We start from the raw sequence: 55,698 nt of genomic DNA, 5'->3' as shown, positions 1-55,698 counted from the left end.
CGCGACCTCCAGGCCGTGGTCACCCGGCTGGGCTCCCTGACCGAGGTGGAGAAGCTGATCGCCGCGGGCATCCCGGTGATCACCTCGCAGTCCTTCCTCAAGGACGAGCTGACCGGCGCGGGTTACGGCACCGCGGGCCACCTCATGACCGTCATCGGCTTCACCGCCACCGGAGACATCATCGCGAACGACCCGGCCTCCCCGGACAACCCGTCCGTCCGCCGGGTCTACCAGCGCAGGCAATGGGAGAACATCTGGCTGCGCACCAAGCGCTACGACGCGAACGGCCAGGTCAAGGGCGGTACAGGAGGCGTGTGCTACCTCTACTTCCCGGCCAAGCCAGCACCGACTCAGCACCGCGTTCTGCGGGAGCTGGGCATCCTGTGACCGGCCCCGCGTTCGGCTCCGGCGGCAGGTAGCCGTCTGCCGTACGGGGGTGGCCAGTGACGACCTCGCCGATGCGCTGATCGCGGTCGGGGTCGTCTCGGTGGTTCTCGTCGCCGTACAACTCGTGTTTCTCTTCGTCACCGCCGGGCTCATTCGCCTCCTGGACCGCCGCCGCGCAACGCCTGCGCCGTGTCAGCCACCGCTCGCGAGTGGTGGGCGCTCTGTACGGGTTCCGCGGCGCCGTCTCCCTCGCCGTGATCCGCATCCGGCCTGGGGCGGGCAGGTATCCAGCGGCGAACCCTCTGACCTGCGATTCCGCGCTACCGGAAGGGGCTGGTCTTGGGGGTTACCGCTGTGAGGGGTAATGACAGGGTCTCTCAGTCCATGTGCGGCGAACCTACGCTGACCTCATGGACAATCGCGCCGAAATCAGTGCGTTTCTGAAGTCTCGCCGTGACAAGATCACGCCCGAGCAGGCGGGTCTGCCCGTGTACGGCCAACGCCGGGTGGCCGGGCTCCGCAGGAACGAGGTCGCGACGCTCGCGGGCGTCAGCGTCGAGTACTACACGCGTCTGGAGCGCGGCAATCTCAGCGGTGTCTCCGACAGTGTCCTGGAGGCGCTGGCCCAGGCTCTGCGGCTCGACGACACGGAGCGCACGCACTTGTACGACCTGGCCCGAGCGGCGAACGCGACGCCCGCCCGTGTGCGGCGCCGGACTGCCCGGCCGGCTGTGCGGCCCAGCGTGCAGCGCATCGTTGACGGGATGCCGGGCATGCCGGCGTTCGTGAAGAACCACCGATTCGACATTCTGGTCGCCAACCCGCTCGGTCGCGCACTGTTCTCGGAGATGTACGCCGATCCGGTCTGCGGGGCGAACACCGTGCGGTTCGTGTTCCTCAGCCCCGCGGCCCGGCGGTTCTACGTCGACTGGGAACGCATCGCCAAGGGCGCTGTGGGCGCGCTGCGGATCGAGGCGGGCAAGAACCCGTACGACCGCGAGTTGTCGAACCTGATCGGTGAGCTGTCGACCCGCAGCGACGCTTTCCGCGTGATGTGGGGCGCCCACGACGTACACGTCTTCCATGACGGGACGAAACGCCTCCGGCATCCGGTCGTCGGCGAGCTGGAGCTCAACTTCGAATCGATGAACCTGCCGGACGGCTCGGGGTTGGTTGTGGCGTTGTACAACGCGGCCCCCGGCTCCGCGGCCGAGGAAGCCCTGAAACTGCTGGCGAGCTGGTCCGCCACGGCCGAGGCCGCGGATGTGCAGGCCGCCGAGGCGGACTCCGGGAGCTGAACGGACCTCCACAGCCCCGCCTTCTCCGGCTGCCGCCAGCGGCAAGGGCGGGGCTTTGGCCTGCGCATATGCCGCTGGGGGTCCTTGCTGTTACCCCTCACAGCGGAGACTCCCTCATCGTGTCCGTTCCCGGTTGCATCGTCAGTGCCCCGTTTTGGGGCCGACCGGTATCGAACCTCGTATCGGTCCGTCCCCGCTCATGCAAGGAACCACCATGACTGGCAAGAGCACGATGATCACGCTGAACAACGGCGTGCAGATGCCCGCGCTCGGCCTCGGCGTCTTCCAGAGCCCACCGGAGGAGACCGCCACCGCGGTCACGACCGCGCTCCAGCACGGCTACCGACTGATCGATACCGCCGCCGTCTACGGCAACGAGAAGGAGGTCGGCGAGGGCATCGTCGCCTCCGGCGTCGACCGCGGCGAGGTCTTCGTGACCACCAAGCTGTGGCTCTCCGACTTCGGCCACGACGCGACCGTGCGTGCCTTCGACGCCAGCCTGGGCAGGCTGGGCCTGGACTACCTGGACCTGTACCTGCTGCACTTCCCGTACACGTCCGAGTTCGACTCCACGGTCGCCGCGTACAAGGCAGCGCAGAAGCTGCTGGCCGACGGGCGGGTGCGGGCGATCGGCGTCTCCAACTTCAGCCCCGAGCGTCTGAACGACCTGATCGAGCGCACCGACGTCGTACCGGCGGTCAACCAGGTCGAGCTGCACCCGTACTTCATCCAGCGCGAGCTGCGCGAGGCGCATACCGGCCTCGGCATCGTCACCCAGGCGTGGTCGCCCCTCGGTGCGGTGAACCTGTACTGGCCCGACGCCCCGCACGCGGGCAAGAGCCTGCTGCAGGACCCGGTCATCACTCAGATCGCCGCCAGGTACGGCAAGACCCCCGCGCAGATCGTGCTGCGTTGGCACATCGAGCACGGCCTGTCCGCGATCCCGAAGTCCGTCACGCCGCACCGCATCGCGGAGAACATCGGCATCTTCGACTTCGCGCTCACCGCCGACGAGACGGCCGTCGTCGACGCCCTCGACACCGGCCTGCGCGGCGGTCCCGAGCCGGACAGCATCAAGGCCGACCGCGAGCTGACCCCGCGCCGAACCGTCTGGAGCAACACCCCATGCGACGACGCGGACTGACCAAACGTCTGGCACACCTCACGACCATCAGGACACACACCGGCCAGGGCGTTGCCATCGCTCGTGGCCACTCGAAAGGAGAACGAAATGAAGAAGCGTGAACTGGGAAACAGCGGGCTCGAAGTGTCGTCGATCGGGCTCGGCTGCATGGGAATGACCTTCGGCTACGGCCCGGCCGCGGACACGGGCGAGGCCATCAAGCTGATCCGGGCGGCCGCCGAGCGCGGTGTGACGCTCTTCGACACCGCGGAGGCGTACGGGGAAGCGAACGAAAGGCTGGTGGGCGAAGCCCTGGCGCCGGTGCGTGACCAGGTCTCCATCGCCACGAAGTTCGGGTTCAAGGACGGCAACCCCACAGCGGGGCTGGACAGTCGGCCGGAGCGGATCCGGCTGGTCGCCGAGCAGTCCCTGCAGCGTCTGCAGACCGACCGCATCGATCTGTTCTACCAGCACCGGGTGGACCCCGACGTGCCGATCGAAGAGGTCGCCGGCACGGTCCGGGATCTCATCCAGGAAGGCAAGGTCAAGCACTTCGGCCTGTCCGAAGCGGGTCCGGACGTCATCCGCAGGGCCCACGCGGTCCAGCCGGTCACGGCCCTGCAGAGCGAGTACTCGCTGTGGTGGCGTGAGCCCGAGGAGACCATCCTGCCGACCCTGGAAGAACTGGGCATCGGCTTCGTGCCGTTCAGCCCGCTCGGCAAGGGCTTCCTGACCGGCGCGATCAGTCAGGACACGAAGTTCGAGGCCAGCGACATCCGTAACGCGCTGCCGCGCTTCGAGGAAGAGGCGCGTGAGGCCAACCTCGCACTGATCGCGCTGCTGGGTGAGATCGCGGACGCCAAGCAGGCGACCCGGGCTCAGACCGCCATCGCGTGGCTGCTGGCGCAGAAGCCGTGGATCGCACCGATCCCGGGCACGACGAAGCTGCACCGCCTCGAAGAGAACATCGGCGCCGACAACGTGGAACTGACCTCCGAGGACCTCAAGCGCATCGAAGAGGCCGTTGCCCAGGTGCAGATCAAGGGCGAGCGGTACACCGCAGCACAGCAGAAGACCATCAACCGGTAAGTCACCAGCCTCCATCGGCCGTTTCCTGACGAAGCGTCGTCCGAGGCGCTTCGTCAGGAAGGCCCTGCCCATCAGGAGAAGTCCACATGGAATCGAAGGCACTCAAGGGGCGGATCGCCCTGGTCACCGGCGGCACGACCGGACTCGGCCTCGGCGCCGCCAAGCGTCTGATCGAAGAGGGAGCCACGGTCTACATCACCGGCCGGCGGAAGGACGTGCTCGACGCCGCTGCGGAGAAGCTCGGCACGTCCGCCACCGGGATCCGAGCCGACGTCACGAGCAAGAGCGACATGCTGCGCGTAACCGAAACGATCAAGGCCGCGCACGGCCACCTCGACATACTCTTCGCCAACGCGGGCGGCGGACACGCCACGCCCTTCGACGAGCTGACCGAGGAGCAGATCGACAGCGAGCTCGGCATCAACATCAAGGGCGTCATCCTCACGGTGCAGAGCGTCCTGGATGTCCTGCGCGACGGCGCGTCCATCGTCCTCAACGCGTCGATCACCGCCGACATGGGGCTGCCCGGGTTCGCCGTCTACGCGTCGTCGAAGGCGGCCGTACGCTCCCTCGCCCGCAGCTGGACGACGGACCTCAAGGACCGTGGGATCCGGGTCAACTCGATCAGCCCCGGAGTGGTGCCCACCGAGGGCTACAGCCACGAACAGAAGCTGAGCGACGAAGACATCGCCGCCTACGTCGAGCGCGTCGCGAAGGAGATCCCGGCGGGGCGCGTGGGGACAGCCGAGGACATCGGCGACGCCCTCGTCTTCCTGGCCTCGGACACCAGCCGCTACATCACGGGCATCGACCTCGTCGTGGACGGCGGCATGACTCGCGTCTACGCCGGCCAGAACTGACGAAAGAATCCACATGACCACGGTCAAGTCGGCAGAGCGCCACATCATCTGCGAGGTACGCGGCAAGGCGACCCACCGCGCCAGGGTCAAGGAGCTCCTGCTGGAGCTCGTGGGCCCCGCGCGGGCCGAGGCCGGATGCCTCTACTACGACCTCTACCAGCAGTCGGACGAGCCCGACACCTTCTACATCGTCGACGGCTGGGCCTCGTCCGAAGCCGTCGCGGAACACGCCGAGCACCCGAACGTGACGAAGGTCGTCGAGCAACTCCTCCCGCTGCTCGCCGTACCCCTCAAGGTCACCACCAGCAATCGGGTCAGCGACCCGGACTAGGACTGGTCGGGGCCCGAACCCTTCAGGAAATGCTCATGGCTCGTATCTTCATCACCGGTTCCACCGATGGCCTCGGCCTGATGGCCGCCCAACTACTCTCCCGACAGGGCCACACGGTGGCGCTCCACGCACGCAACAACAGCCGGGCCCGCGACGCACACGCCGCGCTCCCGGACAGCGCGGGCGTCGCCGTCGGTGACCTCTCCAGCATCGCGCGGACCCGCGATGTGGCCACCCAGGTCAACGACTTGGGCACCTTCGACGCGGTCATCCACAACGCTGGCGTCGGCTACTACGGGCGAGGCCGGGTGGAGACCAAGGACGGCCTCTCGGACGTCTTCGCGGTCAACGTGCTGGCGCCCTACCTCCTCACGGCGCTGATCACCCCGCCCCGACGGCTCGTCTATCTCAGCTCCGGCATGCACCACAGCGGCGACACCACCCTGCGGGACCCGCAGTGGGCGACGCGGCCGTGGCAGGGCTCCCAGGCGTACTCGGACTCGAAGTTCCACGTCACCGCTCTCATGCTCGCCGTCGCGAGGAAATGGCCCGAGGTGCGCTCCAACGCCGTCGACCCGGGCTGGGTCGCCACGAAGATGGGCGGGAGCGGCGCCACCGACGACCTGCGGCTGGCTCCGGTGACCCAGGCATGGCTGGCGGCCGACGACGACGCGGCGGCGCTGGTCACCGGCAGCTACTTCCACCACCAGCAGCCCCGCCCTCCGCACCCGGCGACGCAGTCGCCCGAGGTGCAGGACTGGCTGCTGACGTACTGCGCCGATCTCACAGACGTCGAACTGCCGACAGCGGTCTCTGCCGACTGAGCCCGCGTCCCCCTTCCCGTCCGCACACGGGCTGCGTGCGGACACCCCGATTGGAGCGAACCATGACCGCAACGAACCCACCCATCACCCTGAACAACGGCGTACGGATCCCCGCCCTGGGACTCGGCGTCTACCAGAGCGCCCCCGAGGAGACCACCGACGCGGTCCTGACCGCGCTGCACGACGGTTACCGGCTGATCGACACCGCCGCCGCCTACTTCAACGAGCGGGAGGTCGGCGAGGCGATCGCCCGCTCCGAGGTGGACCGCTCCGAGATCTTCGTGACGACCAAGGTGTGGATCAGCGACTACGGCTACGACTCCGCGCTGCGGGCCTTCGACGTGAGTCTGCGCAAGCTGGGCATCGAGCAGCTCGATTTGTGGCTGCTGCACCAGCCCCTGCCGTCCGATTTCGAGAGGACGATCGCGGCGTACAAGGCGGCGGAGAAGCTCCTCGCCGAGGGGCGCGTCCGTGCGATCGGCGTGTCGAACCAGACGCCCAAGCAGCTCGACGAGCTCATCTCCCGCACCGACATCGTTCCGGCGGTGAACCAGATCCAGGTGCACCCCTACTACACGCAGGGCGAGTGGCGCGCAGCGAACGAAAGCCACGGCATCCTGACCCAGTCGTGGTCGCCCATCGCCGGCTCCTACGTCTACCGGGGCGCCGACACCAACCCGCTCGAAGACCTCGTCATCACCGCCCTGGCCGACAAATACGCGAAGACACCCGCGCAGGTCGTGCTGCGCTGGCACCTCGACCACGGTTTCTGCGCGATCCCCAAGTCCGTCAAGGCCCATCGCATCGCCGAGAACTTCGACGTCTTCGACTTCGCCCTGACCCCCGACGAGGTGGCCGCGATCGACGCCCTCGACACCGGCGTACGCGGCGGACCCGACCCGGACTCGCTCAACCTGGAGAACGCCGGCTTCCCGATCCCCGACTAGGGGCTCCCAAGCCGATCAGGCATGTCGTCAGCGCCGCTGACGCTCCACTCCGGCCGGGCCCGAAAGGCTCACGGGCCTGGGCCCGGCCGTGTGTGGCTCTCCCCATTTCTGACACCAAGCCCCTGAACACCTCGGTACCCGTGCGGTGCCGACGCAAAGAACGCAAGAGCGCAATGACCACGAAAAGCATATTCATGAAGCAGCCGTTCAAGCTCGCGGCGATCTCCGCGGCGGCAGCCGTGATCGTCTCGGCACCGTACGCGTCCGCCGTGACCGGGCACGCGGACGCGCAGCCCGCCGTCACCCAGGTGAAGACCGTGGCCGCCTTCGACTTCGCCACCGGCGACGTGCCCGAGAACATCACCGTCGCCCCGGACAATTCACTGACCGTCTCGATGGTGGGCGCGCCCGCGGGCGAACGGCCGGCGCTGGTGCGGATCGCGCCGTCCGGGCACCGCACGGTGCTGGTCACCGGGCAGAAGGGCGACGGGATCACCGGCAACACTCGCGGCCACGACGGCACCGTCTACTACAACGTGTGGTCCTCCGACGCCTCCCGGAACGGGGTGTGGAAGCTGCCGCCCGGCGGCACTCCTCACCGCATCGCGGCATTGCCCGCGGGCGGAGTCCCCAACGGTCTGGCCATCGATCCGGCCGGGCGCACCTTGTACGTCGCCGACAGCCAGATGGGCACCATCTGGGCCGTCCCGGTCTCCGGCGGTCCCGCGACCGCGTGGCTGGTCGACCCCGCCCTCGGGATCAAGGCATCCGCACCCGTGCCGTACGGTGCGAACGGACTCCGTTTCCACAACGGCGCCGTATGGGTCTCCAACCTCAGCAAGGGCACCCTGCTGAGGATCCCCGTCACCACCACCGGAGCTCCGGGCCGGGTCCACACCGTCGCCAGCGGCCTCACTGGCATCGATGACTTCAACTTCCTCAGTGACCACTCCAACGTCGTGTTCGCCGCGCTGAACACGCAGAACCAGATAGCTGTCGTCTACCCGAACGGCACCACCAGGACCGTGCTGACCGCCTCGGACGGCCTCGCCTCGCCCACCGCCACCGCGGTGCGCGGGAAGCGGCTGTACATCACCGACGGCGGACTCAACGAGCCCCACGACGCGCAAGTGCAGAGCGGGAAGATCGACCTCGGCGCGCTGCTCTCACACTGAGCGTCCGGCAGTTCCCAGGCATTTCAGAGGTCGTGACCTGCAGGGATGCCACCTGGGGGTCCCTGCAGGTACCCCCCCCACAACCGAGACTCCCACGTCATCGCTATTCCCGGTTGCATGGTCAGTGCCGCACTTCCGCGGGGGATGGGACACAACTGGCAAGAGCCTGGTGATCACGCTGGACGGCGCCGCCGAGATGTCCACCTGGAGCCTCGGCGCCTGCCACAGCGCGCCGGCCCAGACCAACACCGAGACGACTACGACCACAGCTATGCGCGACGTGCCCCGTTCAGAGAAGGGGGACAAGCGGCAGGGCGCCGCCATCGTCGTCGGTGCATCTCTCGCGGGTCTGATGACCGCATTGGCTCTGTCGCATGCCGGAGTCGACGTGACGATATTGGAGCGATCGGGGGCCGCCCCTCGGACTCGGAAGGGGGCTGCTCTCGGCGGGGTGAGTGAGGCACTCCTCAGCAGAATCACGGGATCCCGTCACGCGCAGAGCGGTTCGGCGCCACTGGGTTCAGTGGCCGCCGGTGTGCAGAGCTGGATGGCGGTCCACGCCCGGCTCCGAGCGGCCGTCGACGCCGACCCCTATATCGAGCTTCGCCCCCACACGATCGTACGGAGCGTCGACCAGGACGCGAGTTCAGCGTGGGTGATCGCCTCGGACCAGCAGACGTTCCGAGGCGATGTCGTGATCGGGGGCGGATGGCCACGGAAGCGTTGTGCGCGGCGGCGTCGCACCCGACAAGCCCGACGCGACGTTCGCCGGCTATCTGATCTGGCTCGGCCTCACCAACGAGTCCTCGCTCGCGTCCTCACGCCGCCTGCCACGGGAGGTCGACATCCTCAGCGGCGGAGAGGACTATCTCCTCGGCTACCCACTGCCCGGCCCCGACGGTTCCGTCGCCCGGGCTCCCGCCAGGTCGGCTGGGCCTGGTACGACGCGAGCCACAATGATCTCCTACGCGAAACGGGCAGTGTTGTCGGCAACGCCGTGCGCCGGTCGCTCACCTCCACCGACATACCGGAGGCGACCTTCCGCGAGCTCGCGGACAAAGCCGAGGACCTGTGGCCGTCGCCCTGGCGCGAGGCCATCCTCGATTGCATCGAGCGGCGTGCCCTCATCGGCACCCCAATCGCCGAGTATGTCCCCGACAAACTCGTCAACGGGCGTCTTGCCCTCGTGGGTGATGCCGCGCATGTGCCGACCCCGATGACCGGCTCGGGCTTCAGCGCATCGCTCTACGACGCCGAGGCCGTCGCCGAATCCGTTGCTGTGGGCGTGCGTGGATCGACGGTGGCGCACGCCCTCACAGGGTACGAAAGGAAGCGGCTCGGCAACGTCCGCGGCATGGTCCAGCCGGGACAGCAGTTCAGCCGCTCCTTCACCGGTCGAGCCGCCTGAGCTCATCCCGGGCGCCGGCGTACCACCCGGCGCCGAATCCACACCGTCACCAGCAGCCTCACCGACGTCGACGACTCCGACGTTGGGCTGGCCCCCGCACGTACCAGCTGAAAGAACTCAAGGCCGACGGGTCCGGCCTCGAACAGTACGAACCGCAGGGTGTCCGCGTCGCGTCTGGCCGCATCGCCCCGTCGCCGTGAGGCGCGGGGCATCCTCATTCGCCCTTGAGCAGACGGGCCAGTTCGTCGTCGACGTCGACCTTGCCGGTGTCGATGGCCGTCTCGATCCAGTCGATGGCTCATGCTCCACCGTCGCCTGGTCCGAGACGACGAAACCCTGCCCGCCCGCTCCGAAGCCATGATCCACCTGGCGATGACCGACCTCATGGCCCGCCGCCTCGTAGGGGAAGTCACCGTCTCCTGGCGTGACCCAAAGTCATCCTCAGACGGGGCATGACCTCTGGCCGGAACCAGTGCAGCATGACGCCCTCGGTCAGCTACAAGGTCGTGGGCTCGCCGGACCAGTGGCCGGCGAAGATCTGGATCGGGACCGTCGTGCCGTCGCTGCCCCGCGCGTGCTCCACCGCGAAGGGGACGAGGGCAGGGATGTCGAGGCCGGCCTCTTCCCGCAGTTCCCGTCTGATCGTCTCTTCCAGAGAGCGATCGTCTGGTTCACGGCCGCCGCCGAGGAGGGACCATGATCCCGGTTCCCAGATGCCGGGAATCTCGTCCCGCAGGTGCAGCAGGTATTCGCCGGAGTCGTTGTAGATCAGCGCTGAGGCGTTCGCCGGTGGGAGCTCCTGCGGCAGTGCGGAGTCGATGGGCGAGGTCTGCTCGTTCACGGGTGCACCGTTCTGGGTTCGGAGTCGGGTGCCGCGGACGCGGCCTGGTAGCCGGCTGCCTGGAGGGTGAACATCTGGGCGTAGTCGCCGCCGAGGTCCATGAGCTGCTGGTGTGAGCCGGCTTCGGTGATCCGGCCGCCGTCGAAGACGAAGATCCGGTCGCACTCGATGACGCTCGCCATCCGATGCGAGATCAGCACGGTGATTTGATCGGCTCTTCCCTTGTTCCGCAGAACCGCCTGATGCACGGCGTGTTCGGCCTTGGGGTCCATGCTCGCGGTCGGCTCGTCGAGCAGCAGTGCGGGGGCGTCCTTGTACAGTCCTCGCGCGACGGCGATCTTTGCCCACTGGCCGGCCGATAGCTCCTGGCCGCCCCGGAATCGTTTGGACAGCACCGCCTGCCAGGTGCCCGGCAGGTCGGCGATGACCTGGTCCGCTCCGGAGGCTGCTGCGGCCTCCCAAGCCCGCTGGGGGTCGGCTTCGGTGAGCGTGCCGCGGGAGATGGTGCACGCCGAGCTCCTCACCTCCCAAGTCACCGACTACGACGAGGTCTTCGGCACCGAGATCACCTGGACGCTGGGCTTCGTACGCGACAAGGGCAAGATCGCCAAGGGTGGTATCGGCGGCTCCGTTGCCTGGTGGTCACTTCGACACCACCATGCCTGCGCTTACCTGACCCGACGATTGGACGATCACTCCCGGGCCGCCGAAATCGCCGCCGCCCTGGGGGACGACCTGACCGTCATGAGAGAGGACTGAGCAAGCGCTCCCTCCTGCGTCTTGCCCGCGGCCCAGTTTCGAGTAACCAGCTGCGCGGCATTCGCGGGCGAGCCCACTGAACGCATTCCCATCTCCTTACGTACTAAGGACATCAGCAGTTCTGTTCGATGCCCCGTCGGTTCGAAAGGGCGATCATGGGAAGCATGGCCTTGAGCTGGTCCATAGCGGCGGTCTCCATGGTGGTGGCGGCCATCAGCGCCGCCAGACTGACGGCGTCGAACGGGGTGACCCGGTTCGCGGCGGGGAACGACCTGTTGATGGCTCTTGGCATGGCCGCCATGGCGCTGCCCGCGACGGCGGTCTGGTTCGGAACATACGGCGTCTGGTGGGCCTCGGTGTTCGGTGTACTGGTACTGGCGGGGATCGGTATGTCCGTCGTCCGCACGCGCGAGCAGGGCTGGAAGCAGGGGCGCCACTGGGCGCACCACATCATCGGCAGCGCGGCCATGCTGATCATGTCGCTGGCGATGCCGGGCGCCTCCTCCGGACCTGTACTCGCGCTCGGCGGGCACCACATGGCGGGGATGCCGGGGATGAGTTCCACGGAGGGCATGCAGGGGATGGAGGGCATGGGCCACACGCAAGGGATGGAAGGAATGGCAGGTATGGAGGGCATGGACGGCATGGCGATGCCGGGTATGACCACCGGCGCCGCCGCCCCTTCCTCCGACTCGGCCACCATGTGGCGTGTCGTCCTCGCGGCCTTCGCCCTGTACTTCCTGCTCTCCATTGTCGCGTCCGTGCGGGCGAGGGTGCGAGGCACGGACCAACCCGCCGCCCGGCGGCGCGGACTGACCGGCCGGCTGCTCGCGGTGCCGGACGGGGTCGTCGTCTTCCTGGTGTCCCTGACCGTATCCGTATGGGACCGAACCCGCAGTGCTGGCCAGGGCAAGGGCGTGGCCAACCACCGTCGGCGCCCCGGCACGTCGCCCACCACGGCGCTCGCCGCCCACATCGGCATGGGCGGCACCATGGCGACGATGCTGCTGATGATGGCCGCCTGACGCTCGCACCCTGACGGCTACGGAGCACCACGAACGACTGTTTGACGAGCCGTCCGCTGAGCGGCTTGCTTCAAGGTCGGGGGACGAGCCACACACGTACCAGATCGGCACATCCGGGCCGCGCAAGAACACCGCGATCGCGCTGCCCGAGAAGATCCTGTCCGTCTTCTTCGACACCGCCAACCGGGCCGGTGGATACCGCACTGCCACGGCCCACGCCACGGCCAGGCCGGAATGAGGGCGAGCCTGGGCTACCGGGCATCAGCCAAACGGGGGATGTAGCCACAGAAGTACAGGCGCCCGCCGGACCGCAGCACGCGCATCGCCTCGGCCCGCGCCGCAGGCACATCTGCGGACGCTTCACAGCACGAGCGAGGCATCACGAGGCCGTCGACGGAGCCGTGAGGCAGATCACGTCTGACGGTGGCCAGATGGCCGCGGCTCGTGCGAAAGGGCGCCGAGGTTGGGGCGACCTGCCGTTTCATGAGACCCGGATCATTACCCTGATCCATTGCGTGAAATCTGTGTACAGCTGTTAACTCCATGTTTCCGGGAGAAGTTTGCGCCGCGCCGCCGGGCAATGGTTACGATCACGGCATGGTTACGGCTTGGTCGCGCTACGGCATGCCGCGGCCCCGCTCTGCGGGGCCGTTGCGTCTGCTGTGGCTGGCCGTCCTGGTGCTCGGCGTACTGGTCACGCACGGCGCGAGCGCTGAGAGCGCCCAGGGGCACGCAAGGGCCGGTGCAACCGCGCCCGCACACGCGTCCGCCGTGATGCAGGAAGGTCACGCGAGCGGGGCCGGAGGAGGCGCCGCTGCCGCGAGCGCATTGCCTGACGTTGCGGCAGCCGACGGCCAGCACGAGGATGACAGCTCGCCCCACCCGGCTGCAGACTGCGTCTCCGGCCAGCCCCAGCAGGACCTGTATCTGGCCGCACCCAGTCTGTCCACACGGTGCCGTGTGCCATCGACGCACCCGTTTGCGTTGGGGAAGCCCGACCCCTTCCGATCGGGGCCGGCCGTTCTTTCGTTGACGGGTTCGAGAGTCTCTGTGGTGCAGCAGGTCTAGATTCCGGCGTCCCCGACTGGCCGCCGCTCTCCTGAGAGATGACAGCCCCGTCCTGCGGGACGGGTCGGCCAAGTGCGGTCAGTTCCCGGCCCCTGGACGTCCGTAGCCACGCTTCCTCGCGTTGAACGGACCGCTCCCCGGTGCCTGCCTGCTCGGATGCCTGCTGATCTCGATCCGCCGCTCCCTCGCCACGCCGTGGGAGCGACGGCCACGCCCCGGAGGAACCATGCCGTTCCACCCCCTTTCCCACGCTCACATCAGCCGCCCGGCTACCAGGGCTCGGCTACGGCGGCTGCTGGTCTTCGTCCTCGGAGTACTGCTGCTGTGGGCATCCGGCTGTTCTGCCACGCACGCTGACGACAGCCACGCGCAGAGCCGACCCTCGGCCTCGGCCGACCTCGTCCCGCTCGCGTCGTCAGACACCGAGCGTGCGATGCCCCACGAACCGCATCCACACTCCGGTGCGCATTGCGCGCCGTACGTGGTCAGCCAAGTGCCTTCGCAAGCCCGGGAGTTGTTCACGGACACGGCGGCCATCGCCGCCTTCGCCGGAGTGGCGGCCGGAGTGACCGCCGCCGTGGCCGGCCAGCAGTGGCTCGCTCGACACGGAGGGAGCAGACCCCGGATACGGCGTTCAGGCCGGTCCACCCTCGCCGTCGTCTGCCGGTGGCGGATCTAGACGGGGCCTTCGCGGCCATCGACACGGGCCGCGCATGCTGCCACCAGGTCCCGAGGCGGATGCCTCTTCCTGGGCCGGACGGCACGCCCGACGAAACCCCGTCACACCACCGATGAGAGCGGAAGATGCACCCGCAGACCACCACCGAGATCACACTTCCCGCCCGCTCGGCCCTGTCCGAGCTCGTGGGCGACACCCCGGTTCTCCGGATCTCCGATCCCCTCACCCCCGCTGACCGGGGGTTCTGGGCGAAGCTGGAGGGTTTCAACCCCGGCGGGATCAAGGACCGGCCCGGCCTGTACATGGTCGAGCGCGCCCGCGCCCGTGGCGATCTGCGCCCCGGCGCCAGGATCATCGAATCCACCAGCGGCACCCTCGGCCTGGGACTGGCCCTGGCCGGCATGGTCTACGGCCACCCCGTCACCCTGGTCACCGACCCGGGGCTGGAGCGGTCCATGACCCAGCTGCTGACCACCTACGGAGCCCAGGTAGAAGTCGTCTCCGAACCCCACCCCACCGGCGGCTGGCAGCAGGCGCGGCGCGAGCGAGTGGCTCAGCTCATGGCCCAGTACCCCGGCTCGTGGTGCCCCGACCAATACAACAATCCCGACAACACCACCGCCTACACCCCGCTCGCGCTGGAGCTGGCCTCCGAACTGGGCCACATCGACGTGCTGGTATGCAGCGTGGGTACCGGTGGCCACTCCGCCGGCGTCTCCCGGGTGCTGCAGGCCCTGTACCCGGAGCTGAAGCTCGTCGGCGTCGACACCATCGGCTCGACCATCTTCGGACAGCCCGCCCGCACCCGGCTGATGCGCGGCCTGGGGTCGAGCATCTACCCCCGCAACGTCGCCTACGACAACTTCAGCGAGGTGCACTGGGTCGCACCGGCCGAGGCGGTGTGGACCTGCCGCCAGCTCGCCGCCTCCCACTACGCCACCGGCGGCTGGAGCGTCGGCGCGGTCTCCCTGGTGGCGGGCTGGCTGGCCCGCACCCTGCCCGCGGACACGAAGATCGCGGCGATCTTCCCCGACGGCCCGCAACGCTATCTCGGCACGGTCTACGACGACGACTACTGCGCCGCCCACGGTCTACTCGACTCCCCGCCACCCGTCGAACCGGAAACCATCGGCCGCCTGGACGAGAAGGAAGTCAGCCGCTGGACCCGGTGCACCACCGTGGTCGACCCGCTCACCCTGTCCGACCCGGCACAGGAGAACGACGCCGCCGAGCTCGCTGAGTTCGACACCCAGGAGGAGGGAGACCGGTGATGGACCGGCAGTCACATTCCGGGGGAACCCTGGCGCAGATGCGCTCCTACCCGCGCAGCGTCCAGCTGTTGATGGTCAACCAGTTCTCCATCAACCTCGGCTTCTACATGCTGATGCCGTACTTGGCCGCGCACCTGTCCGGCACGGTCGGGCTGGCCGGCTGGGCCGTCGGGCTCGTGCTCGGCATCCGCAACTTCAGCCAGCAGGGGATGTTCCTGGTCGGCGGAACCCTGGCCGACCGGCTCGGCTACAAGCCGCTGATCATCGCCGGGCTGATGCTGCGCATCGTCGGCTTCGCGACCCTCGGACTGGTGGACGCGCTGCCCGCGCTGCTCGCCGCATCCGCGGCGACCGGGTTGGCGGGCGCCCTGTTCAACCCGGCGGTCAGGGCCTATCTGGCGGCGGACGCCGGGGAGCGCAGGGTCGAAGCGTTCGGGCTGTTCAACATCTTCTACCAGGCCGGCATCCTGCTCGGCCCTCTCGTCGGCATGGTGCTCACCGGTGTCGACTTCCGCGTCGCCTGCCTGGTGTCGGCCGGGATCTTCGCACTGCTGAGCATCGTGCAGATCCGCAGTCTGCCCGCCCGCCGGGCAAATGACGCACCGACCACCATGGGAAGCGGCCGGCAGGACGGCGTGCTGTCCCAGTGGCGCACCATCGTGGCCAACCGGCCGTTCCTGCTGTTCTCGGTCGCCATGATCGGCTTCTACGTCATGCAGTTCCAGGTCTATCTCGCGCTGCCGCTGGAAGTGCGGCGCCTGGGCGGCGACGGAACGTCCGGGACAGCGGCGGTGGCGATGCTCTTCGCTGTTTCGGGCTTGAGCACCATCCTCTTCCAGACCAAGGTGACCGCGTGGTGCAAAGCCCGTATGGAGCCGGGCCGGGCACTTGCCTGGGGGCTGTTCACCATGGGCGTGGCGTTCTTGCCCCTGCTGGTACCGACGGCCGTGCCCGTGCCGGAGGGCGGAGTGGGGCTGTGGCTGCTCGCGGCCGTGCCGCCCGCGCTCTCCGCTCTGCTCCTGGCGGTGGGAACGATGATCGCCTACCCGTTCGAGATGGACACCATCGTCCGACTCTCCGGTGACCGCCTGGTCGCCACGCACTACGGGCTCTACAACACCATCTGCGGCGTCGGCATCACGCTCGGAAACCTGCTGACCGGAGCCTCTCTGGACGCCGCCCGCGCGGCCGGCGTCTCCGCGCTCCCGTGGATCGTGCTCTGCGCGCTCGGCCTGGCCTGTGCCGCCGCCCTGTACGGGCTGCACCGCACCGGCCGCCTCGCGCCGCCGGTACGCGAGACACAGCCTGAGTCGGTGTCTGCCTGACCGATGGTCCTGCGGCAGGGGGGACGAGCTTTCCTTCGTCCTCCCTGCCGGCCATGCGCCGAAGCCGCCGCCGTATGCGGCCGCCGGGCGGCCGTTCCTCAACGAACCAGTAGGGATTGAAATTCACCGTGAGCTCGAAACCTGTCGTACTCCTGGCTGAAAAGCTGTCGCCCGCCACCGTCGGCGCCCTGGGCCCGGACTTCGAGATCCGGCTCTGCAACGGCGCCGATCGAGCCGAACTCCTCCATGCGATCGCGGATGTCGACGCGATCCTGGTGCGAAGCGCGACCAAGGTCGACGCGGAGGCCATCGCCGCCGCCAAGAACCTGAAGGTCGTCGCCCGCGCCGGGGTCGGCCTCGACAACGTCGACGTCCCCGCCGCCACCAAGGCCGGCGTCATGGTCGTCAACGCCCCGACGTCCAACATCGTCACCGCCGCCGAGCTTGCCTGCGGCCTGCTCGTCGCCACCGCGCGGAACATTCCGCAGGCCAATACGGCACTGAAGAACGGCGAGTGGAAGCGCAGCAAGTACACCGGCGTCGAGCTGAGCGAGAAGACCCTCGGCGTGGTCGGCCTCGGCCGCATCGGCGTGCTGGTCGCCCAGCGGATGTCCGCCTTCGACATGAAGGTCGTCGCCTACGATCCGTACGTGCAGCCCGCGCGCGCCGCGCAACTGGGCGTCAAGCTCCTCTCGCTCGACGAGCTGCTGGAGGTTTCCGACTTCATCACGGTCCACCTCCCGAAGACCCCTGAGACGGTCGGCCTGATCGGCGACGAGGCACTGCGCAAGGTGAAGCGCGAGGTGCGGATCGTCAACGCCGCGCGCGGCGGTATCGTCGACGAGCAGGCGCTGGCCAGCGCGCTCAAGGAGGGCCGCGTCGCCGCCGCGGGCCTGGACGTGTTCGCCCAGGAGCCGTGCGCCGACTCGCCGCTCTTCGAGTTCGACAATGTCGTGGCCACCCCACACCTGGGCGCCTCGACCGGTGAGGCGCAGGAGAAGGCGGGCATCGCCGTCGCCAAGTCGGTGCGGCTGGCGCTCGCGGGAGAGCTGGTCCCGGATGCGGTCAACGTCGAGGGCGGCGTCATCGCCGAGGACGTCCGCCCCTGTGTGCCGCTCGCCGCGAACCTCGGCCGGATCTTCACCGCCCTGGCCGGGGAGGTCGCGGTTCGGCTCGACGTCGAGGTGTACGGCGACATCACCCAGCACAACGTCAAGGTGCTGGAACTCTCCGCGCTCAAGGGCGTCTTCGAGAACGTCGTCGACCAGGCGGTTTCCTACGTCAACGCACCACTGCTCGCGCAGGAACGCAGGGTCGATGTGCGCCACACCACCAGCTCGAAGTCCCCCGACCACCACCATATGGTGACCGTCCGCGGCACCCTGAACAGCGGTGAGCAGGTCGCGGTCTCCGGCACCCTGGCCGGTCCCAGGAACATCCAGAAGATCGTGTCGGTGGGTCAGCACACCATCGACCTCGCGGTCAGCGACCACCTGGTCTTCCTGCGGTACGAGGACCGGCCCGGCATCGTCGGCACCGTCGGCCACGTACTCGGCGAGTCGGGCCTTAACATCGCCGGCATGCAGGTCTCCCGGTCCGTGCCGGGCGGTGAGACGCTCGCCGTCCTGAACGTCGACAGCAACGTCCCGGCCGACGTACTCAACGAAATCGCCCAGGAGATCGACGCCACCTTCGCCCGCTCGGTCAGCCTCGGCTGACCCACATCAAGGTCGCAGAACCCGGGCCGCTCACTGCTTCGGCGGTGGGCGGCCCGAGGCCGCATGCGGCCAAGACGAGCTGCCGTGGTGGCGACCGAGCCAAAGCCCGTCAGGTGGTGACGTACCCGACTCCTCTATCTGCGCGGCCAGTTGGCCGAGCGGGCCGCCCTTCTGAGTCCACGCCGAAAAGGGCAAGCGAAGCGGCAGTTAGGTACGGTTCCCTGCTCGGCTGGTGATTCTCCGGCGCCGGGCGCGAGTGCTGGGCGCCGATCCTTCCCTGGCAAGGTGGCGATGAGGAGGGCACCGAGCGCGACGAAGGCAGCGGCTACGGTGAGCGCGAGTGAGAAGCCTTCCGTCGCAGCGTGCAGAGGGCCGTCCTGCGCGGACAGGGCGTCGCTGCGTCGTGAGGCCACGGTGACCAGAAGGGCCACCCCCACTGCGCCGCCGATCTGTTGAACGGAGCTCATGACGGCCGAGCCGAGACCGGCGTTCTCCTCGTTCGTGCCCGTGAGCGCAGTGATGGTCAGCGCAGGCAGGGTCAGGCCGTTTCCCAGGCTCGTGACGAGCATGCCCGGCAGGACTCCGGATGCGTAGCTGTCGCCCGGTGCTATACCGGAGAGCAGCAGCAGGCCGGCCGAGCAGATCAGGAACGACAGGGCGAGGGCCCGGCGCGGCCCGAGCCGGTTCACGGCACGGGATGAGAGCCACATGCCCGCGAGGATGCCCGCGCAAAAGGGCAGGTAGGCGACCCCGGCCGTGAGCGGGTCGTAGCCGAGGACCGTCTGCACATGGATCATCAGCAGGAAGGCCATGGCGTACAAGGCCATGGAGAAGAGCAGCATCGCGCCGTTGGCGACGACACGGGTCCGATGGGTCAGGAACGACAACGGCACCAGCGGATCGGCCGTACGGGACTCGACCGCGAGGAAGGCGAGAGCCAGGACGATGGCGAGAAGCAGGGGTCCGGTGGAGCCCAGGGCGCCCCAGCCCGATGTCCTGGCCTGGAGCAGTCCGTAGACAAGGGATACGAGGGCGCCGGTGCCCAGTACCGCGCCGGGCACGTCCAGGCGTGCCTGACGGGTGGCCCGGCTCTCTGCGACCAGGAATGGGAGAAGGAGGAGGGCAAGGGCGGCAACGGGCAGGTTGATCAGGAAGATCCAGCGCCAGGACGTGAGATCGGTGAGGGCACCGGAGATCACCAGGCCCGTCGTGCCGCCGAGCCCCGCGATGCCACCCCATACGCCGAGCGCCTTGGCGCGTTCCTCCGGGGCTGGGAACAGCAGGGTGATCAAAGACAACGCGGCCGGGCCGGCCATGGCCGCGCCCGCGCCCTGGACGAACCGTCCGGTGATGAGCTGCCAGGGCTCCTGTGCGAGCCCGCAGACCAGGCTTGCGGCGCCGAAGAGCGCCACGCCACTGAGGAAGACACATCGGCGTCCCTGCAGGTCGGCCAGACGGCCGAACAGCAACAGCAGCCCGCCGAAGGCGAGGAAGTAGGCGTTGACGACCCAGGCCAGGCCCGCGGTGTCGAAGCCGAGGTCGTCCTGGATGCTCGGGAGGGCGACGTTCACCACGTTGTCGTCCAGGACGAGCATGAACTGTACGAGGCACAGCACGATCAGCGCCGGCCGACGGCGGGTGGTGGCCGCGGTCGTACGAGCTGATGCCCCCGCGGTCATGACGGACGTCCCGAGGGCGTGGCCTGCGCGTCCGTACTGTGGTGGCGCCCATGGCGCGGATGACTGATCGGCATACCGCGACGCTATGCACCCGTCACTGTGACCGCGATCCGCTACGGGGTCATGCCATAGCGCATTGAGGACATACGCTGAGCACGTGACCGAGGCGATATCAGGCGCTGTCCCACCCGGACCGGGGGCTATTGTCGTGGGGCACTTCCCCTTGTCCTCGGGCGAGTGGATCCCCCCACACGGCCACCCGCACCACCACCAGTTGGCATGGACTCGACGCGGCGTGCTCGGCATCGCCGTCGACGACAGGTACTGGGTTCTGCCGCCCACCAGGGCACTATGGCTGCCCGCAGGGGTCCTCCACCGGACCGGCGCGACCCGGGACGCGGTGCTGTGCGGCATCTACCTCGCACGAGACCGGTGCGGTCTGGACTGGACGGAGCCCACACCGGTTGCTGTCAACGGTCTGCTGGCCCACCTGTTCGCCCACCTCAGCCGCGATGACCTCCCGGAAGACGCGCGCCTGCGCGCCGAGGCGGTCGTACCCGATCTCCTGCACCCGTTGCCCGCCCTCCCCATCGACGTGCCGCAGCCCGTCGACGAACGGGTGCGTGCCGTGGCCGACGCGCTGCTCGCGGATCCCTCGGACCGGCGGAGCCTTGAGTCGCACGCGCGGGCTGTCGGGGTGAGCCGACGCACCCTGACCAGGCTGTTCGTCGACGACACCGGGATGAGCTTCGATCGCTGGCGCGTCCACGTGCGGCTGCGTGCCGCACTGTCCCTCCTCGCCGAGGGGCAGCCCGTCTCCCGGGTCGCACACGCGGTGGGGTATGCGACACCGAGCGCGTTCCTCGCGGCATTCCGGCGAACCGTCGGCACCACCCCGGGGCGCTACCTCAACGGCGACGTCCTTGACCCCCAGAACGGTTCGGGAAATCTAGGCAACTCGGGTTCGCAGCGCTGCGGTGAGGGCTGTCCTACCTTCGCTCCTTGAGCGTCTTCCGCATCTTGGTGATCTCGGCGATCTGTGCCGTAATAACGTCGCCCGCCAGGGAGCGAGAGTTCTGTTCGTCCTGGCCCTCGGTGGCGCCGCGGGCCCCGCTCGGCACACTGACCGGCTTAACCTGCGCGGGGGCGGGCTGATTCTCACCGTCATGTGGGGTCGAGGCCATGGCTGCGAAGCCAGGCCAAAGGGTCTATCGCATCACCGCCGCCGGGATGCACTTCGAGGTGCAAGTGTGGCCCCGACGAGTTGCCCGAGCTTCCGGAGTAGGCGATGGCCTCTCCCGCCTTGACGTGGCCGGTGCGGACTTTGGCACTGGCGAGGTGGCAGTACCAGGTCTCGGTGCCATCGGGGGCGGTGATGATGACCATGTTTCCGTAGAACGGATTCCATTTGGATTCGACCGTGCCATCGGTGACGGCCATCACCGGGGTGTTCATGGACACGGGGAAGTCGAGTCCGGTATGCCGACTCGACCACATGGAGCCGGCCGCTCCGAACAGTTCGCCGACTCCTCGCTGTGCAACGGGGAGAGCGAACTTCGGGCGGAGCGCCTCCTTGCGTGCCGCTTCCGCCTTTTTTCGTGCCGTTTCAGCTGCCTTGCGTCTCTGCTCCTGCTGTTGACGTTGCTTGAGGTCGATGCGTTGCTGCGTACGGCTGGCGCGGTCGGCGAAGTCGTCCACGCCGCTTGTCAGGCCGGTGAGCTGCGCGTCGAACTTGCCGTTGGCGGCTGATGGCTCGACGGCCGATGTCGTGTCCGGGGCGGCTTGTGCGGCCTTCTCATCCTGGTCGTCGACGCTGACGGCGACGGCCGCAGCCCCTGTGATGGCCATCACGACAGCGGACGGGATGGCGACGGTCAGGAACGCGGATCGCCGGGCGGACGCACGACGGTTACGGACATCGGCACGGCACGGCCCGGGAGAGGCGATCTGCCCTTCCTCGGGGGCGGCGTCATGGAGGTGCGCTACCTGATGGGACGACTCATCGGCCGGAGAGGGGGGGAGTTTCGGTGAGGCAGGAGAGTCGCAGAACACCCCCTCGGAATCCGCAGAGGTGCCCGTACTCCATGTCTGCGTCTGCGACTCGCACTCTTCGAAGCATGCTGCGGGGTAGGTCCCATTGCGCCACTGGCCGGTGGAGTCCTCCCGCTGGGCTATGTGCCCGCTCGGGTCTGCCAGGCCAGGGTCAGTCGCGGACGGGCTCATCCCCGCATGACCGGGCGCGTCCCACATCGTGGTGGAGACATAGCGCGGGTATGACAGCTGATAGGCGGACGCGTCGTAAAGGGTCGCCGTGGTGTCGTACACGCTGGGCATCGCACCGAAGAGCGGGTCCTCGTCGTCGTAACCGCTAGATCTCACACCGCCGTGCTGGGCACCATCGGGGTAGGCGTGGTAGATCCCGTACGCGTCGTCGGAAGCCTGACCGCCCCCGGCCGGGGCCCAGTCTCCCGACGACTGTTGCTCGTAAACCACTGGCTTCTCTTCTGTCTTGGCAGCAGGAGCACCGGCCGCGACTGTGTTGGGGCGGTACGCGGCATCGGTCATCGTCAACGGGTCTCAGTACTCCAGCGAAACCATCCCCTTGTGTGCAGGCGCCTGAGGTTGGAGCGCAGACCTCAGAGTGAGGCCGCGGATCCACCGCACAGCTAATCTACTTAACAATATAGGTGATGGTGGGCCGGGGGTCTCACCCTCGCCGAGGCTGCTCCTGCTTGGCCTGGCGGCGCTTCCCGGCTCGATCGGCGGGAGGTCGGCCCTCTACCCGGTCAGAGCGATGGATCGGGCTTCGCCTCGACAGGGGCGCGGTGTAGCGGATATCGCTCGTCGAAGGGCCGCACCTTCCCGAGCGTCACGGCACCGATCCACGTCACCAGGAATGTCACCACGATGACGATGCCGATCGTGTTGAGGTCGATGCCGGTGAGCCACGACCACGGCCGGTGGTCCGCCGCGCCCAGCTGCTCCGCGAGCAGTGAGACCAGCTCCACGGTGCCGACGACGAAGGCGACGAAGATCGAAAGGCCAGTCATGAGTGGCGGCAACGTGCCGTCCGCGGCCGAACCCGCCGCCAGGCCCAGCGCGCCGACCTGGGTGGCGGTATCGAATCCGAGGCCGAAGAGCAGGCCCACGTAAGCGGGCGCGGGCCGTCTGTGCGAGGGGGGAGAGGCCCATGGGCAGCGGACGTTGCCCGTCGACAGCAAGCCCGTGCCCCGCCACCACGGCAGCATTGCCGACGCGGCCGACATGGCGTTGCATGGCGGGTCAGTGGCCGCCGCTCGACTCGACGGCGAGGCGCTTGGTAAAGGTCTTGCCGCTGTCCTTCGACTCGTACACGCCGCTCTGCGTCGCGGCCAGGACGTGCTGGGCGTCGACGGCGGTGAGCGCCTGAGGCTGTCCGCCGGGGACGGTGGCGAGCTTCTTCCATGTGGCGCCGCCATCGGTGCTGCGGCTCAGCCTGCCGGAGGTGTCGATGCCGTAGAGGGCGTTCTGGGTCTTCCAGGAGAGAAAGGCCATCACCGGCTGCTTGCCCTTGGCGAAGGTCTTGCCGCCGTCGGTACTGCGGGCGACTCCTTCCGCGGTGGTGGCGAGGACGAGGTCGGCGTCGTCCGGATTGACCGCGAGGTCGAGCGCCTGGAACGTCGCCCCGTCCTTCCAGGTGGTGCCGTCCTTGGTGGTGCGGAGCAGGCCGTTGGTGGAGTCGTAGCCGTAGACGGTGCCGTGTGCGTAGTCCAGAGCGTGGAAGTCGGACTTCCCTGAGAGGGAGAGCGACCTCCAGGTCCTGCCCGCGTCGGTGCTCTTGATCAGTCCCTTGTTGCCGGGGCCGTCCGCTCCGGAGGCGGGGTGGCCGCTGGCGTAGAAGGTCTTGCCCTGGGCCACCGTGAAGCCCATGAAGTCGTCCTTGCTGTCGCCCACCAGCTTGGGATTGCCTTTGGAGTCGGGGGTGTAGATGCCTTCGTGAGTCGCGACGTACAGGCGCTGGTCAGACGGGTCCAGTCCGAGGCCGTGGATGTGACTGACGGTCGTGACGGCATCGGACGAGCCCGTGTCGCCGTCTCCGCTGGAGCAGGCGGCCAGTGTGAGGCCGAGGGCGACGGCGGTGGCTGCCTGGACGGCACGGTGCATCTTCATGAGTCCTCGGGAATCGTGGGGGCGGGCCGGGACATGACCGGGCGCGGCCCAAGTAAAAGGAGTGTGAGGGGGCGACCGCCCCGGGCTCCCCGGAGTGACCGGCTGAGCCCGGAACGGTCAGCGTGTGATCGGATCAGAGCTTGTCGAGGATGCCCTGGAGCTGCTTGACCTCGGCGGTCTGGGTCTTGACGACATCGTCGGCGAGCTTCTTCGCGGTGGCGTTCTTACCGTTCTTCTGCTCGTCCTTGGCCATGTCGATCGCCCCGTTGTGGTGGTCGATCATCATCTGCGCGAACATCTTGTCGAAGCCGGTGCCCTTGGCGGCCTTCAGCTCCTTCATGTCCTTGTCGGACATGATCCCGGGCATGCCCGAGTTGTCGGAGCTGCCGGAGCCGTGGTCCATACCGGGCATGCTGCTGTCGGACCCGTGGTCCATACCGGGCATGCTGCTGCCGGACTCGGGCTTGCCCCAGGCCTTGAGCCAGGACTTCATCTTCTTGATCTCGGGATCCTGGGCCTTCTCGATGTCCCCGGCGAGGGTCTTGATCGTGGCGTCCTCGGCACGCTCGTCGGCGAGCTTGGACATCTCGACGGCCTGCTCGTGGTGGGGGATCATCATCTGGGCGAACTTCACGTCCGCGTCGTTGAACGCGCCCGGTGCGGGGTTCTCCCCGGTGGTCGCGCTCGCCGAGGCGGAGCTCTTGCTCTTGCTCCCGTGGCCCATGCCGCTCATGTCGTCGTCGTTGCCACAGGCCGCGAGGACCAATCCTGCGGCGGCGACGGTGCTGACCAGAGCGATGCGGCGGACGCGCGGACGGAGCGTGCTGCGCTTGATGGCGGTCATGTCGAAAACCTCGTGGTGTCTGTTCTGCGGAAAGTCTGCCGAACGGGGTGCGTGGGCAGCACAAGCTGCCCACGGTGGCGTTCGGCCTAGATCCGCAGGACTGACAGTTGAGCGAGGTCAGGCGGTCTGCGCGGAGGAGGATTGGGACGCAGGGCCGCCACGGCGCCATCGCGAAGCCGTGCCAGCCACTCCGTCCTGCGACTCAGAACCGCGCGGAGAAGACCGGCGAGAACCCACGTGCCGAGCACAGCCACGCACAGCGAGGCCATGTCCATCCCCATGGCCGGGGAGTGGGAGGACGCCTTGCTGTCCTGATGAGAATCCGAAGAGGGCGAGGAGACGACAACGTCCTGCGCCGAGGACATGCCTGCGCCCTTGTGGGCGGTCGTGGCCGATGCGTGAGCCGCTCCCATGCTCGCGTTGGAGGCGCTGTCGGGATGGCCCATCGAGTGCATCACGAAGACGCCCATCGCGAGCACGACGACGAGCAGCAGGTGCCCGAGGGCGCCTCCTGTTCGTACGTATCGGCTCACATGCACGTCGTGACTCCATCTGTGGTCGCTCCGCTCTCCGACAGTATCGAAGCGGACCGGATCATGCTGCGCGGGTCGGGCCCGGGAGTGACCTACTAAGCTATTTGGCAGTAATCGTAACGGCAGAGAGGCGGCGCATGCATACGTGGACGCCACGTCAGTGGGTGGCGGCGTTGGCCGTGGCCCTTGCCGCCGGAGCCGCGATCGGTGTGCCGACCGGAGTCGTACCCACGCCCTTCTATACCCGGATGACCCCGGTGCTGTGGTGGAACTATCCGGCTTGGGTGGCGTCGTCCCTGCTCATGGGACTGCTGGTGGCGACGTACGTCAATGGGCCTCCGGCCGCGCCAACCGATGGGCCGCGAGGGCGCCGGGCGCTGCTCGCGGGCGTGCTGTCCGCGTTCGCCGTCGGCTGCCCGATCTGCAACAAGCTGGTGGTGCTGGCCCTCGGGGTGAGCGGAGCCCTCTCGTACTGGGCCCCCGCACAGCCCGTCATGGCCATGGCCTCGCTGGCGCTGCTCACACACGCCCTGGTACGGCGTCTGCGTAGGGCCGCCGCTTGCCCCGTGCCGACCGCACCCTCTGACCGAAGGTCCGCAAGGCTCCAGGACTCTGCCCACTACGATGAGCGGTCACTGGTGCCGGAGGCTTCGCATTCCGGGGGCGAAGGGAGCGATCGTGCGTCAGCTGGGTGAACTCGAGGCGGAGATCATGCACCGCCTATGGGCCTGGGGGCGGCCGGCGACCGCGCGCGACGTACTGGTGGACCTCAGCAAGGAGCGGCCCATCGCCTACAGCACAGTGAAGACCGTGGCCGACATTCTGCACAGCAAGGGCATGCTGAAACGACACAAGGAGGGGCGGGCCTGGGTGTACGAGCCCACGTGTACCCGGCAGCAGTACACGGCGGCGCGGATGCAGGAGGCGCTCGGCGGTAACCCGGATCCGGTCGGAACTCTGGTCAGTTTCATCGAACAGATCACGCCGGAAGAGGCGGACGCCCTGCGCTCGGCTCTCCGAGCGGCCAAAAAGCGGAGCGATGCGTGATCACAGCCGTGGCGCTGGCTGGATACGCGGCCTTGGTGGGCGCCGCGATGCCCCCTCTACTGTCACACGCGCGATGGCCTCACCGTGCTCCGGTCCTGGCGGTCCTCGCATGGCAGGGACTCATGGTGACGTTCATCGTCGCCACTGCACTCGCGGTGTACCACTTGGCCCTCACCGAGCAGCATGTACACGAAGGTTTCCTCGGGCTGCTCAGCGTCTGCGGTCTGGCCGCCGACGCCCCGGTAACCGAGTCCGCGCCCAACTCCGGGGACGCCCTGGCGCTCAGCGCTTCCGCCATGATCGTGCTGCTGCCGCTCGGCTGGTTCGTGCTCTGCACCTGGAGGGCACGCCGAGCACGGCAGCGCCATCTCGACATGCTTGCCCTGATCGGTGTGCCGGCCCCCGGATACGACGCCACGGTCGTGGATCATGACGCACCCGCCGTGTACTGCCTTCCCGGGCGTCGGCGTCGTGTCGTCATCACCCGGGGGGCCCTCGATGTCCTCTCCGATGCGCAGATGCGTGCCGTACTGGAGCATGAGCGCGCTCACATCGAGAGCAGACACCACCTTCTCCACCTGCTCGTGGACGCCTTCTCCCGTGCCTTCCCCGGCCTGCCGCTCGCCCGGCACGCCAAGGAGCAGATCACGCTGCTGGTAGAGATGATCGCGGATGACAGAGTCCTACGAAGCCACTCCAGGGACGCGTTGGCGACCGCCATGTGTGAGGTAGCCGCGGGGCAGACGCCGCAGGGAACTCTGGGCGCCGGCGGGCCGGGTGCCCTCATCCGACTGCGCCGCGTCCTCACACCGCAACCCCGGCCGCACCGTGTGACGTGGCTGGGTGTCGTGGCAGCCAGTACCGCGGCTCCGCTGCTGCCACTGCTGGTGGCCTGCGGACCCTGATCACACCAGCCCCCGCCCCACTCCTGTCCCACACCTCCCGGGAGCCCCGGCCCGCCTTCCTGCCTGCGCCAGGGGCGCCGCTCGAGCAGAGGCTCCCGGTTCGCGAGGTGCTGCCGACACCATACTGCTATGCCGCTTAGCGGGGCAGCGGCGGAGTGCGAGAGTGTAGCGGGAGGTCGTCGGGGCGCCGGAGGTGCAGTCCCAGTCCTGCGCAAGGCAGGTCTGTGTCCGAGGGCATCACGCCGCAAGGGTGGTTTGGACAGCGGTTGTTCATCGCCTCGGGAGGCGGTTGGATCGGGCCGGGGCCGATGTTCACGAGAACGGGAGGCACCCCTGCTCCGGGGCGTATTGAGGTGGTGATCTATCAAGGGAGGCTGTGGTGGCGTGGTCGACGGGGTTGCTCGGGTTCGTTGCCGGGCTCCTGATATCGGTGGCCACCTCGCCCGTGGGCGTCTCCGGAGCGGTCTTCCTGCTGCCCGTGCAGGTCAGCGTCCTGGGCGTGCCGAGCCCGGCGGTGACACCGACGAACCTGCTGTACAACGTCGTGGCCGGCCCCGGCGCCCTCCTGCGCTATTGGCGAGCCGGGCGTCTGGGAGGACCGCTGACCCGCCTGCTCATCGCGGGTACCGTGCCCGGCGTTGTCATCGGTGCAGTGATCCGTGTCTTCGCCGTTCCGGGCCCACGGGTATTCCGCCTCCTCATCGCCGCGCTGCTGCTGCCGCTCGGACTGTGGCTGTGGCTGCGGACCGTGCGCCCGGCACCAGCCCGCGCCACGCGCCAGCCGTCGCCCCGCGCGACGACGTCGCTTGCCCTGGCCGTCGGTTTCGCCGGGGGCATCTACGGGATCGGGGGCGGCTCCCTGCTCGGCCCGATCCTCGTCGGCCGCGGAGCACCGGTGGCCACCGTCGCGCCCGCCGCTCTGGCCTCCACGTTCGTGACGTCCGTCGTCGGGGCGATTACCTACGCGCTGCTCTCCCTGGCCGCCACGGGTGCCGTCGCTCCCGATTGGCTGCTGGGCCTGTCCTGCGGGGTCGGGGGCCTGGTCGGCGGCTACGTTGGCGCCCGTCTCCAGCCGCTCCTGCCCGAGACCGCGCTTCGGCTCCTGCTGGGCACCCTCGCCACAGGCATGGGCGCGCTCTACGCGGTCCAAATTCTGCGCTGACCGCGCATGGCTCAGCTCCCCTGGCACCGGGCCGCTGTCGAATTCCGATGTGCAGAGCCACCGCAAAGGGCCGTGTTGGATCTGGGGGAGCTGGTTTTCGGGGGGCGCGGCTGTCGGCCCGTCATACGGCATAAGGGTGAGGTGCGGGCCTGCGCGTGAGCGCGGGCGGCATTCTGGCGTGCTGTCAGGCTGGCTGGCTGGCCCAGTTCCGCGGAGATGTCCGTGAGCTGGTCCAGTCGGCGCTGGAAGCTGGGGTGGGTGGAGAAGGCCCAAACCGGTCAGTCGTGAGAGACGACAGCGACTGGGCACAGCGCGTGGTGAATGGCGGCATGGGCCACCGGCCCGAGGCCCGGTGCCAGGGCGGGGCGGTCGCGCCGTCGGCCCACGACCAGAAGGGCCGATCCTGACGCCGCATGCGCCATGGCCCGGCCGGCGCTGTCGCACATGACTTCATCGATGACCCGCACCCCTGGGAACTTTCGCTGCCACGGGCGGAGCGCCGAGCGCAGTTCCTGGCCTGCCGCCCTCGCGATGGCTTCGGCGGCCTCGGAGCTCGAAGACCAGAACGGGGAGGCCGGGACCGGCAGGCGCTCGCAGTGGACGGCGCGGAGCGCGTGGCCACGGCGGGAAGCGGCACCGAAGGCGAACTCCAGTACCTCCTCGCACGCCGGGCGCAGGCTCAGTCCCACGACCAGGAAGTAGCCTTCGACCGGGCCGACGCCACACGAGCCGAGCACCAGCATCTCGGCCTGGTGCGCGGCGGTGAGCAGGGCGGTGGTGACGTCCTCCGCGACCAGACTCGTGGTGATGGCCAAGCCCGGGTAGCGCGTGCGCAGTTCGCTGTCCGCAGTGTGAAGGAGGCGTTGCGCCCCTTCGCGATACGCTTCCTCCTCCCAGATGCCCTCCCTCGTGGGCGCGGCCGGGGCGCATGCATGGACCAGCCGCAGCGGGAGCCCGCGTAGCACGGCCTCACGCGCCGCCCAGTGCGCAGCGGCCAGGCTCTCCGGGGAACCGTCGAGGCCCGCGGTGACGCGAAGTTCCAAGGTTGCACCTCCGTCCCGGCACGAACCAGTCGGTCAGGCTTCCCGCATCGAACCCATGCCACAGGATTTGGTAGTCGGCCTGCCAGCCCCTGCCTGACCAGCATCCATCGTCCAGAATCTCTCCGCATTCCTGAGCGCCACGCCCGGCGGGCCGGTGTCCGCCTTGTGCACTGTCCTGGCCTGTGCGTCCAGTCCCAGTGGATTAGGGAAGAAGACGGGCCGCGGTCGCACACAGGTCTGCCAGCTCTCTCCGCGACCCCAGCACCTTCCACGTGCGCGCGGATCACGGGCGAGCCATGTCGCACGCCGACCCGACCGGCCGGGCCCTCCATCTCGGCTGCCGCGCGATCCTGTGCGCTGAAGGTGCCCATCGCACGCCAGTCCCGCGGCCACAGGCCGTATGCGGCGTCAGCCATCACGTCCTCCTTGAGGCTGCTCGGGTGGCGGCTGGCCGACGTCGGCCGTCGGCGAGACTACTCATCCGGTGCTGGTAAGCGGCCTGGTCGATCCGGCCGTGCAGGCGCAGGCCGACACACCAACGCTCAGCATCTTCCAGGGCCGCCCGCCGCCCTCGAAGGCGGGCCAGGGGCGGCAAGCGGCTCTCGGTGGGCGTGATCAGGCGCGCGAGTTGGTAGGTGATCGCGGCCAGGATCAGTGCGCCGGTCAGGATGGCTATCAGCGCGCTCATGGCGTTCACCTCGCCATGTCGTTGCCGCAGGGGCCGGCTCGGTCAGGGCCGGTCGGATCCAGGGTGCTGGTGGTGGTCGTACTTGCGCAGCGGACTCAATGCTTGGTGGGCGGACCGGAGGCGTGCAGGGGGATGTGCCATGGGTGTCGCCGATGCCGATGCCGATGCCGATGCCGATGCCGTGGTCGTGTGAAGTCGTGGAGATCGGTGCGGGGACGGCGCGAATGTCCGGCACGATCCGATGGTGGTCGAGCAGGTCACCGCGGTGCAACCGGCCCCCAGGCTGGTCCGCTCGTCGCGCCCCGGCTTCTTCCGCATCCAGCGGATCCTTGCCCCGATGTGGCAGCTCTTCGGCAGGGGTGTCGCCTCACGCGGGACACGGAGCGCCCCATCACGGACGAGGGCTTCGCCATCACCTACATACGCCGCTTCGACTTCCTCATCAACCGGCGGGCGAACCGGCGTCTCCGTCGATCACCGGGGCCGCTCGCCCGCCGACCGCCGATGGGCGATAGCGGCGGACGGGCGGAGAAGCGGACCGGTGCGTCACATGTCGTTGCAGCAGTCCGCCTTCTTCTCCGCGTGCGCGGATGCCGCCGTCATGCCGCCCTTAGCGCAACATCCCTTGTCGCAGCACTGTTCACAACACATCGCACATTCCGGGCCGCAGCACGGGTTGCCGTGCATGCACATGTGCATGCGGTGCCGCATAGCAGCGTGCGCAGTGCCGGGAGTCAGTGGGCCTCCGCCAACTTGAAGCCGCAGTTCAAGGGGCTGGTGTGACGGTCTGCTGGGAGTCTCACGCTGGTCGTGGGCGGCAGTCTGAGCAGTAGATCGTCTGTCAGTGGTGGAACTCACCGGTTCCCGCTCAAGGTTGCCGGGTGGCCTTCTACGATCCGCTATATGGATCCCGAGTTACTGGAACGGATCACCGCGCGGCGCGCGGAGCTGGACGAACTCGAAGAACAGCTGACCAAGCAGTTAGCCGAGGTACGGACCGAGCGCGACGAACTCGCTGCCGCAGGGCGCGTTCTGGAGCGGATGAGCGAGCAGCTCGCCGACGAGCGTGCAGCGCCGGTGCCGGGGCAGGTGGGCGGCCGGCCGGTGATGCTGATCCCGAGCCGCACGGCGGGCGTGGAGGAGAGTGCGCTCCCGCCGGACTACCAGCGGATCCTCGCCGCCGTGCGGCAGGCCGCTGGACCGGTCATGGCCCGACAGGTCGGCGAAATGGTCGGGGTGGACGTCAGCGTGCGGGCCAAGCTGGAACCGCTGCGCGGGAAGCTCGTCAGGATGGTCGACCGCGGCTGGCTGCGGAAACTGCCCGACGGCCGGTTCACCATACGGCTGTGACCTGGGACGCCTGCGGGGTGGTGCTGCGCGGGCGTAACCGGCGTGCCCCCGGCGGCCGTTGGGCACTGTGTGAAGAGAGCCGAAGAGTCGGCCGAGGGCACCTGCCCGTTTGTCTACCAGTGCCGCCTGCCGCTGTCCACGCGCACCGTCAACCACCTCGCCGTGCGACGCCACCTGAAGGCGATAGGGTCCCGGTGGCGAATCCTGCCGCCCGGAAAGGTCGCGGTGATCGTCCTGGCCGGAAGAGCCGACCGACGCAACTACTCCGGCAAACACCGAAGCCACGGCCTGCACTTCCTCGCCCTGACCGACGAGCGCGGTCGGCTGATCTGGATATCCGCCGCCCGGCCCGGCCGCACCCACGACAACACCGCCGCCCGCCACGACCACGTCCTGGCCCACCTGCGCGCCGCCGGCCTCGGGGCACTGGCGGACCTGGGCTTTCGCGGCCTGGACAACGACGTCCGCGACCCCGTGATCGTCACCGGCTTCACCGCCACCCGCGCCCGCAAACTCACCCCGGCGAGAAGGACGCCACCCGCGTCCTCGCCATCGGGCGCGCACCGGTCGAGCATGGCTTCGCCCACCTGAAGAACTGGCGCGTCCTCACCAAGCTCCGCACCGATCCCGCACGCGCCACTCAGCTCCTGCGCGCTCTGGTCGTCTTGACGAACCTCGAAGTCAACCGCTGAGACAACACCGCATGGAGTTCCCGGCGTTTGTGCGCGGGGAGAGCCTTGACCGCCAGGGTGATCGTCTGCCCGGCCCGCTCGCGGGTTCTTCCGGATGCGACACCACCTTCGGTAGCCGTTCCGCCCTCTGGCCAAGAACCCCGAGCCCGGTTTTGACTTGCTGGAACACGGCAACGGTCAAGTGAAGGGACATGGACGTGCGCGCACGAGGCATCAACTACGACACAGGATTCCTCCCAGAGGAAGAACTCTCCCGCAAGAGCTTCACCACTGAGACGGTCCGGCACGACATGGCGGTGATCTCCGGGGATCTCCACTGTGACGCCGTTCGTATCTCCGGGCGAGAGCCTGAACGGTTAAGCATCGCTGCCCGGCATGCTGCAGACGCGGGCCTTGAGGTCTGGTTCGCCCCCTTTCCCGTGGACCTTCCCCACGACCAGTTGCTCCCGTTCTTCGCCGACTGCGCCGCTCGGGCCGAAGCCGTACGGGAGGCTGGCGCCGATGTGGTGTTCGTCGCTGGCTGCGAGATCAGCGCGTTCTGCGGCGGTTTCCTCCCGGGCGACACCTACGGCGACCGCCTGCGGGCCATGGCTGCCGCCGACATGGAGTGGTGGTCCTCCCTCGGACCGGTGCAAGAACGCCTCAACGGCTTCCTCTCCCAGATCGCCGCGACCGTCCGTACGCACTTCGGCGGGCAGGTCACCTACGCCTCGGCTCCCTGGGAGTTCGTCGACTGGGGTGCGTTCGACCTCGTCGGCATCGATGCCTACCGGGCCGCCTACAACGCCGACAGCTTCCGGGACGAGCTGCGTGGACACCTCGCCCACGGCAAGCCCGTCGCGGTGACCGAGTACGGAACCTGTGCGTACCAGGGCGCGGGAGAACGTGGCGGCATGGCCTGGCAGGTGCCGCACGGTGCGGTCCCGGACGAAGACGAGCAGGCGCGCTACCTCACCGAATTGCTGGACATCTTCGAGGAGGAAGGTGTGGACACCGCGCTCTGGTTCACCTTCGCCGGTTACAGCAGGCCCGGGGAGCAAGACCTTGGCTCCTACGGCGTCGTCCGGATGCTCGACGAGAGGCGCTGGGAACCGAAGAAGGTATTCCACACGATGGCAGCCAGATACCAACGCAGCTGATGTACCAAGACCTCCAGCCCTCCAGTCCCTGGCAGCACCCGCTCTACAGCCCCCGATCATCCGTCAGACCGGGGTGCGGGCTGACGGATGGTCTACTGCACAGGCTGCCGCCCCTGACCAGCATGAGCACCCCGCACGACCGTCACACCAGCCCTTTGACCTGCGATTTCAAGTTGGCGGAGGCTCAGTGACATCCCACCGTGCATCCCCGACATCCTCATGTCCACGGAGCCCCTGGTCTCCGCAGACGAGGCCGCCGCTGTCGTGCTCGGTGACAGGTGGGGCGCGGCCTGGGCCAGCACGAGCCCGGAGATTCCGACGGTGGCGGCCGCGGCCAATGCGGTTCCGGGGAGAACGCCGACGCGGACAGGCTTGGGGCGGCACCTTGCGGGTCTCCCGTGCTGTGTCACTTGCTGATTCCTAGGCGGCTTAGGATTGCTGTGCCGCGCCGAGGTCAGGAGGAGGGCTTATGCCGCAGTTCGGGGAACTGGAGGCCGCGATCATGGACGCGGTGTGGGCTGCGGGCAAGCCGCTGCGCGTACGCGAGGTTCTGGAGCGGCTGGACCGCGACCCCGAGCCCGCGTACAACACCGTGCACACGGTGACCGAGGTGCTGTACCGCAAGGGCTGGCTGTCCAAGGAGAAAGACGGGCGCGCCTTCCGCTACGGGGCTACCGCGAGCCGTGAGGCGTACGTCGCCGGGCTGATGGGCGAGGTGCTGGCTGTAGCCGACGACCGAGCCGCGGCGGTGGTGAACCTGGTCGAGACGATGGAACCGGACGAGGCCGCCGAACTGCGCCGACTGCTCGCCGCCGCGCGGGACAGCGGTGCCCAGAGTGAGGAGCGCGAGCGTTGATCATCGCCCGGCGCTGCTCGGCTACGCCGTCGCCCTGGCCACCGCGGGCGGCCGGATGGTGCGCATGGGCGGCTGGACGGAGGGGGCACCCCGGTTGGGGATCACCGTCTGGCTGACCCTTGGCGTATCGGCGCTCGCCTCGGCGGTGATGGCGGGAGTGGCGTTGACCGTACCGACGGTGAGGGTCAACGCCTCGGCCGGTCAGTGGGCCGGCGGCCGCGCCGGGCTGACGCTCTCGTGGCCACCGCGCCCGGCCACCGGGCTGCTGCGCGAAGCGGTCACCGCCATGAAGAAGGCACCCCGCTTCACTCTGTACGAGCTGGTCACCAGCAACACCGCATTCGGCCTCGGCATTCCCCGGGAGCTGTCCTTGACCGGCCGCCGGTTCCTCGACTCCGAGCCGTACGGCAGCGGCAACGCGCCGGTCACCACGCGCCTGCCCGACGAGAACGGACAGCGCAGGATCGCCCTCGCCTTCCCCGCCGAACACACCCAGCTCGACCTCACCCTCGCCGACGACGGCCGGATCCTGCGCGAATCCCTCACCGCACCCAATCACCTCGTCAACCGCACCTTCGTCTGCCCCGAGCACGACGACGAGAAGGAGGGCGGGCAGCACTCCGACTAGCCGCTCAGCTCGGATGGTTGACCGGGTCATCGATCCGGTGTCCGTCAACCGAGGGGCGGCTTCCAGGCAAAGGCGGTCCCCGTCGCCCTCATCAGGAGGGGAGTGGGAATGACGGAGGCAATGGTGTCGCGCAGACCGGCTGCTGCGCGGTTGCGGGTCTGCAGGATGTGTCCGAGCTTGCCGGATGTCCGGGCCATCCGCTGAGTGCGGGGGCGGCGGCCCGCGTCATAGGCGCTCAAGCCGCCGAGGACTCCGGATCGTTCAATGGCGGCGGCGAGGGTCACGGCGTCCTCGATGGCGAGGCAGGCTCCTTGGCCGATGTCGGGTGTGACTGCGTGAGCGGCGTCGCCGAGCAGGGCGATGCGGCCGTGGACGAACGTGGGCAGTTTGGTGTGCAGGTAGTAGACGTCGTGACGCAGCAGGGTGTCTTCCGAGGTGGCGGCGAGCAGTTGGGGGATGGGGTCGTGCCAATCCCGGAACCGATCGGACAACTGGCCCAAGTCGTGTGCAGGGGCGTCGTGCTCAGGGGCGCTCTCGCAGGCGAACCAGTAGATCTGGCCGTCGTTGATCGCGGCGACGCCGAAGCGGGCGCCGTGTCCCCAGGTCTCGGTCAAGATCGGTGGTACGCCCAGGGCTGTGGCTCGTTCGGCGGGGACGATGCCGCGCCAGACCGTATAGCCGGCGTAGGCGGGCCCTGGGTAGCTGGGAAGCAGTGCCGTGCGCAGCCCGCTGCCGACACCGTCGGCGGCCACGACCAGGTCGGCCGTCTTCGAGACCGGGCCTTGCGGGGTATGGAAGGCGACCGTGGCGGTGTCGGCAGCGGTCGTGATCCCCGTGGCACGGTGGCCGGTGTGCAGCGCGGAAGGATCGAGTCCCGTCATCAGCAGACGGTGCGTCTCCGCACGGTGCAGAGCGTAGAACGGGGCACCGTAACGTCGCTCGATCCCGGCGCCTGGGATGCGCGCCACGCGCCTGCCCGATCGAAGTCGGATCTCCAACCCGTCCTGGCGCAGACCACGATCACGCAGGGCCGTTCCCAGACCGAGATGATTCAGGGCTTTGACGGCGTTGGGCGCGATGCCCAGACCGGCGCCGACCGACCTGATAACCGGTGCCTGCTCGTAGAGCGACACTCGCCATCCGATGCGCTGAAGGGCCTGGGCCGCCGCCAGCCCACCGATCCCCGCGCCGACGACGATCGCCTCGCTCACCCTCATACCTGCTGCCCCCTCATCGATTCAAATGAATGTTTTAAACACTCACTTTAATCGAGTGTTATAGCATGGGCTCTTCGGGTCATACGAGGAGGTGCGGTGGCTGGATCCGACCACGTGCCCACGGCGGGACAGCCGGCATCCACGCGGGAGCGGCTGATCGATGCAGCAGTTCGACTCTTCGGCGAACGCGGGATCGAGGCGACTTCGCTGCGGGCATTGACCGACGCGGCCGGGAGCAATATCGCCGCGGTCAACTACCACTTCGGGTCCAAGCAGGGACTCTTGCGCGCGGTCATCGACCAGACGATGCGAGCCGTCAACCACGAGCGCCGTCAGCGGCTGGACGAACTCGAATCAGCGCCTCAGCCAGTGCCGGTGGCCGCCCTCGTGCGCGCCTTTGTCGAACCGGGCGTCGGTTTGACGGAGGGCCACCGCCATCGCGGGCCCGACGTCGCGCGCTTCATCGGCCGCGTGATGGGCGAGCCGGACCCGCAGGTCCGTCAGATCTTCGCCGAACAGGTCGAACCGGTCGAAGGGCGCTATCTGGCCGCCTTCGGTCGCGCCCTTCCTGGACTCGACGAGGATGGTGTTCTGTTCGCCTACACCAGCATGGTCGGGCTGCTCAGCGTCTACCAGTCCGGCGCGTTCGCGACACTGGACTGGGCCCCAAAGGAAGCCGATGGCATAGCGGCACGTGTGCTCGGAGTCGTCGATCGGGAGCGACTGGTCGAGTACATCACGGGCGGCATTCTCGCCATCCTTCCTGCCAAAGCCACCACCACCCCGTGAGACGACGGCCGTGGCTTTCCACCTCCGACGTGCGGTTCTGTCTCAGACGAGATGCGCTCTGTCGCAGGGGCAGACGCACAGAACGGGATGCCGCTTGGCGATACCTGCTGGCCTCCGCCCTCCGCCCCGCGGAGGCCAGCAAGTGATAGAGCACGTGTGTCAGCGGGCGCGGCGCAGAACGGCCCAGCTGCCCCAGCCCGCGTCGGCTTCGACGGCCTGCCACCTTCCGGGCAGAGCGGCGGCGACGTCTTGGGCGGGCAGGTAGAGCGGGCCGTCCTCGCCTAGCTGGTTGATCCACAGCTCGGCCAGCCCTTCACCCGCTGGTCCATCCGCAAACTCGCCACCTACCTGCGGAAAGTGCACGGCCGCGTGATCCGGATCGGCCGCGAGGCATTACGGTGCCTGCTCGCCCGCCGCGGCATCACCTTCCAGCGCACCAAGACCTGGAAGGAGTCACCGGACCCCGAGCGCGACGCCAAGCTCGACTGCATCGAGCACGTGCTGGAACGCTTCCCTGACCGGGTGTTCGCGTTCGACGAGTTCGGCCCGATTGGTATCCGGCCCGCCGCTGGCGCGTGCTGGGCTGCTGCTGGTCACCCCGAGCGCCATCCCGCGACGTACCACCGCACTCACGGAGTGAGGTACTTCCACGGCTGCTACTCGATCGGCGACGACACCCTGTGGGGCGTCAACCGTCGCAAGAAGGGCGCCGCGAACACCCTGGCCGCGCTCAGGTCGATCCGGGCCGCTCGCCCGGACGGCGCCCCGATCTACGTCATCCTGGACAACCTGTCCGCCCACAAGGGCGACACCATCCGCCGCTGGGCGAAGAAGAACAGGGTCGAGCTGTGCTTCACGCCGACCTACGCGTCCTGGGCCAACCCGATCGAGGCCCGCTTCGGGCCGTTGCGACAGTTCACCATCGCCAACTCCAACCACCGCAACCACACCACACAGACCCGGGCCCTCCACGCCTATCTCCGCTGGCGCGACGCCAACGCCCGCCACCCCGACGTCCTTGCCGCCCAGCGTCGAGAGCGCGCCCGCAGCCGCAGTGAGAAGGGCATCCGATGGGGCGGACGAGCGAGGCGGCGGCTTGATCATTCGCTGACGTTCAACGTCGCGCAGTCCGCGACTCCAGTTCGGACAGCACCGCCCGGAGCCGCTCCAGGGCCGCGGTCGTGTCCGGCTCTCCGCGATTTCAAGGTCACGATGGCAACGACCCATGCCGCTGCCCGCGCCGGTGACCTCGCCGCCGAACTCGAACGCCGTCTCCAGAGCCTCCTCGACGTCGTCACGATCGATCGGCAGCCCCACGAAGACGATCTCGACGAACAGTCCGGTCCTCCCTCTAAACCCGGCGAACCACAGCGGTCAGAGCGCCTAGCTGCTCGCCGGTCGACCGTTCGCCGGCGTCTCGGTTCGCCAGCCGAGGAGGATCGTGCGAAGCGCCTGTTCGGCGAGGTAGCGGGCGCGATCGTTGCCGACGCTGCCGAGGTAACTGAGCGACGCGATGCCGTACAGCGTGCCCCAGAGGATCTCACAAGCCTGGTCGAAATCGGCCAGGACCACGTCGTGTGCAGCCGACCAGGAGGTGAGCAGCTCCTTGAGGACGTCGATGACCGGTTCCGCGACGCGCCGGCGTTCGTCCGCGTCGACCATCGGGTCGTTCATGACCTGGAAGAGGTGGGGGTGCTCGCCGGCGAACCGGACGTACTGCGACGCGATGCGCGTCATGCGCCGGTCCGTATCGGGCTCCTGCGCGGCTTGGCGGAACTCGCTCAGCATCAGGCGGTGACCGTGCGCGACCAGCTCCAGTACGAGCGCGTCCTTGTTGGCGAAGTGCTGGTAGACGACGGGCGCGGAATATTCGACGTCGGTGGCGATGCGCCGGATCGTCAGGGCCGCGATGCCCTCGGTCTCGAGGACGTGCAGCGCGGCCTCGATGATCCGCTCCCGGGTGTTCGCCCGTTCGCGGGCCCGTCTCGTGCTGGTCGGCATGGTCCGTCACTTCGCTTCGATGGTGTCCTCGAACACTAGTCACCGCCTTGACCGCGTCGGCGACGCGCGTCATAGTTAACGCCGTTAGGAATTATAACGACGTTAGGAACGAGTAGTAAGTCATGATTTACCACATCAACAGAGTCACGATGAAGGCCACTGCGACGCCTGAGCAGATCGAGGGGGTGCTGGAGAGCTGGCGCAATCAGGGCCGGTCGAACCCCGCCATCAAGTCCTTCGTCGTCGGCCGCGACCACGGCGGCGACTACACGTACGGCGCGGTGTTCGTCGTCGAACATCTCGACGGGCTCTTCGCCTACCTGACGCACCCGACCACCTACCAGACCGACCACCTCGGACTGCACCTGGTCGAACGGCTGGAGATCTTCGACGTCAGTGACGACGGCGACCCCGACCTGAACGCCAAGATCCAGGAACTGCACCGGCGCCGCAACGAGCTCAACCCGCAGATCGCCGGCATGCTCGCCGACGTGCCCACCTATACCGGCTCCGGCGTGAACGACTGACCGAGACCCCGGAGAAGGAGAAACCGTCATGGCCAAGCACGTCATCATCGGTGCCGGTTCCATCGGTACCAACGTCGCTCGTCTGCTCGCCGAGCGCGGCGAGAGTGTCCGGATCGTCACCCGCAGCGGCTCCGGCCCCGAGCACCCGCTGGTCGACCGGGTCGCCGCGGACGCGTCCGACCCGTCCCGCCTGACCGAGCTGTCCCGCGGCGCGGAAGTTATCTACCACTGCGCCAATCCACCCTCATACACGGTGTGGGAGCGCCTGTTGCCGCCCCTGCAGACGGCGGCCATCACCGCCGCCAAGGCGAACGACGCCGTCCTCGCGCTGACCGGCAGCCTTTACGCCTACGGTCCGCAGCCCGGTGGCCGGATGAACGAACACACCCCCATGGCCGCCACCGGGCACAAGGGCCGCCTGCGCAGGCGCATGTGGGAACAGGCCCTCGCCGGGGGGATCCGCACCGTCGAGGTCCGCGGCTCCGACTACATCGGCAAGGACGCCAACGGCATCTACTCCCTGCTCATCAAGTCGGCCCTGCAGAAGGGAAAAGCGGCCTGGATCACCGGCCACCTGGACATGCCGCACACCTTCACCTTCAACGGCGACATGGCACAGGCCCTCATCACGCTGGCCTCGGAAGAACGCGCGTGGGGCCGACCCTGGCACGTGCCGTCCGCGCCGGCCGTCACCATTCGCGAGCTGGCGCGGCGCTACGCCGTCGCGGCAGGCCGGCCACCGGTCAAACTAATCCAGATACCGCGCTCCGTGACGCGTACGGCCGGGCTGATCGTGCCGATCGCCCGCGAGATGGCCGAGATGGACTATCAGTGGTACGCGCCGTTCCACATGGACGCGACGGAGACCAGCGAGACCTTCGGCCTGACCGCCACCGACCTCGACACCGCCGTCCGCAACGAGGTCGGCTGAACTCCCACCGCCACACCGGCAGGCCGACGGCATGGCCGCCGACACCGTGAACATTCGTGGTCACGGCACTAGGCTGACCGTCTACGTACATGCCCGGCCGAGCCGCCCCGGGCCGCGGGGCGCCTGAGTCCCCTGCGCTCAGCCGACGTCGAACGCCTCGGCGACGGTCAGCGTGTCCTCGTACAGGTGCATGCGAACGATCCGGTCGTCCTCGACCGCCAGATGCATGGCCGCCGGTGTGGTGAACTCCTTGCCATGGGCCGCGAGGGTGTGCGTGAAGACCGCCAGCAGCACCACGTCACCACCGTCGACGATGACGCGCTCCAGCACGGCCTTGCTCCTGCCGTGCGCGAAGTGCGACCACATCGTGGTGAAGTACGGCGCGACCTCCTCCCGGCGGGTACGGCGCCCGGTCCAGGGCAGCGTGTCACTGCCGGGGACGTGCCAGTCGATCTCAAGCGTCTCTACGTCTTCTTCGTCATGGAGATTGCCACCCGGCGCGTCCATGTCCTGGGCGTCACCGCCCAACCGACCGGCGCATGGGTCACCCAACTCGTCCGCAACCTGCTCATGGACTTGGAGGACAGAGCCGGGCGCTTCCGGTTCCTTATCCGGGACCGGGACAGCAAGTTCACTGCCGCATTCGACGCCGTCTTCGCCGACAACGGCACAGCCGTCATCCCGACTCCGCCACAAAGCCAATGGTCCAACGCCTACGCGGAACGATGGATACGCGCAGCCAGCGCCGAATGCACCGAGCGACTCCTGATTACCGGTGAACGACACCTGCGTACGGTCCTCAACCAGTACGCCGAGCACTACAACGCGGGACGGGCCCACCGCAGCCTGGACCTGCGTGCCCCAGATGACGCTCCGAATATCATCCCCCTGCCCGCCGCCACGGTCAGCCGCTGGTGGGACCACATATCCGGTCACCTTCACGGCCGTGGGGTCCGGCGCCCAGGCCATCACCGTGGTGTACACCAGTGGCGCCACCATCACCGGCGTCGAGGTCGTTCCGGTCACGGTAACCCCCGCACCCCCCGGGACGATCTCGACCACCCTGACCACCGTGGGCACGACCACGCAGGCCAGCACAACCCTCACCTGCGGCGGTGGCACGGCCTCGCTCAACGGCACGATCCAGTACACCCTGTCCGGCGGCGGAACGGTATCGACGCCCGTGACCAACGGCGTCGTGACCCCGGTCGACCTCGGGGTGCTGCTGACCTCGGGTCAGTCGGTGACGGCCACCTTCGTACCGGCTGCCGGGACCTGCCCCGCGTGCACCTTCGTCCCGGTCACCACAAGCCTGTGTACGGTGCTGCTCCTGCCCCCGGCCGGCGCGGTCACCGCAGGTCAGCCCACCACACTCCAGGCCCTGGTGCTCTGCAACGGCGTGCCCGTCAGCGGCGCCACCGTCACCTTCACCACCCCCAGTGGCACCCTCGGGACCGCCACCACCAACGCCTCCGGCCTGGCCTCGGCCACGGTCACCTTCCCCACCGCCGGAGCCACCACGGCCACCGCCACCGTCACCGCCACCCCCGCCGGCACCGCCTGCAACTGCACCGGAACAGCCTCCCTCCCCCTCCCCATCGTCGTACTGCCCGGGACGACACCTACGGGGGCGCTCCAGGCACTCCCCGCCTGCTGGCGGATCAACCTGTCCAACCCGACCCTCTTCCCGACCACCCTGAAAGCCACAGTGACGCCGGCGACCGCAGGCATCCCTGTGCAGTTCCTCGTGGGCGGTGTGCCCGTGGGGACGGCGACGACCGACGCGAGTGGCACCGCCACCCTCCCGGTGAATCTCACTGCCCTGCAACTCATCAACACCACCTACCGGAAACACCTCTGGCGCACTGTTGGCCGGGAGACGACGGGCATTCAGTCGAACGTGTCAACTATGTCCAGAGCACAAACGGTCAAGCATCTACTGCGACCTCACACCGACAGCCCGCGGTCGTACCCGCAGGAGGAGGCGGCGCGGATGCAGGATGGCGCTGTGTGGAGCCGGACGCGAATCCGATCCCGGGGCGCTGCGCAGCTGCCACCGGTGGGTAATGGTCGCGAGGGCGAGGGTGGCCTCGACCATGCCGTAGCGATCTCCGATGCATTTGCGTGATCCTGCGCCGAAGGGCAGGTACGCCCCGCGGGGAAGACGGCCGACGTGGTGCGGCAGCCAGCGGTCGGGGTCGAACACATCAGGATCTGCGTAGAAGCGGGGGTTCCGGTGCACCGCGGCACTGCCGAAGATGACCGTGCTTCCGGGGCGCAGTTCGTGTCCGCCCAGCCGGGTGGGAGCGGTGGTCACCCGTGTAAGTAGCCAAGCGGGTGGATAGAGGCGGAGCGCCTCGGTCAGTACGCGGGAGGTATAGGGAAGCCGGGCCGCATCGCTCCACTGCGCCGGCCTGCCGCCGAGTATCCGGTCCACCTCCTCGTGGACCCGGCGCTCGGCGTCGGGGTGCTGGGTCAGGAGGTGCAGGGCCCAGGCGAGCGATGCCGCGACGGTGTCTGAGCCGGCGATGAGCAGGGGGAGGACCTGCTCATCGATGTCCGCGTCGGACGGCCAGTCGTTGCCTTCTTCCTCCTGCCGGGCGGTGATCATGGCGGAGAGGATGCCGCCGTCCTCGCCCCGATCACGGGCGCTCTCGGCCATGAGCCGGTCGCGGGCGTGCAGGAGATCCTGCATCACTTGCTGGAGCCGGCGGACCATGGGCAGCGGAAGCTTTTCGAACCACCGTGGCAACATCAACCGTGGCAGGAAACTACCCATCGCGGCTGCCATACTGCGCCGGAACTCCTCCACCGAGCCAGGGTCAGCGCTGGTACGGAACAGCGTGCGGCTAACCGTACGCAGTGCCATGTCAAAGAGTGCGGGGAAGGCGTCGATGACCTGGCCGTCCCGCCACGAGGCTGTCATGGCGTCGATCTCGTTCACCATGACCTCGCTGTACTGCTCCAGCCTGCTGCGGTGGAAACCCGGCTGCATCAGCCGGCGCTGCTGAAGGTGATCCCGGTGGGGGCACAATGGCAGGCCGTTGCCCGCCAGCGCGCGCGCCTTGTCATACATCCAGCCGCCCTTGTCGAACGTACGGTCATCCGTCAGGACCTGCCACAACAGCTGCGGACGGCATGCGACGTACGCGCGCAGCGGACCCAGCCGGATCGTCACCAGATCACCATGACTGGCGAGAGAGGCGGTGAAGTCGAGCGGGCGCCGCAGCAGAGCCCAGCCATGACCGACGAGCGGAAGCGCACCCGGGGCGGCTGCGGCAGTGAAGATGCGGGTCATCGGTGCCGGTTCCCTCGTCAAGTCATGGACTGGGGAGTACTTCCAGATGACCTCAGCCGATCACCGTTCCATCGCTCCGTCAAGATCGACTATGAAAAGGCCGGGGCGCCGGCTGGGCGGCCAGCCCCGGGCAACGCGCGCTCGAGCTCGTCACGCGGTCGCAGGCCACCGAGGTAGTGCCCACCTCTGGCGAGGCCAGCAGCCCGATGGCCGCCGCACGGTCACGGGCCCCGGGCTCACGGAGCACGAGCCTCTCGGTCCTGATCGGCGCAGGTGGCCAGGCGACGGGGCCGAGCTCAGCCATGCCGACCAGCTCATCAGCAAGCTCGGCACCGATCAAGCTCGCCCACCGATCAACCCACCGACTCGGAGTAGGGCCTGCCCGGCGGCCGCGGGAACCGCCCAGACAGTGACGGCTATCCGTCCGCCAGGCCCCGTCACGAGAAGCAGTTCCCTCAGGGCTTCCCGGGGCCGCGAGCGCCGACCGACCGCTTCTCGGCCTTGGCCACATCGCTTTGGTGCGGCACGGGCGTCGATGTCCAGGCAGGTCAGGAATGAACATCATGCAAGCGCGGCTCGACATATTCACCCGCATGAGTGAATTGCATCGGCAGAAGTTTTATCTCCCCGCACTCCGCGCAGACGTACCCGGAGCAGGTGGACAACGAGAGCGAGGGAGTAGCTATGTCGTATGAGGGTGAGAAGCAACTGATGGTGAACCGCCTCAATGGGAGCCTCCTCACCGTGCAGGGAGGGAAGTGTTTCGACGGAGCACGCATATGCAGCGTCCGCTACGCGACTTATGACCACTACCCGCAGCGGTGGACAACGCGCAAAATCGGAGAGATAGACGGGTGGACGATTTGTCACGTTGAAATATCTCAAGATGGAGAAACGTTCCGTCTGGCTGTTGACAGCGATGAGCCAAAGATCTCTCTCGCCAGCCAGCCCCTGCTCAAAAAGCCCGATAACTCAGATCGCCAGAAGTGGTGCTTTCGCTCCGACTGGTCCGGGGGAGGTACCCATCTGGTGAATATCGCCCCGTATCTGAACCGTTCGGCCGGGCTGGGACTCAGGGATGACTTCGGACTGGAGTGGACTGAGGCCGCTCTGGTCAGGAACTTTTCGACCACTGAACAGCTGTGGTATTTCAACGGGAGCGGGCACAGGGATTCCATTCCCAACTGACTTCGAGGAGCACCCTGACCGTGCAGCCCGCAGGAAAAGGAGTTTTTATGAGCACGACCGAAATCAGGGCCTCCGTCGACACCGTGGACCCGCGCGAGGGCGGGTATCCCTTCCACATCACCAAGGAGGAAGAGCGGCAGCTGCGCCTCCAGGGTGCGCGGGCCGTGCCATCACTGGTGATCGGGCAGGCGACGTCTTTTGACGAGTACGCCCGGCAGCTGATGATCCCGCCGGCGGTGATGGACCTGGCTCGCAAGGCCGAGAACCTGCGGCTCTCGGCCTGGGAGGTGGAGGCGATGCGCAAGCATCTGGCCCCTGTCGAGCCGGACGGCAGCATGGGGCTACTGCGCCGGATCCTGGTGGACAAGAACGGCGACGACAGCTCCCACCCGCCTTACATCCGCGTCGCCTGCACCGGCCGAGGACACTACGACCACCTGGCCACCAAGCATGGCCACCTGGACTTCCTCGAAGACCCCGAGGGCGAAATCGGTTCCCCGGTGGTGCTGGAGATCTGGCCCGCGCAGCACTACTCGCCCATCCACTCCCACGGGCACACGTCGGGCATCGTCTTCTGCCTCGCCGGCCAGCTCGATGTCATGGTCTACGACAGCCTGGACTGGGATGCCACCAAGCTCGGCCTGCTCACTCTCACCCCGGGGCAGTGCGCCTGGCTCACGAAGGAGACCTACGCCGTCCACCGGGTGTACTGCCCGATGAACGGCGGCGACGGCACCACGGGCCCGGGATACATGAATTCCACCGCCGAGTTCGGCGCCAGCTTCCACGTCTACCTCAACCCGGACGACTCCTCCGTGCAGCACCACGACGGCGAAAGCCACAATCGGGACGCCTTCGACTACATCCACGAAGACAGCAAGGACCACAAGAAGTTCCAGACCCAGTCCGACCTGTCCTGGAGCGTGCTGCGCCGAGTGCTGGCCAGCACGCAGCTGACCTGATCAGACAGACGTACTGCGTAACCTCGATCTCGCGCGAGGGTCCGTCAGCCTGCCCGCGCCCTTTCCGCTCGTTCAAAGCGGAGGTGCGGGGGCAGGTTGCGCGAGCCCACGGGCCCGCGTTGTCCGCAGGCCCATGGGCCATCCCTCGACGCCGGCAGCGACTGCCACGGCATGGACATGAACGTCGGGTGGTCGAGGCCGCGCCGCGGGCCCTGCCCCGTGTCGCGCAGGCCGCCGCCATCGTCAGGACCGACACCTGAAGGGTGTCAATATTCCGATCAGGCTGCTGAGCTGGGCTTCCCTCACGGGGATGAGGCACTCGGGCTGACATGGTGTGGTACCCGTTGAGCAGTCCGCCGAGTACCTGCTGGCGCCTGACCGTGGCGGCGGGCAGGGGGATGACGTTCGGAGCATCGTTCGGCGCCCGTAGGCTCAGGCAGCGGTGGGCCCGTCCTGCGTTGTAGTGCTCGGTGTACCGGTTGAGGACCGTACGCAGGTGTCGTTCCCCGGTGATCAGGAGCCGGTCGGTGCATTCGGCGCGGGCTGTAGGTATCCATCGTTCGGCGAACGCGTTTGACCGGGGACTTTGCGGCGGTGTCGGGATGACGGCTGTGCCGTTGTCGGCGAAGACGGCGTCGAACGGGCCTGCGCGCGGAGGAACGCGCGCCAGGTCTGCTGGGATGCGCGTCGCGGTGCGGGCGGTAGACCGGAGCGGCGCAGGACGCGCCGGATCGTGGCGGCCGCAACCTGATGACCGAGCCGCCGCAGCTCGCCTTGGATCCTGACGTACCCCCAGGTCGGGTTTTCTCGCGCCAGGCGCTGGATGAGCGCGACTGCCTCTTCCGGTAACGGTGGCCGACCGGGCCTCACTGGTGCCTGCCGCCACGTCCAACGCACCAGACGACGGTGCCAGGCAAGCAGTGTCCCCGGGGTGACCAGCCGATGACGGCGCAAGGCGGAGGGCAGGTGCCGCGCGAGAGCGGAGAGCACGGCACGATCAGCCCATGAGAGCCGCTGCCGCTGGACCTGCCGACGAAGACAGCGACCTCATGACGGAGTGCAAGGCCCTCGGCGTTGTTCGCGGCGGTCGACCGGCCCAACAAGACCAAGCAGCTCAGAAGTCGGCAGAAGATCAGGTAAAGCAGTCGCAGACCCACCATCACTGATCATGCCCATACATGGGCGATCGCAAAGCCCCAGGTCAACCACCGTGCGTCAATAGAGACGCCCTTCAGGGGCACCCGGCCCGCGACAGCCACGAGCGCATCACCACCGAAGACGCCGTCGAGCGGTTCGTGCGCGGGGGGCATAGCCATGTGCGACGCGTGTCGACCTGATCGGGCGTTGCGGCGCTGACCGCCGCGCCACGCTGCGACGTAAGCGCGACGGAAGTTAGACCCAATGCAGTTGCTTTAGCAGGGTGACGGGGTTGGCGCCGGGGAGATGCGTGCGGCGTCAGGGCAGTAAGAGAGGCCTGCCAGCTGCTGCCCGGAGAAGAAGCGGGTGATCAGGTCAACAAGCTCTGTGCTGCGCTCGAAGGTCACCATGTGGTCGGCGTCGGCGATGGTGGTGAACCAGCTGTCGGCGCAGGTGGCGGCGACTTCACGGCACATGTCAGGGGTGGTGAAGTGGTCGTGTTCCCCGGTGACCGCCAGGACGGGCATGGCTGGGGCGATGCTCGTGTCGAGCTTCTTGTGCACGAGCAGGCGGGCGGTGTTCGCAAGAGCTTGTGCGCCCTCCTGGAGCTGAAGGGTAAGCAGTCGGCGGCGCATCGCATTGCGCAGTCGGGTGCCTGCGGTAACGGATGTGATGCTGCGGGGATTGAACAGCAGGTCCAGGACTGTGTCGGCGAAGTCCTCCATGCGCCCTGCGGGCAGCAGTTCCATGGCCCGGCGGATGGCGGTCTCTGCGTTCTCGGGTATGGAGGTCATGGTGCCGACCAAGGCCAGGCGGCGGACGCGGTCGGGGTGGCGCTGGGCGAAGGTGTAGGCGACGGCGGTGCCGTAGGAGCCGCCGACGACGTTAACCGTGCTTATGCCGGCCTCGTCGAGCATGTGATGCAGGGCATCGACCAGGGACTCCACGCCGTGCTCTTCGGGCAGGACATCCGCCTGCCCCCAGCCGGGTAGGTCGACGGTGAAGACGTCGGCGTGGGCGAGGAATTCCGTCTCGATCCGGCCCCAGCTCTCTTTCGTCTGGAACGCGCCTCCAACGAGCACCACGGGCGCCACGCGCGGCGAATCCGTGCGCACGAGCCGTGACTCGCAATGGAAGCCCTGCCAGGAATGCGTGGCAACGATTGGTGAGACGCCGTAGGTCGCATCACTGGCCGGAGTGGTCGGGTTGGGCACGAATCTCCCTCACATCGGATCCGGCGCAACCCAGCCCGTACCACAGCATCGTCCCGAGAGAGCCAGGTCAGGACCGTATATGCACTGACAGTTGAATGATCACCACACTATCCTGGCGCCTACGTTCCGGTAGCACTGGCATGACGGCAGCCCTTGTTGAGCAGCGCTGTGGTTGCCGGAAAGTATGTCCACGCTGGGCAGGCGGCATGTCGTACTCGTGGATGGTTCCGCGGAGTCGGTCGCGTCGGCGTACGTCCAGTTGGACGATCCGGTCCGGATCGTTGATCGGCGTGGGCCGTGATCCCAGAGGTGAGCCCTGGCCGAGGGCGCGGTGCGGGCGATGGGTGTTGTAACCTGCGGCGCCGGGTCGGTTCCTGCGGCGCGCCGGATCTCCCAGACCGTCGAGGCTGCGACCTTGATCCCGAGCACTGTGAGCTCGCCGTGTATCCGGCGATATCCCCAGGTCGGGTTCTCCTTCGCCAGCCGGATCACGAGTAGCCGGATGGACCGGACCGTTCGCGGCCGACCCGCGCGATTCGGTCGTGACCGCACGGCGTGCCTGCGGCGCAGCAGGTCGCGGTGCCAGCGAAGCACGGTGTCCGGCGTCACCAGCGGTCGAAGCCGACGGAGGCGCTGCTTGGGAAGGCGATGGAGCAAGGCAGCGAGGAAAGTGCGGTCCTCGGGCGCGAACCGGGGGCGGGCTCCTTCGAGCTGTCGCTCCAGCACGGCGAGTCGTGCCGCAGCGCCAGGATCTCCACGTCTTTGTCCCGGTCGCTCAGCGGCAGCAGCCGTAGTGCGGCGAAGGCGTTCGTTACCGTCAGATAGGCCAGGCGCAGTAACACAACTGATCATTGTGTCGGTCAACGCCGACGTGCTGGAACACCGCCCACCCGCCAGCGGCAAGACAACGTGATCCGTGCTCTCACTTGCGCGGATGGACTTTTCGGCACCCGCACCGCCCGCGAGCAGGAACCCGTCCCCTCGAGGACCGTCGATCAACTGTCCGGGGCTGCCCGCTGACCCCGATCCGCTGACCGGCCCGGCTCCAGCCGCCGCATACCTCCGGCTTGGTCGAGACCGAGATGCTCGAGCAGCCGCAGCGACTGGCCTACGACCACCACCAGGTCATCACCGACGGCGTTGCCACGGTGAGCACGACAGGACACTGAGCACCAGCAACGGCGGCCCCCGACCCAGCAGGTCGGGGGCCCGGCCAGGGGCGCCTGACACCCACCCGGCCGGGGCCCCACGAGCGGTTCGGCTCAGCTCAGCGTCTTCATCGCCGCCGGATCGACGACTACGACCCGGCGGGTATCGGCGTCGATCACAACTTGACGGGCCGTGGAGTATCGATGGTTCACAGAATCAACATCGCGTTGATTAAACTCGACGTGGTGTAGACTTTCCGGGTGAGGGAGCAGTCCAGCTCCTCGCGAGACCTTTCTGGAGGAACAGTGCAGCAGCAGAAGTGGCTCATCACCGGCGTCAGCACGGGCCTCGGCCGTGCCTTCGCCCAGGCCGCCCTGGCCGCCGGGCACACCGTCGTTGGAACGGTCCGCTCCGAGGAGGACCTGCGGGCCTTCGAAGGGCTGAAGCCCGGGTACGCTCACGGCCGCATCCTGGATGTGACTGACGGCGACGCCGTCTCGAATGCGGTCGCGGAGGTGGAGCAGAGCGTCGGTCCTTTGGATGTCGTCGTCGCCAACGCCGGCTACGGCCTGGAGGGCACTTTCGAGGAAACCCCGCTGGCCGAGGTGCGGCGACAGTTCGAGGTCAACGTATTCGGGGCAGTGGCCACCCTGCAGGCAGCCCTGCCCCACATGCGCCGGCGCCGTCGCGGACACCTGATGGCCGTCACTTCCATGGGCGGGCTCATGGCCGTGCCCGGCATGTCCGCCTACTGCGGTAGCAAGTTCGCCCTGGAAGGCATCCTGGAAGCACTGGGCAAGGAGGTCGCACAGTTCGGGATCCACGTGACGGCGATCGAGCCCGGCTCCTTCCGCACTGACTGGGCCGGACGGTCCATGACACGCGCCGCGCAGTCCATCGACGACTACGACGAGCTGTTCACCCCCATCCGGGAAGCGCGGCAGAAGGCCAGCGGGAATCAGTTGGGCAATCCGGCCAAGGCCGGGGACGCCGTCGTGCACATCGCATCGGTCGAACAGCCGCCGGCCCACCTCGTCCTTGGCTCGGACGCGCTGCGACTGGTCACCGCCGCGCGCACGGCCGTGGACGAGGACATCCGCGCATGGGAGCCGCTCTCCCGTACGACCGACTTCGCCGAGGGTGCTCAGCTCTGATGCCCAGCCACCACTCTGCGCGGAGCCGGCGCGCCACCGAACGCAAGGGCGATGTCCGGGAGCGGGCCATTCTGGACACCTGCGAAGCTCTGCTGGCGCAAAAGGGCTACGACGCCATGACCGTCGGCGACATCGCCCAGGGCGCCGGCATCACGCGCGGCGCCCTGTACTTCTACTTCGGCTCCAAACAAGAAGCGGTCACGGCGCTCGTGGCCCGGACCGTTGAGCACCTGTGGGAGCGGTCCCGGGCCACCGCGCAAACCGACGAGCCGCGCCAGGCCATCGCAGCAGCCATGCGGCGCACGGTTGAGCTATGGAACGAGCACGGTCTGGTCATGCGCACGGCGATCGACCTGTCGTTGACCGTGCCGGAGATCGGCAAGCTGTGGAGCCACACGGCTGACTTGTTCATCACGGCCATCACCGCCGTCCTGGAACGAGCCGGCGTTGAAGCCGGCACCGGACCAGAGCAAGCGTCGGCGATGGCACGCGCCCTGTGCTGGATGATCGAGCGGACCTTCTACCACGCCTCGCAGGAATCCCGCGAGGAGTTGCAAAAGGCATCTTCGACCTGTGAACACATCTGGCTGACCAGTGCTGGCCTGATCACCTGACGCATCTGGTGTGGACGATGAGGCGCGAAACCGGACCCCGTGACTCCGAGGCCCACCGTCCAGGCACTCCGCCAGCGGGAATCCCGCGAGGCGCAGCGTCCTCTCCCAGCCCGGTCAACGGGAGCTGGTGTCCACAACTCCCGTGTATGGACCTTCCGGGTCAGGTTGCGAGACCTGGAAGGTCACTTACGGGACAGCCCTTAGCTTGATCTTTAACGTCTGGCGTCGAATGGTGCGTCGAACTTGATCACTCGGTTCGGTATCCGGCATACACCGAAGCGGCCTTCGTCTGAACATGTGCTCCGACCAAGGAACACGCACGTCCAGCACGAAGGCCGTGAGGATGAGTCTGCTGCATCAGGATGCCCGGCGGGAGCCGTTGGCGGAACTGTCATGCTTCCGGGGAGAGTTCTACTCCTGTCTCACCGCTCGTTCGGACGCGTTGTTCGAGCTGGTCGATGCCGTTCTGTGCGGCGATGGGCCGGTGAGGTCGCTGGCCGAGCTGTCACTGGTGGGCGAATACCGCCGCGGTCACGGCGGGCTCTACGCCGCGGTGGCACGCGGCCGCATCGACGCTGACCGGCTGCGGTGGGCACTCGCGACGGTGCCACTGCCACGGGCTGCCAACGGCCAGCTCGTCCTGGCCATCGACATCACCTGCTGGCTGCGGCCCGACGCCCACACCTCACCGGAACGGATCCTGTGTCACACCTACGGACGAGGCAAGGACCAGCACATTCCTGTCCCCGGCTGGCCGTACTCACTCGTCTGCGCGCTCGAACCCGGACGCAGCTCATGGACCGCGCCCTTGGACGCGCTGCGTCTAACGCCCGGGGACGACGCTGCCACCGTCACCGCCCGGCAGCTGCGCGAACTGCTTGAGCGGCTGATCACCGCCGGGCAGTGGCCTCGCCCTGGATGCGCACACCACACCAACGAGCCCCGGGCCGGGAAGAAAGACGTTGGTGATCTGCAAGCCCTTAGTGCGGCTGAAGGGGTTGGACTATCCGTTGTGTGCTTCGAGCTCGGTCGCCAGCGTCTGTTGGGTGGCCGCCCACGACGCCAGGAGCGCTAAATTGTCAGCGGTCGGTGTGCCCGCGGGTGCGGTGTAGACGTTGAGGTGCAGGCCGGGTTCGGCGGGCAGTTCCAGGGACTCGACGTCCAAGTCGAGCTGGCCCACGATCGGATGGCACACACGCTTGCGGCCGGACCGGTGCAGCCGCACGTCCTGAGATGCCCACCGCTGCCGAAATAGCTCACTACACGTTGACAGTTCGCCGACTAGGGCGATCAGCTCCTCGTCGTGCGGATTACGGCCGGCTTCCATACGTAGCTTCGCGGCCGCAGCACCGGCAACTTGGTCGTAGTCGACAAAGAAATCTCTGGCCGCCTCGGGGTTTAGATAGACGAACCGCGCTGTGTTCGCGGGCCGTCGCGGGTCGGCCAGCACCGGTGAATACAGCGCGCGAGCGAGTTGATTCATGGCGAGCACGTCATAACGGCCGTTACCGATCCAGGCCGGCGCATCGGAGATCGCGTCGAGCACCTGCTGCAGCGTCGAGCGCACCGTTACGGCAGGCCTACGCCGGCGTGGGCCGCTGGGCGCCCTGGATTGGCGCGCGAGGTGGAACAGGTGGTCGCGCTCGGCCTCGTCGAGTTGCAAGGCAGAGGCCAACGCGTCGAGCACGCCATCGGAGGCACCGGCGAGGCTGCCGCGCTCCATGCGCACGTAGTAGTCGACCGATACCCCCGCCAGTAGCGCTACCTCCTCGCGGCGCAGACCTTTGACCCGACGGTTGCCGCCGTAAGCGGGCAGGCCCGCCTGCTCGGGTGCGATGCGGGCGCGACGCGAGCTGAGAAACTCCCGGATCTCGGTGCGTAGATCCATCGTGGCCATCCCCTCACCGTAAGCCCTTCCCGCAGTCTAAGGAGTACCCGATGCGGTCGTCGCGGTGCCGCCGTCTACCGGGATGATGGTGCCCGTGAGGTAGGACCCAGCCCGGCTAGCGAGAAACACGGCGATACCCGCCATGTCGTCGTCGCGGCCGAGCCGGCGCAGAGGGGCCGCCGCCGCGATCGTGTCGCCGATGGCATCGAGCGTGGACGCCATCATCTGCGACGGGAACACTCCCGGTGCTACCGCGTTCACCGTGACGTGCTGTGGGCCCAGCTCTCTGGCAAGCACTCTGGTGAGTTGATGGAGTGCCGCTTTGCTGCTGGCGTACGAGTAGTTGGGCGACTGGGCGACGTGGATGGCGGCGATACTGCCGATGTTAATGATCCGCGCGGGATCATCGGCGGTGCCCGCCCTGCGAAGTGCGGGGAGCAGCGCCTGCACCAGCCAGAACGGCGACTTGAGGTTGAGGTCGATCACTGCGTCCCAGGCCTCGTCCGGGAACGTCGCTAGCGGCTCGCGCCACATCGCTCCCGCGTTGTTGACAAGGATGTCCAGGCGTTCCGAGTCGACCTTGACGAGATCAGCGAGGCGCTGACACTCGTCGTGCCTGGACAGGTCGGCGGGGATTGCTTGAACGTCGCCGAATTCGGACAGTAGATGCTGTGCCTCCGCGCACGCGTCTGCCTTGCGTGAGCTGATGACGACGCGGGCGCCCGCCTGGAGAAGGCCGCGCGCTATCATCATGCCAATGCCCCTGGTGCCGCCAGTGACAAGTGCGCACTTCCCACTCAGATCGAAAAGTTCTGTGTGAGTGGTTAGTTGGTTGTCCGCCATTGGTCTCCGTCCCTTCTGTCGTGGAAGAATGCGCCGACACGGTCGCGCATTCGGGCAGCTGAATTGAACTGATGGGGGTAAAGCTGCAGTGCGTGTCCATGGAGTGTTGTCGGCGCTTTCGACTCAACCAGGTTGACAGGCGTTTTGGACGTCTGGGAGACCCTGGTGATACAGGTACTGTGAGAGCCCCCTTGCCTGGTGCGCTGACTCAGCCCGGATCCACCGGCTTGACTCCCGGCTGATCGTTTCGGGGTCGTGCAGGCCGTGTTGGGGCTGAGTTGCGGATTCGGGCATGGGGTGGTCGCTGGTCCGCCCAGCTCTTCCACTTTGTCCACAGGTCTCGGGCCCTTTCGGGCAGGTCGGTCAGGGAGCGTCAGAGGGCCGGCGGTGCATGCACCGTGCTGAACAGCTGGGTGAAGTCCTCGCTCCAGGACCAGCGTTCGGGCAGGTGCAGGGTGAGACGGCGGGCGGAGCGGGCCAGGCGGGCGGGCACGTTGATCAGGCGGTCACGGATGGTGGCGGTGGTCGCCCTGGTATGGAACGCGGAGGCCAGGGCGCCGGCGGCGCGGGTCAGGCTGTGTGCCAGGGCCGCCAGGGCGAGCCACGCGGTATTGGCCTGGAAATGACCGGACGGCGCGTGGGCGAAGCCGCTGTTCTTGACATCGGCGATCACCTGCTCGACGACAGGGTGCCGACGGTGATCACGCTCGGCATCCCTCAAGGCGAGCGGGGAGTCGGTGAACGCGGCGTGGTAGCGCCAGGTGTCGAAGAGCGTGCTCTGCCCGGCGGGGACGGTACCGGCGCTCAGGCGCTCGACGCTGCGCACGATCAGTCGGGTGGTGACCTGCTGTTTCTTCGGCTGAGAAGTGAAAGCGGTGTAGAGGATCTCGGCTATCTCGGCGTCGGAGATCCAGCACTGGCCCTCCTCGTCCCAGACCGCTTGGGGATATTTGATCGGTGTCCAGGCGTCCTCGTCGATGCGGGCGATGGTGGCCTTGACGGAGGCGTTCATCCGCATGGTGATGGAGAAGCGGGCACCCAGGGCCCGGCAGGCGTTGATGACGTCGGCGCCGTAGAACGCGGAGTCCGCCCGCGGCACCAGCAGGCCGCTGGTGCCGCAGGCGCGTGCGGTGCGGATGGTGTCGTCGATGTCCACGTATGCGGCCTGGTCCGCGCCGGGCAGCAGCGGGGTGCGACGGGCCAGTTCGGGCAGGAACCGGCGGGCCACGGCGTCCAGTTGCTTCACATTCCCGTGGGTGAAGGAGCGCAGGAACGACGCCAGCGTGGACGGGGCCCGCACTCCGGAGAACAGGCGGCCCATCGCACCGTGCCGCAGCCGGTCCATGTCGTCGATGCTGTCGGCGCCCGCGGCCATGCCGCCCACCAGCGACATCAGTTTCGCCGCAGGGAAGGCGCCGGTGCCGTCCTTCGAGGCGGGAAGCCGGACGCGCTCCTCGACCAGCGCGGGCAGACCGCACCGCTCGGCCAGCCGCACCGGCTCCAGCCCGCCGTACGTGATCAGGTTCGGATCATCGAACGCGGATGAGACCGCCGCCGCGGCATGGGAGGAAGGGTGCACTTCGGTGTCGGAAGGCGTGACAGGCTCAGCGGATGGATCACACATTCGATTCTCCGCCCGCTGACCGAGAGCTCCTCGACTTCGCCGTCGGCTTGGCCACGCGTGCCGGACAGGTGTCCGCGCAGGGTTTCTTCGGGGAGTGGGGAAGCCGCCTCAAGGAAGACGGCAGCGAGGTCACCGAGATCGACTTCGCGGTCGAGGACCTGGTCAGGGATGAGCTGGGCCGCCATTTACCGGAGGACGGCATCTACGGCGAGGAGAGGGGCTCGACCGCTGGGGTGTCAGGGAGGCGATGGATCATCGACCCCATCAACGGCACCACATCGTTCACTCGTCGGTGGCCACTGTTCTCGAACGACATCGC

At 68.0% G+C, this 55,698-nt stretch carries 55 protein-coding genes and 8 pseudogenes (1 of these 63 only partly in view); 38 read left to right on the top strand and 25 right to left on the bottom strand.

From position 1 onward, the window contains the following. From ACZ6CL_RS27995 to ACZ6CL_RS27945, 11 genes and pseudogenes are all read left to right on the top strand, one after another. Positions 1–387: the 3' end of a peptidase C39 family protein gene (locus ACZ6CL_RS27995; protein WP_468940233.1), read on the top strand. Its footprint begins 1,008 nt before the window's first position; the window shows 387 of its 1,395 coding nt (coding positions 1,009–1,395); its start codon lies off the left edge, out of view; it ends in the stop codon at positions 385–387. A gap of 410 nt (positions 388–797) precedes the next feature. Then, a complete protein-coding gene (locus ACZ6CL_RS27990) occupies positions 798–1,685 on the top strand; it encodes a helix-turn-helix transcriptional regulator (RefSeq protein ID WP_468940231.1) in 888 nt (295 codons plus the stop codon). Between the two features lie 214 nt (positions 1,686–1,899). Continuing rightward, complete coding sequence (locus ACZ6CL_RS27985) at positions 1,900–2,829, top strand: aldo/keto reductase (RefSeq protein ID WP_468940228.1); 930 nt, start codon at positions 1,900–1,902, stop codon at positions 2,827–2,829. Between the two features lie 87 nt (positions 2,830–2,916). Continuing rightward, positions 2,917–3,897: an aldo/keto reductase gene (locus ACZ6CL_RS27980; protein ID WP_468940226.1), complete on the top strand. Its 981-nt coding sequence runs from the start codon at positions 2,917–2,919 to the stop codon at positions 3,895–3,897. Positions 3,898–3,983: 86 nt separating this feature from the next. Beyond that, the gene (locus ACZ6CL_RS27975; protein ID WP_468940223.1) at positions 3,984–4,757 is read left to right on the top strand and encodes an SDR family NAD(P)-dependent oxidoreductase; all 774 of its coding nucleotides are present in this window, start codon (positions 3,984–3,986) and stop codon (positions 4,755–4,757) included. Positions 4,758–4,770: 13 nt separating this feature from the next. Then, positions 4,771–5,088 carry a putative quinol monooxygenase gene (locus ACZ6CL_RS27970; RefSeq protein ID WP_468940220.1) on the top strand — a complete coding sequence of 106 codons (318 nt, stop codon included), beginning with the start codon at positions 4,771–4,773 and terminating at the stop codon, positions 5,086–5,088. A 35-nt stretch (positions 5,089–5,123) separates the two neighbouring features. Then, positions 5,124–5,912, top strand: coding sequence for an SDR family NAD(P)-dependent oxidoreductase (locus ACZ6CL_RS27965; RefSeq protein ID WP_468940217.1), 789 nt, complete (start codon positions 5,124–5,126; stop codon positions 5,910–5,912). Positions 5,913–5,974: 62 nt separating this feature from the next. Next, positions 5,975–6,859, top strand: coding sequence for an aldo/keto reductase (locus ACZ6CL_RS27960; RefSeq protein ID WP_468940214.1), 885 nt, complete (start codon positions 5,975–5,977; stop codon positions 6,857–6,859). 194 nt (positions 6,860–7,053) lie between these two features. Beyond that, positions 7,054–8,034, top strand: a complete 981-nt coding sequence (locus tag ACZ6CL_RS27955; protein ID WP_468940211.1) for an SMP-30/gluconolactonase/LRE family protein — start codon at positions 7,054–7,056, stop codon at positions 8,032–8,034. Between the two features lie 196 nt (positions 8,035–8,230). Beyond that, positions 8,231–8,464: pseudogene (locus ACZ6CL_RS27950) on the top strand (FAD-dependent monooxygenase); the annotation flags it as partial. Between the two features lie 567 nt (positions 8,465–9,031). Next, positions 9,032–9,442: an FAD-dependent oxidoreductase gene (locus tag ACZ6CL_RS27945; protein WP_468940462.1), complete on the top strand. Its 411-nt coding sequence runs from the start codon at positions 9,032–9,034 to the stop codon at positions 9,440–9,442. A gap of 214 nt (positions 9,443–9,656) precedes the next feature. Here ACZ6CL_RS27945 and ACZ6CL_RS27940 read toward each other — a convergent pair whose 3' ends face one another. Next, complete coding sequence (locus tag ACZ6CL_RS27940; protein WP_468940459.1) at positions 9,657–9,716, bottom strand: hypothetical protein; 60 nt, start codon at positions 9,714–9,716, stop codon at positions 9,657–9,659. Between ACZ6CL_RS27940 and ACZ6CL_RS27935 the strand changes: the two are divergent. Next, positions 9,713–9,898, top strand: a pseudogene (locus tag ACZ6CL_RS27935) (IS5 family transposase); the annotation flags it as partial. The gene ACZ6CL_RS27940 and the pseudogene ACZ6CL_RS27935 overlap by 4 nt on opposite strands. 40 nt (positions 9,899–9,938) lie before the next feature. On the opposite strand, the gene ACZ6CL_RS27930 reads toward ACZ6CL_RS27935, so the two are convergent. Next, positions 9,939–10,283: an NUDIX domain-containing protein gene (locus ACZ6CL_RS27930; RefSeq protein ID WP_468940209.1), complete on the bottom strand. Its 345-nt coding sequence runs from the start codon at positions 10,281–10,283 to the stop codon at positions 9,939–9,941. Beyond that, complete coding sequence (locus tag ACZ6CL_RS27925; RefSeq protein WP_468940206.1) at positions 10,280–10,807, bottom strand: ATP-binding cassette domain-containing protein; 528 nt, start codon at positions 10,805–10,807, stop codon at positions 10,280–10,282. The genes ACZ6CL_RS27930 and ACZ6CL_RS27925 overlap by 4 nt, the downstream gene beginning before the upstream one ends. On the opposite strand from ACZ6CL_RS27925, the gene ACZ6CL_RS27920 reads away from it, so the two are divergent. The 5 genes from ACZ6CL_RS27920 to serA all read left to right on the top strand — a co-directional run bounded on the left by ACZ6CL_RS27920 (position 10,785) and on the right by serA (position 18,128). Beyond that, positions 10,785–11,042 carry a hypothetical protein gene (locus tag ACZ6CL_RS27920; RefSeq protein WP_468940203.1) on the top strand — a complete coding sequence of 86 codons (258 nt, stop codon included), beginning with the start codon at positions 10,785–10,787 and terminating at the stop codon, positions 11,040–11,042. The genes ACZ6CL_RS27925 and ACZ6CL_RS27920 overlap by 23 nt on opposite strands. Before the next feature lie 164 nt (positions 11,043–11,206). Next, positions 11,207–12,067: a DUF5134 domain-containing protein gene (locus ACZ6CL_RS27915; RefSeq protein ID WP_468940200.1), complete on the top strand. Its 861-nt coding sequence runs from the start codon at positions 11,207–11,209 to the stop codon at positions 12,065–12,067. 1,872 nt (positions 12,068–13,939) lie between these two features. Further along, entirely contained in the window at positions 13,940–15,085 is a 1,146-nt protein-coding gene (locus tag ACZ6CL_RS27910; RefSeq protein ID WP_468940198.1) for a PLP-dependent cysteine synthase family protein, read from the top strand. Beyond that, positions 15,085–16,410, top strand: a complete 1,326-nt coding sequence (locus ACZ6CL_RS27905; RefSeq protein ID WP_468940195.1) for an MFS transporter — start codon at positions 15,085–15,087, stop codon at positions 16,408–16,410. The genes ACZ6CL_RS27910 and ACZ6CL_RS27905 overlap by 1 nt, the downstream gene beginning before the upstream one ends. Positions 16,411–16,538: 128 nt before the next feature. Further along, entirely contained in the window at positions 16,539–18,128 is a 1,590-nt protein-coding gene (gene serA / locus ACZ6CL_RS27900) for a phosphoglycerate dehydrogenase (protein WP_468940193.1), read from the top strand. Positions 18,129–18,262: 134 nt separating this feature from the next. Here the strand turns inward: serA and ACZ6CL_RS27895 are convergent, their stop codons facing one another. Then, positions 18,263–19,807 carry an MFS transporter gene (locus tag ACZ6CL_RS27895; RefSeq protein ID WP_468940191.1) on the bottom strand — a complete coding sequence of 515 codons (1,545 nt, stop codon included), beginning with the start codon at positions 19,805–19,807 and terminating at the stop codon, positions 18,263–18,265. A 157-nt stretch (positions 19,808–19,964) separates the two neighbouring features. Here ACZ6CL_RS27895 and ACZ6CL_RS27890 point away from each other — a divergent pair, with 157 nt between their 5' ends. Continuing rightward, complete coding sequence (locus ACZ6CL_RS27890) at positions 19,965–20,813, top strand: helix-turn-helix domain-containing protein (protein ID WP_468940188.1); 849 nt, start codon at positions 19,965–19,967, stop codon at positions 20,811–20,813. Between the two features lie 158 nt (positions 20,814–20,971). Here the strand turns inward: ACZ6CL_RS27890 and ACZ6CL_RS27885 are convergent, their stop codons facing one another. The 5 genes from ACZ6CL_RS27885 to ACZ6CL_RS27865 all read right to left on the bottom strand — a co-directional run bounded on the left by ACZ6CL_RS27885 (position 20,972) and on the right by ACZ6CL_RS27865 (position 25,246). Then, on the bottom strand, positions 20,972–22,372 hold the full coding sequence (locus tag ACZ6CL_RS27885; RefSeq protein ID WP_468940186.1) for a M23 family metallopeptidase: 1,401 nt from the start codon (positions 22,370–22,372) through the stop codon (positions 20,972–20,974). A 221-nt stretch (positions 22,373–22,593) separates the two neighbouring features. Next, entirely contained in the window at positions 22,594–22,956 is a 363-nt protein-coding gene (locus ACZ6CL_RS27880; protein ID WP_468940185.1) for a HoxN/HupN/NixA family nickel/cobalt transporter, read from the bottom strand. 133 nt (positions 22,957–23,089) lie between these two features. Then, positions 23,090–23,950 carry a F510_1955 family glycosylhydrolase gene (locus ACZ6CL_RS27875; protein WP_468940457.1) on the bottom strand — a complete coding sequence of 287 codons (861 nt, stop codon included), beginning with the start codon at positions 23,948–23,950 and terminating at the stop codon, positions 23,090–23,092. 139 nt (positions 23,951–24,089) lie between these two features. Continuing rightward, positions 24,090–24,800 (bottom strand): DUF305 domain-containing protein, encoded by a 711-nt coding sequence (locus ACZ6CL_RS27870; RefSeq protein ID WP_468940183.1) that lies wholly within the window; start codon positions 24,798–24,800, stop codon positions 24,090–24,092. An 86-nt stretch (positions 24,801–24,886) separates the two neighbouring features. Continuing rightward, positions 24,887–25,246 carry a DUF6153 family protein gene (locus ACZ6CL_RS27865; protein WP_468940454.1) on the bottom strand — a complete coding sequence of 120 codons (360 nt, stop codon included), beginning with the start codon at positions 25,244–25,246 and terminating at the stop codon, positions 24,887–24,889. Between the two features lie 224 nt (positions 25,247–25,470). Here ACZ6CL_RS27865 and ACZ6CL_RS27860 point away from each other — a divergent pair, with 224 nt between their 5' ends. The 4 genes from ACZ6CL_RS27860 (at position 25,471) to ACZ6CL_RS27845 (ending at position 28,447) form a co-directional block, all read left to right on the top strand. Continuing rightward, on the top strand, positions 25,471–26,028 hold the full coding sequence (locus ACZ6CL_RS27860) for a hypothetical protein (RefSeq protein ID WP_468940180.1): 558 nt from the start codon (positions 25,471–25,473) through the stop codon (positions 26,026–26,028). Next, positions 26,012–26,380 (top strand): BlaI/MecI/CopY family transcriptional regulator, encoded by a 369-nt coding sequence (locus tag ACZ6CL_RS27855; RefSeq protein ID WP_468940179.1) that lies wholly within the window; start codon positions 26,012–26,014, stop codon positions 26,378–26,380. The genes ACZ6CL_RS27860 and ACZ6CL_RS27855 overlap by 17 nt, the downstream gene beginning before the upstream one ends. Continuing rightward, positions 26,377–27,285 carry a M56 family metallopeptidase gene (locus tag ACZ6CL_RS27850; protein ID WP_468940177.1) on the top strand — a complete coding sequence of 303 codons (909 nt, stop codon included), beginning with the start codon at positions 26,377–26,379 and terminating at the stop codon, positions 27,283–27,285. The genes ACZ6CL_RS27855 and ACZ6CL_RS27850 overlap by 4 nt, the downstream gene beginning before the upstream one ends. Before the next feature lie 379 nt (positions 27,286–27,664). After that, complete coding sequence (locus tag ACZ6CL_RS27845) at positions 27,665–28,447, top strand: TSUP family transporter (RefSeq protein ID WP_468940175.1); 783 nt, start codon at positions 27,665–27,667, stop codon at positions 28,445–28,447. Between the two features lie 278 nt (positions 28,448–28,725). On the opposite strand, the gene ACZ6CL_RS27840 is transcribed toward ACZ6CL_RS27845, so the two are convergent. Together ACZ6CL_RS27840 and ACZ6CL_RS27835 are read right to left on the bottom strand one after the other, a co-directional pair. Then, a complete protein-coding gene (locus tag ACZ6CL_RS27840; RefSeq protein ID WP_468940172.1) occupies positions 28,726–29,490 on the bottom strand; it encodes a universal stress protein in 765 nt (254 codons plus the stop codon). A 415-nt stretch (positions 29,491–29,905) separates the two neighbouring features. Further along, complete coding sequence (locus tag ACZ6CL_RS27835) at positions 29,906–30,178, bottom strand: hypothetical protein (RefSeq protein WP_468940169.1); 273 nt, start codon at positions 30,176–30,178, stop codon at positions 29,906–29,908. Positions 30,179–31,081: 903 nt separating this feature from the next. Here ACZ6CL_RS27835 and ACZ6CL_RS27830 point away from each other — a divergent pair. From ACZ6CL_RS27830 to ACZ6CL_RS27810, 5 genes are all read left to right on the top strand, one after another. Further along, positions 31,082–31,528, top strand: coding sequence for a hypothetical protein (locus ACZ6CL_RS27830; protein ID WP_468940167.1), 447 nt, complete (start codon positions 31,082–31,084; stop codon positions 31,526–31,528). Positions 31,529–31,597: 69 nt separating this feature from the next. Continuing rightward, positions 31,598–32,119, top strand: coding sequence for a transposase family protein (locus ACZ6CL_RS27825; RefSeq protein WP_468940165.1), 522 nt, complete (start codon positions 31,598–31,600; stop codon positions 32,117–32,119). A gap of 520 nt (positions 32,120–32,639) precedes the next feature. Next, entirely contained in the window at positions 32,640–33,359 is a 720-nt protein-coding gene (locus ACZ6CL_RS27820) for a hypothetical protein (RefSeq protein ID WP_468940163.1), read from the top strand. A 469-nt stretch (positions 33,360–33,828) separates the two neighbouring features. Next, positions 33,829–34,215 (top strand): BlaI/MecI/CopY family transcriptional regulator, encoded by a 387-nt coding sequence (locus tag ACZ6CL_RS27815; RefSeq protein WP_468940160.1) that lies wholly within the window; start codon positions 33,829–33,831, stop codon positions 34,213–34,215. After that, positions 34,196–34,843, top strand: coding sequence for a hypothetical protein (locus tag ACZ6CL_RS27810; RefSeq protein WP_468940157.1), 648 nt, complete (start codon positions 34,196–34,198; stop codon positions 34,841–34,843). Before ACZ6CL_RS27815 ends, ACZ6CL_RS27810 begins: the two co-directional genes overlap by 20 nt. A gap of 44 nt (positions 34,844–34,887) precedes the next feature. Here the strand turns inward: ACZ6CL_RS27810 and ACZ6CL_RS27805 are convergent, their stop codons facing one another. Next, on the bottom strand, positions 34,888–36,054 hold the full coding sequence (locus tag ACZ6CL_RS27805; RefSeq protein ID WP_468940155.1) for an FAD-dependent monooxygenase: 1,167 nt from the start codon (positions 36,052–36,054) through the stop codon (positions 34,888–34,890). Positions 36,055–36,156: 102 nt separating this feature from the next. Here ACZ6CL_RS27805 and ACZ6CL_RS27800 point away from each other — a divergent pair, with 102 nt between their 5' ends. Further along, positions 36,157–36,849, top strand: coding sequence for a TetR/AcrR family transcriptional regulator (locus ACZ6CL_RS27800; RefSeq protein WP_468940153.1), 693 nt, complete (start codon positions 36,157–36,159; stop codon positions 36,847–36,849). Between the two features lie 159 nt (positions 36,850–37,008). On the opposite strand, the gene ACZ6CL_RS27795 is transcribed toward ACZ6CL_RS27800, so the two are convergent. Then, positions 37,009–37,212: a hypothetical protein gene (locus ACZ6CL_RS27795; RefSeq protein WP_468940150.1), complete on the bottom strand. Its 204-nt coding sequence runs from the start codon at positions 37,210–37,212 to the stop codon at positions 37,009–37,011. Between ACZ6CL_RS27795 and ACZ6CL_RS27790 the strand changes: the two are divergent. Further along, positions 37,147–37,932, top strand: a pseudogene (locus ACZ6CL_RS27790) (IS630 family transposase); the annotation flags it as partial. The gene ACZ6CL_RS27795 and the pseudogene ACZ6CL_RS27790 sit on opposite strands and share 66 nt — an antisense overlap. A gap of 300 nt (positions 37,933–38,232) precedes the next feature. On the opposite strand, the gene ACZ6CL_RS27785 reads toward ACZ6CL_RS27790, so the two are convergent. Further along, entirely contained in the window at positions 38,233–38,850 is a 618-nt protein-coding gene (locus ACZ6CL_RS27785) for a TetR/AcrR family transcriptional regulator (RefSeq protein WP_358704504.1), read from the bottom strand. A gap of 122 nt (positions 38,851–38,972) precedes the next feature. Here ACZ6CL_RS27785 and ACZ6CL_RS27780 point away from each other — a divergent pair, with 122 nt between their 5' ends. Both ACZ6CL_RS27780 and ACZ6CL_RS27775 read left to right on the top strand, forming a co-directional pair. Beyond that, a complete protein-coding gene (locus ACZ6CL_RS27780; protein WP_468940147.1) occupies positions 38,973–39,377 on the top strand; it encodes a Dabb family protein in 405 nt (134 codons plus the stop codon). A gap of 28 nt (positions 39,378–39,405) precedes the next feature. Next, the gene (locus ACZ6CL_RS27775; RefSeq protein ID WP_468940145.1) at positions 39,406–40,308 is read left to right on the top strand and encodes an SDR family oxidoreductase; all 903 of its coding nucleotides are present in this window, start codon (positions 39,406–39,408) and stop codon (positions 40,306–40,308) included. 138 nt (positions 40,309–40,446) lie between these two features. On the opposite strand, the gene ACZ6CL_RS27770 is transcribed toward ACZ6CL_RS27775, so the two are convergent. Further along, entirely contained in the window at positions 40,447–40,815 is a 369-nt protein-coding gene (locus ACZ6CL_RS27770) for a nuclear transport factor 2 family protein (RefSeq protein WP_468940452.1), read from the bottom strand. Between ACZ6CL_RS27770 and ACZ6CL_RS27765 the strand changes: the two are divergent. Beyond that, a pseudogene (locus ACZ6CL_RS27765) lies at positions 40,789–41,112 on the top strand (integrase); the annotation flags it as partial. The gene ACZ6CL_RS27770 and the pseudogene ACZ6CL_RS27765 sit on opposite strands and share 27 nt — an antisense overlap. Positions 41,113–41,667: 555 nt before the next feature. Here ACZ6CL_RS27765 and ACZ6CL_RS27760 read toward each other — a convergent pair. From ACZ6CL_RS27760 to ACZ6CL_RS27750, 3 genes and pseudogenes are all read right to left on the bottom strand, one after another. Further along, a complete protein-coding gene (locus ACZ6CL_RS27760) occupies positions 41,668–41,880 on the bottom strand; it encodes a hypothetical protein (protein ID WP_468940142.1) in 213 nt (70 codons plus the stop codon). 364 nt (positions 41,881–42,244) lie between these two features. Further along, positions 42,245–43,606 carry a cytochrome P450 gene (locus ACZ6CL_RS27755; RefSeq protein ID WP_468940139.1) on the bottom strand — a complete coding sequence of 454 codons (1,362 nt, stop codon included), beginning with the start codon at positions 43,604–43,606 and terminating at the stop codon, positions 42,245–42,247. 69 nt (positions 43,607–43,675) lie between these two features. Continuing rightward, positions 43,676–43,910: pseudogene (locus ACZ6CL_RS27750) on the bottom strand (GNAT family N-acetyltransferase); the annotation flags it as partial. Between the two features lie 353 nt (positions 43,911–44,263). Here ACZ6CL_RS27750 and ACZ6CL_RS27745 point away from each other — a divergent pair. After that, positions 44,264–44,794 carry a hypothetical protein gene (locus ACZ6CL_RS27745; RefSeq protein WP_468940136.1) on the top strand — a complete coding sequence of 177 codons (531 nt, stop codon included), beginning with the start codon at positions 44,264–44,266 and terminating at the stop codon, positions 44,792–44,794. Between the two features lie 47 nt (positions 44,795–44,841). Next, on the top strand, positions 44,842–45,756 hold the full coding sequence (locus tag ACZ6CL_RS27740) for a cupin domain-containing protein (protein WP_468940134.1): 915 nt from the start codon (positions 44,842–44,844) through the stop codon (positions 45,754–45,756). 478 nt (positions 45,757–46,234) lie between these two features. On the opposite strand, the pseudogene ACZ6CL_RS27735 reads toward ACZ6CL_RS27740, so the two are convergent. From ACZ6CL_RS27735 to ACZ6CL_RS27720, 4 genes and pseudogenes are all read right to left on the bottom strand, one after another. Beyond that, positions 46,235–46,309 (bottom strand): annotated as a pseudogene (locus ACZ6CL_RS27735) (integrase core domain-containing protein); the annotation flags it as partial. Between the two features lie 191 nt (positions 46,310–46,500). Then, positions 46,501–46,626 (bottom strand): annotated as a pseudogene (locus tag ACZ6CL_RS27730) (integrase); the annotation flags it as partial. Between the two features lie 542 nt (positions 46,627–47,168). Continuing rightward, on the bottom strand, positions 47,169–48,107 hold the full coding sequence (locus tag ACZ6CL_RS27725) for an alpha/beta fold hydrolase (RefSeq protein ID WP_468940132.1): 939 nt from the start codon (positions 48,105–48,107) through the stop codon (positions 47,169–47,171). 605 nt (positions 48,108–48,712) lie between these two features. Beyond that, entirely contained in the window at positions 48,713–48,949 is a 237-nt protein-coding gene (locus tag ACZ6CL_RS27720) for a hypothetical protein (RefSeq protein ID WP_468940130.1), read from the bottom strand. Between the two features lie 612 nt (positions 48,950–49,561). Between ACZ6CL_RS27720 and ACZ6CL_RS27715 the strand changes: the two genes are divergently transcribed. The 3 genes and pseudogenes from ACZ6CL_RS27715 to ACZ6CL_RS27705 all read left to right on the top strand — a co-directional run. Next, a complete protein-coding gene (locus tag ACZ6CL_RS27715) occupies positions 49,562–50,410 on the top strand; it encodes an oxidoreductase (protein ID WP_468940127.1) in 849 nt (282 codons plus the stop codon). Further along, positions 50,410–51,024 (top strand): TetR/AcrR family transcriptional regulator, encoded by a 615-nt coding sequence (locus ACZ6CL_RS27710; RefSeq protein ID WP_468940124.1) that lies wholly within the window; start codon positions 50,410–50,412, stop codon positions 51,022–51,024. Before ACZ6CL_RS27715 ends, ACZ6CL_RS27710 begins: the two co-directional genes overlap by 1 nt. Positions 51,025–51,367: 343 nt before the next feature. After that, positions 51,368–51,931 (top strand): annotated as a pseudogene (locus ACZ6CL_RS27705) (transposase); the annotation flags it as partial. A gap of 96 nt (positions 51,932–52,027) precedes the next feature. On the opposite strand, the gene ACZ6CL_RS27700 reads toward ACZ6CL_RS27705, so the two are convergent. From ACZ6CL_RS27700 to ACZ6CL_RS27690, 3 genes are all read right to left on the bottom strand, one after another. Beyond that, positions 52,028–52,921, bottom strand: coding sequence for a helix-turn-helix transcriptional regulator (locus ACZ6CL_RS27700; RefSeq protein ID WP_468940121.1), 894 nt, complete (start codon positions 52,919–52,921; stop codon positions 52,028–52,030). A 27-nt stretch (positions 52,922–52,948) separates the two neighbouring features. After that, positions 52,949–53,755: an SDR family oxidoreductase gene (locus tag ACZ6CL_RS27695; RefSeq protein ID WP_468940119.1), complete on the bottom strand. Its 807-nt coding sequence runs from the start codon at positions 53,753–53,755 to the stop codon at positions 52,949–52,951. Positions 53,756–54,128: 373 nt separating this feature from the next. Then, complete coding sequence (locus tag ACZ6CL_RS27690) at positions 54,129–55,334, bottom strand: transposase (RefSeq protein ID WP_468940116.1); 1,206 nt, start codon at positions 55,332–55,334, stop codon at positions 54,129–54,131. A gap of 32 nt (positions 55,335–55,366) precedes the next feature. On the opposite strand from ACZ6CL_RS27690, the gene ACZ6CL_RS27685 reads away from it, so the two are divergent. Further along, positions 55,367–55,698 (top strand): inositol monophosphatase family protein (locus ACZ6CL_RS27685; protein ID WP_468940113.1); only part of this gene is annotated, 332 nt, incomplete at its 3' end.

Source organism: Streptomyces sp. NPDC041200 (assembly GCF_055591805.1).
The sequence above is the reverse complement of the archived record's forward strand: the minus strand, read 5'-3'. Positions and strand labels throughout refer to the sequence as shown.

What these genes read in the sequence shown, in the direction of transcription:
- ACZ6CL_RS27990 (WP_468940231.1), top strand. Translation starts at nt 798, where the DNA reads ATGGACAATCGCGCCGAAATCAGTGCGTTTCTGAAGTCTCGCCGTGAC.
- ACZ6CL_RS27985 (WP_468940228.1), top strand. Translation starts at nt 1,900, where the DNA reads ATGACTGGCAAGAGCACGATGATCACGCTGAACAACGGCGTGCAGATG.
- ACZ6CL_RS27980 (WP_468940226.1), top strand. Translation starts at nt 2,917, where the DNA reads ATGAAGAAGCGTGAACTGGGAAACAGCGGGCTCGAAGTGTCGTCGATC.
- ACZ6CL_RS27975 (WP_468940223.1), top strand. Translation starts at nt 3,984, where the DNA reads ATGGAATCGAAGGCACTCAAGGGGCGGATCGCCCTGGTCACCGGCGGC.
- ACZ6CL_RS27970 (WP_468940220.1), top strand. Translation starts at nt 4,771, where the DNA reads ATGACCACGGTCAAGTCGGCAGAGCGCCACATCATCTGCGAGGTACGC.
- ACZ6CL_RS27965 (WP_468940217.1), top strand. Translation starts at nt 5,124, where the DNA reads ATGGCTCGTATCTTCATCACCGGTTCCACCGATGGCCTCGGCCTGATG.
- ACZ6CL_RS27960 (WP_468940214.1), top strand. Translation starts at nt 5,975, where the DNA reads ATGACCGCAACGAACCCACCCATCACCCTGAACAACGGCGTACGGATC.
- ACZ6CL_RS27955 (WP_468940211.1), top strand. Translation starts at nt 7,054, where the DNA reads ATGAAGCAGCCGTTCAAGCTCGCGGCGATCTCCGCGGCGGCAGCCGTG.
- ACZ6CL_RS27920 (WP_468940203.1), top strand. Translation starts at nt 10,785, where the DNA reads ATGGTGCACGCCGAGCTCCTCACCTCCCAAGTCACCGACTACGACGAG.
- ACZ6CL_RS27915 (WP_468940200.1), top strand. Translation starts at nt 11,207, where the DNA reads ATGGCCTTGAGCTGGTCCATAGCGGCGGTCTCCATGGTGGTGGCGGCC.
- ACZ6CL_RS27910 (WP_468940198.1), top strand. Translation starts at nt 13,940, where the DNA reads ATGCACCCGCAGACCACCACCGAGATCACACTTCCCGCCCGCTCGGCC.
- ACZ6CL_RS27905 (WP_468940195.1), top strand. Translation starts at nt 15,085, where the DNA reads ATGGACCGGCAGTCACATTCCGGGGGAACCCTGGCGCAGATGCGCTCC.
- ACZ6CL_RS27895 (WP_468940191.1), bottom strand. Translation starts at nt 19,807, where the DNA reads ATGACCGCGGGGGCATCAGCTCGTACGACCGCGGCCACCACCCGCCGT.
- ACZ6CL_RS27885 (WP_468940186.1), bottom strand. Translation starts at nt 22,372, where the DNA reads ATGACCGATGCCGCGTACCGCCCCAACACAGTCGCGGCCGGTGCTCCT.
- ACZ6CL_RS27875 (WP_468940457.1), bottom strand. Translation starts at nt 23,950, where the DNA reads ATGCACCGTGCCGTCCAGGCAGCCACCGCCGTCGCCCTCGGCCTCACA.
- ACZ6CL_RS27870 (WP_468940183.1), bottom strand. Translation starts at nt 24,800, where the DNA reads ATGACCGCCATCAAGCGCAGCACGCTCCGTCCGCGCGTCCGCCGCATC.
- ACZ6CL_RS27865 (WP_468940454.1), bottom strand. Translation starts at nt 25,246, where the DNA reads ATGGGCCATCCCGACAGCGCCTCCAACGCGAGCATGGGAGCGGCTCAC.
- ACZ6CL_RS27860 (WP_468940180.1), top strand. Translation starts at nt 25,471, where the DNA reads ATGCATACGTGGACGCCACGTCAGTGGGTGGCGGCGTTGGCCGTGGCC.
- ACZ6CL_RS27835 (WP_468940169.1), bottom strand. Translation starts at nt 30,178, where the DNA reads ATGAGCGCGCTGATAGCCATCCTGACCGGCGCACTGATCCTGGCCGCG.
- ACZ6CL_RS27830 (WP_468940167.1), top strand. Translation starts at nt 31,082, where the DNA reads ATGGATCCCGAGTTACTGGAACGGATCACCGCGCGGCGCGCGGAGCTG.
- ACZ6CL_RS27815 (WP_468940160.1), top strand. Translation starts at nt 33,829, where the DNA reads ATGCCGCAGTTCGGGGAACTGGAGGCCGCGATCATGGACGCGGTGTGG.
- ACZ6CL_RS27785 (WP_358704504.1), bottom strand. Translation starts at nt 38,850, where the DNA reads ATGCCGACCAGCACGAGACGGGCCCGCGAACGGGCGAACACCCGGGAG.
- ACZ6CL_RS27780 (WP_468940147.1), top strand. Translation starts at nt 38,973, where the DNA reads ATGATTTACCACATCAACAGAGTCACGATGAAGGCCACTGCGACGCCT.
- ACZ6CL_RS27775 (WP_468940145.1), top strand. Translation starts at nt 39,406, where the DNA reads ATGGCCAAGCACGTCATCATCGGTGCCGGTTCCATCGGTACCAACGTC.
- ACZ6CL_RS27770 (WP_468940452.1), bottom strand. Translation starts at nt 40,815, where the DNA reads ATGGACGCGCCGGGTGGCAATCTCCATGACGAAGAAGACGTAGAGACG.
- ACZ6CL_RS27755 (WP_468940139.1), bottom strand. Translation starts at nt 43,606, where the DNA reads ATGACCCGCATCTTCACTGCCGCAGCCGCCCCGGGTGCGCTTCCGCTC.
- ACZ6CL_RS27740 (WP_468940134.1), top strand. Translation starts at nt 44,842, where the DNA reads ATGAGCACGACCGAAATCAGGGCCTCCGTCGACACCGTGGACCCGCGC.
- ACZ6CL_RS27710 (WP_468940124.1), top strand. Translation starts at nt 50,410, where the DNA reads ATGCCCAGCCACCACTCTGCGCGGAGCCGGCGCGCCACCGAACGCAAG.
- ACZ6CL_RS27700 (WP_468940121.1), bottom strand. Translation starts at nt 52,921, where the DNA reads ATGGCCACGATGGATCTACGCACCGAGATCCGGGAGTTTCTCAGCTCG.
- ACZ6CL_RS27695 (WP_468940119.1), bottom strand. Translation starts at nt 53,755, where the DNA reads ATGGCGGACAACCAACTAACCACTCACACAGAACTTTTCGATCTGAGT.